This is a genomic window from Vibrio sp. 10N.222.55.C6 (assembly GCF_041473395.1).
Classification (GTDB): domain Bacteria; phylum Pseudomonadota; class Gammaproteobacteria; order Enterobacterales; family Vibrionaceae; genus Vibrio; species Vibrio crassostreae_C.
In genome coordinates, this window is record NZ_JBFRSD010000002.1 from 407,387 (window position 1) to 465,057 (window position 57,671).

Consider the following 57,671-nt stretch of genomic DNA (forward strand, 5'->3'; position numbering starts at 1 on the left):
GGCCAACTAACGCAGTCGATTGGCGAGTGTTAAGCGCGAACGAGATAGGACCAACCAGTTGAACACCTTCAGGGCTCAATACTTTCAGATCTTGAGCTTCAATATTGATGCCTTGAGCCGGGTCTAACTGAGTGTCGCCTGATTTAACTTTAGTGATGTCTGTTTCTAGGAACTCGACAATACTTTCCGCTGCGCCAACCGCTTGTTGTTTCGCATGGTAGAAAGTACCTAAATCACGCAGAGGTTGGTAAAACTCTGGCGCCAAGATAAGGATAAACAAACCTGCGAATAGCGTAATGCCAACGCCGTAGTGGCCGAAGTTAAGCTCGCCGATGTAAGTGAAACCAAAGTAAACCGCCGTCATCGCAATCGAGATAGACGTGAAGAACTCAAGTACTGCAGACGACAAGAAAGCGATCTTCAATACATCCATGGTGCGCGTTCTGAACACCTCAGATGCACCTTTCAATACTTCTGTTTCAGCGTTTGTGCGGTCAAATAGACGGATGGTTGTCATTGACTGCAAACGGTCGTAAAAGTGACCAGAAAGACGTTGCAGTGCTTTGAAGTTTTTACGGTTTGCATCGGCTGCTTTCATACCCACAAGTGCCATGAACATTGGTACCAGTGGAGCAGTAATCAAGAAGATCAGTCCTGCTGCCCAGTTTACTGGGAACACCACAACCAAAATAATGAATGGAATCATTACCGACAAAGACATCTGAGGTAAGTAACGAGAGAAGAAGTCTTGCATGTCTTCGACTTGTTCTAGCAACAGGGTTGCCCACGTACCCGCAGGTTTGCCTTTGATATAAGCAGGGCCCAACTCACGTAACTTATCAAGGATCAGTTGCCTGATGTAGACACGGATCTGTTCACCACAGCGATAACCTGCGATCTCACGTCCCCATGTACAGCCAGCACGGCCAACGACCGATAATGCCAAGCCTGCGAAATGACCAACCAGTTCAGATTTATCGACATTTTCGATGATCAGCTGGTGAAGAATAGAGGCGAGAAGAGCTGCTTGAGCAATTAAGAACACGCTTGAAAGTACGCCAAGGCTAATCGCAATCATAAGCCAGCGTTTCGCTAACTTACTCTGTTGCTTAAGCCACTTGTTCAAGCTGCGTTGTTTTTTCTTATCCATTATGAAGGCTTAATGATAATTATTATTTGTTGAGGGCGGCTAGTATACAAAAGAAAGCCCAGTGGATATACCACTGGGCTCTAGGGATTTACAACAAAATGTGATGACGCCCTGCATCTACTGAGGCGAGAGCACCGATAATCAAATCTGCAATCTCAGATTTACTTATCGTTAAGGCCATCTAGGAAGCGTTCAGCATCCAGTGCAGCCATACAACCTGTACCAGCAGAAGTGATTGCTTGGCGGTAGTTGTGGTCCATTACATCACCTGCAGCGAACACGCCTGGGATGCTAGTTTGTGTTGCGTTACCTTCAAGACCAGACTGAACGATGATGTAGTCATCTTTCATATCAACTTGGCCTTTGAAGATTTCAGTGTTTGGTTGGTGACCGATAGCAATGAATGCGCCCATTACTTCGATGTCTTCTGTCTTATCAGACTGAGTATCTTTAATTCGAACGCCAGTCACACCCATGTCGTCGCCCAGAACTTCGTCTAGCGTGCGGTCAGTGTGAAGGACAATGTTGCCGTTCTCTACTTTGTCCATTAAACGCTTCACTAGAATTTTTTCAGCGCGGAACGTGTCACGGCGGTGAACAAGGTGAACTTCAGACGCGATGTTAGACAGGTAAAGTGCTTCTTCAACAGCCGTGTTACCACCACCAACAACCGCCACTTTCTGGTTGCGGTAGAAGAAACCATCACATGTTGCACAAGCAGAAACGCCACGGCCTTTGAATGCTTCTTCAGACTCTAAACCTAGGTACTTAGCTGATGCACCCGTTGAGATGATCAATGCATCACACGTGTACTCGCCAGAATCGCCTTTAAGACGGAAAGGGCGGTTTGATAGATCGACTTCGTTAATGTGGTCGAACAGGATCTCTGTTTCAAAGCGCTCTGCGTGCTCTTTCATGCGATCCATTAGAGCTGGACCCGTTAAACCTTCAGGATCACCAGGCCAATTTTCCACTTCTGTCGTGGTTGTAAGCTGACCACCTTGCTGCATACCTGTCACAAGTACAGGGTTTAGGTTTGCACGAGCAGCGTAAACTGCAGCTGTATAGCCAGCAGGGCCAGAACCAAGAATCAATAAATTACAGTGCTTTACGTCGCTCATGAGGACTCCGAAATTGAAATTGTTTTTATTTATAATCGCTTAGGATTGTATGGAAAATATGGAGGCAATAAAAGGTTAAACAAGGGTTGAAGTGTAATTAATCGTTATACGTTAGAACATAACCGAACTAAATGATGGTCTTGTAATCCTGTGTCTTAGATCAATAGCGATAAGTCAAGGAAAGTGCTCTTGCAAACAGCTATGCATATTGCTCACTTTTAGGGCCTTCTTGATCATGGTGTTTCTATAGCAGTATTTACTTTTTTTCGTATACATTGATGAGTAGAAAAACAAGAGAACCTGAATCCTATGTTTTATTTTAAAAAGTTTGCGTTAAAAGACGCTGCAAGAATTCATCAAAATTAGCGTGCAGATAAGCGACCACAAGACGCACTTTTAGTATGAACGGCATGATTACAAACAGGTGTAATGTTGGTTAATACTTGAACTGTTGAGTGTTTCTCGGTTGTTATTTTTTTGTATGTGTTATTATTGATATTTATATATTGCGCGGAATCATTTGAACTCTATGCAGATTCTAATCCTTTTTATCAATGTGTTTATTGTGTGCCTGAATTCGGTTTTTGCTTCTCCGCTGCAGGTCAGCGGGGAACAATCTGTGTTAGCTAATGAAGCTGTAAGATGGTATGAAATGCCTTTGTTATCTGATCCAGTCGATTTTCCCATATTAAAAAAACACATTGAATCCTCTCCAAGGATTGAAACGATATTTGGTGGTGAAGGGGCGTTTGGGTTGAGAGTTGATTTGGCCAACTCCGATATCAAGTCGTCACAACAAATAGTTACACTCCGTGCAAACTATTTGGATCAAGGTTGGGGGTACTGGCAATCAACAAATGGTCAAGTAAGGCGAATACTTGATTTTGGCCAATTAAGTAACAAGAGTATCTTGCATCTGCATAGGCAAAGCTTCCCGTTAATATTGAATGCGGAGGAATCTGGAACACTTTGGCTCTACTTGGAAGCAAAGAAATTTCCAAAGGCAGTTAACTTCACTCTTCAACCTGAATATCCATTTTATATTCACGTTTTCCGCAACAATACGCTCACATTAGCTTCTATTACTGTCATGCTAACGTTGGGAGTTTTCGCTCTTTTTTGTTACTTTCAAACTAAACATCCAGTCACACTGGCTTGTGCTGGTTATGTTGGGCTACATGGCCTGGGATGGTTCGCCGCTTCAGGCGCTTGGGGGTACTTATTATCAAGCCAAAGCTGGAACCCAGTTTATTTTGGAATGGTATTGTTTCCGTTTGCGGTTGCTTTTTCTTGCTATTACACAAGATTATTGTTTGGATTTCCGCAGCATTTTATTCGTATTAATCTTACCTTTCAGGCCTTTAGTTGGCTGTGTGTCATTATCGGGTTTATTAATGTCTTTGCCCCGTTTTCGTTGACTTTTGTTATGTCCCATTTAATTGCGGCAATCTGGGTGCCGACAATGATAGTGACTGGCGTATTGATGGTTTATCAACGAAACTTTGTCGCTAAATATTATTTGATCGGTGGTCTTTGTTATGGCACGGCTTTGGTATATTACATTTTTGCGCATTTTGCACCATTGCCGACTCAGAGATCGACAGAAGTCATCGTTGTTGTTGCATTAGCAATAGATTGTACCTGCATTTTATTGTCACTGATTGAATGGTTGCGGATTCAACAACATCAACATCAGAAAACCTATATCCAGTCGAGGGTGGATAGTTTAACGGGGCTTGGAAACCGGCTGGATTTTAATGATGCGAGTAAACAATTAGTACATCATTCCTATTGTATCGTCTTCATCGATTGTGATGGCCTTAAATCGATTAATGATACTTATGGTCATGATGAAGGGGATCGCTTTTTAGAATACACCAGCCGCATGATGCGAGAAAAATTTACAGACCTTGGAATGGTTTATCGAGCTGGTGGCGACGAATTTATCTGGTTGTTGAAAGTGGATAAAGAGAAACAAGTTGAGGCTCTCTATTCTCAGATTGAGCTTAGAGTGACTCAGGTGGAAGAGCAAATTCGCAGTGCTGATTGGCCTAAGTCTGGCCTCAGTTTTGGAAGCGCATCTAGTTTTGAATGTGTCAATTTTTCTGAGTGTTTGAGCTTAGCTGACCAGCGAATGTACCAGCAGAAGCGCTCGAAGAACGGTTTTAAAAATCAGTCCAGTGAAATTGAGTGTTAGCTAAATTCCCTATTTTCTAAGTGAATCGTTTTAAGTCTAGTTAACTTATTTTCGTTTTGACTTTTGGTGTAAATGTCACCAAAGGTGGCTCTTTTAGCAACCAACCTTTCAAGCTTGCTTACCCTCTCATCTGTTTTGTGTAGAACATTCCCAATCTTTATAGTCGCCTATTTTTAACGAATTCTAAGTTAGGACATAAAGGCAGACCATCATATTCCAAATAAACGCATCATTTATAATTGTAGGTTTTATTAGAAAGCACTCTATTTGAGGGCGGTCGAGTTCCCCCCGAACTCGACCTGTTCCAGACGCGCAAGCAAAGGCGTTTGGTTTCTGGCTTAGTCATAAATTAACCAATTTCAGTTTGTTGTGTAAATAATCAATAGCTTGGCAACTGATAGGTAGGTCGTATTTTGCTGTGCAAAAGCATAGAAATGAATGATGGCGAGAGTGATGCCTGAGCTCATGCAAGGAGGCTGGCGTATTGAAGCAAAAGGGCTGACACAATATGAAACATGGTTTGCCAGTTAATAATATCGTTAAATTTAAATTTTCAGGGATTTACAACTAGCTAGTGGAGTGTGCTAGTTTTAAGAGTTGGTCATCTTTTATTCTGGTGTTATACACTGCTTTTGATTTTCAAGTTGGATTTAGTGTCTGAATTATTAAATCTGACGGGATAAATGATTGTTTAATGTTGATTTGACAAGATCTTCAAGTATCCTTTATGTAAACAAAACGTTAAATGTCGAAAGTAAATTAACAATCATTAAGGAGTCGATGATGTTACATGCTCACGAAAATACCCTACATATTACCCACCTCAGTAACCACGCGGTTGAGGAGTTGTCACCTTCATTCTCTAAGTTACCAAGCACAGAGCATGCGGATGGCCAGTTTCGATTAAGAAGATACTCGGTGGTTCAATTCAGTAATGGACAAGTCGTAGAGCTAGACAAACATAACTTTGTTCAGTCTGAAGACATTAATCACTTTCAAGGTGACGTTGTTCGCCAATTCGAACCAATTGAAGCACCAATCTTAAGCAGCGAAGGCATGCAAGAGATGTGTGAGTTGTTCATTGAAACCAATGGGCTTGAAGACGGACAAGAAATCGAAATCCACCAAATCCGTATTGCTGCCATTTTTGAAGAGACTCAGGTTGCGCCAGAAGGTGTTCACCAAGACGGCTTCGACCACATCGCTTTAATTGGTGTTAACCGCCACAACATTGTGGGCGGCGAAATCATGCTGTACCAAGATAGCCACGAAGCACCGTTCTTCAGAAAAGTGTTAGGCGATGGTGAAGTGGCAATGCTTGCCGACAGTAAGCTTTGGCACAACGCACAGCCGATTCGTACCATAGACCACGATGAGATGGGCTACATGGATGTGTTTGTTCTAACGGCTAAGGATGCGCGCAATGTCCTTCACTCTTAATGATGTGCGCCAACAGTTTAGCGCGTTAGGCCAATATCATAATGGCAAGCCGGTCACTTTCTTTGATGGGCCGGGTGGCTCTCAGGTGCCTGAAAATGTTTTGGCGTCCATGACGGAATACCTCGGGCACTTTAATTCAAACCTAGGCGGTCATTACTTTTCTAGCCAAAAGACGACAAGCTTAATGCAGCAAGCGAGAGAAGCAGCACAAGCGCTACTCAATACTGAATCTTCTGGCAACGTTGTGTTCGGTGCGAATATGACATCGCTGACCTTCCAACTTAGCCGAGCGATCAGCCGCGACTGGCAAGAGGGCGATGAAGTTATCGTCACCGCATTAGATCATTATTCGAATGTATCGAGCTGGCAGCAAGCGGCAGACGACAAAGGGGCGATTGTTCGTCAAGTTCGTGTAGACGAGTCGGATTGCAGTTTGGATATGGCACATTTTGAGTCACTGCTGAATGAGAAAACCAAACTTGTCGCGGTGACGTTTGCTTCGAACACGACGGGCTCGATTGTTGATATGGCGAAAGTTATCGAGCTTACACATCAGCATGGCGCGCAGGTTTATGTCGATGCCGTACATTACGCACCGCATCACTTGATCGATGTTCAGCAACTGAATTGTGATTTCTTAGCGTGTTCAGCTTATAAGTTCTTCGGCCCGCATGTGGGCATTGCTTATGTTGCACCTCAATGGCTACACACGTTAAAGCCTTACAAGGTAGAGCCTGCAACCAATATCGGCCCAGGCCGTTTTGAAACAGGTACGCAAAGCTTTGAAGGCCTTGCCGGTGTGATTGCAGCAGTAGATTACTTGGCGCAGTTTGGTGAGCCAACCGACTCATTGCGTTCTCGTTTAGAGCAAAGCTACGCGCTTTATAATAAGCATGAGAGCCAACTGAGTGAGTACTTCCTTAAACGCTTGTCTGATCTCGAAGGGGCAAAGCTTTACGGGAAAACAGAGTTTGACTCGAATCTAAGAACGCCAACATTTGCCATCACCTTTGATAATCACTCTCCAGAGTTTATCGCTAAGAAGCTGGGCGAGCATAATATCTGTGTGTGGAATGGACACTTCTACGCGCTAGGTTTGGTGAAGCAGCTGGGTATCGAAGAGCAGGGCGTGGTGCGTATTGGTTGTATGCATTACAACTCGATTGAAGAGATCGACTTGCTGTTCAATGTGCTTGAAGGGATCTTGCGAAGCCATTAGTAGAAGTAATTAGCAAGAAGTCACGAGCACTTAATAGCGACAGAATTAGAAAAGAGCATACTTCTCTCATGAATAGTGAGTAGGAAATATGCTCTTTTTCGTTTCAGCGCGCTTATTTAGTTATCGCCTGTGACCTAATCAATACAGCGATTCGACTAAGAAAGCTGCTCAACAATTGCTACACCCACTGCGTGTGCGCTAGTTGGGTTCTGGCCTGTAATTACTCGCTCATCAACAATCACAAGCTCTTGCCAAGGTTGAACCTTGTTGAAACGCGCTGCGCTGCGAGCAAGAGACTCTTCCAGTAGGAACGGAATGTCGTTGATGGTGCCAAAGTCGATCTCTTCTTCACGTGTAAAGCCAGTCACCGATTTAGAGCTTAGTAGCTTCTCGCCGTTGCTTAAAACAATCGGAAGCAGCGCCGCAGGGCCGTGACATACTGACGCAATCACACCACCATCTTCGTAATGCTTAGCCGCAATAGCAGCGAATTGCTCGTTGGTTGCTAGGTCTGAAAGCAAACCGAAACCACCTGGGTAGAAGATAGCATCGTAGCTTTCTGCATTAATTTGGTTTACAGGAATCGTATTGTTGATGCGGTTTTGGAAGTCATCATCAGCCAAGATCTCAGCGTTTACTGAATCCCCTTCAATATCGGTTCCGTACAATGGGCCTTTACCACCCTTGATAGAAGCGATGTCGTACTCAAAACCCGCAGCAATGATCTCTTTGAGAGCATGAGTCAGTTCAGGCGCATAAGTACCATTCGCTTGATCTGTATCGCCTAGTGTTGCGTGGTTAGTTACAGGTATTAGTATTTTTTTCATGATTCGTCCCTTTGAGCTGCTGTTTTTTTTATTTAGGTGCTGACGCTTTTCGTTAAGCACTGAAGCTTTTCGTTAGGCGCTAGGTATCGCGTTGTTACTTAGCTATCGCCGCCTTGTTGTATCTAATACTAGTTCCAAACTGATTAGGTGATAATATACGAAACAGGCAAAACATTGTTGCTATATAGCAAAGATAGAATGCGAGTAGATTAAGTATGGATAGCTTTGAAGGGATTAATGAATTTGTTGCGGTCGCCGAATGCCACGGCTTTTCAGCAGCCGCTAAACAGCTAGGTTGCAGTACCAGCCATGTGAGTCGGCAGGTTTCAAGGTTGGAAGAGAGAGTGGGAGTGGCCCTGCTTGCGCGTTCAACACGGATGGTTAGCCTGACTGAATCGGGCCACACTTATTACCAACAGTGCAAAGACTTGGTGATTGGGCTACAACAGGCCAATGAACAAGTCACGTCTCAGCAGACTCAGCTTAGCGGTACTTTGCGTGTGAGTGCGGCAGGCGCGTTTGCAGAAAATCATGTCGCAGCGGCGATGATGGAGTTTGCTAAAGATCATCCTGAGCTCACCATAGAAATGAATTTCAATACCAAGATGGTTAACTTCATCGAAGATGGCATCGATTTCGCGATTCGTTATGGTCGATTGGACGATTCAGGATTGGTGGCAAGAAAGCTCGTCGATCGCCCGATGGCGGCAGCAGCAAGCAAAGATTACATTGCTGAGTTTGGTGCTCCAGCGAATCCAGAACAACTCAAGCTGCACAGCTGTATTATCGCCAACAGTGACCAGTGGTTGTTCGAGAACGATGGAAATCCGCTAACCGCAGTCAGAGTTTATGGCCGTTGGAAAAGCAACAATTCAAGCGCTGTACTGAAAGCTTGCGAAGAGGGGCTTGGCATCGTTTATCTTCCTAAAAGCAGTTTCAATGGCAGTCTTAGCAATGGAAAACTCGTCCCTGTGTTAGAAGAGTATTGGGGAGCGGGCACAAGCAGTTGGATTGTTTATCAGAACCGTCGTTTTCTTCCACAGAGGGCACGGTTAGCTATCGACTTCTTAGTCTCATATTTCTCTGATTGGAATGAATAGTTCGTAGGTTTAAAGAATAGTGCGCAGGTTTAAAAGAATAGCGAACAGGATTTGAAGTGGTTGGGAGCGGATTCTTTCATCAGTTCAAGGCCAAAAGTAGAAAAAGATAATGGTTACATTGGTATAGGTTATCTATTTCTGTTTTTTGACGCGAATAATGGGATTGAGATGCTTGTCTACTTTTACTAACTCGTGTTAGCAATTGAGTTGTAGAGAAGTCCGCAACAGTACGATATACTAGATGGTATATTAATGTCCCTAGCGCGTGATAGATTCTGTGGAAGCGTTGGCAGGATGTGTTGTTATGCTCCAGTTTGTGGAGTATAGCGAGAGTGCGGAGTTGGCAATGTCTTCAATAAATTTCGAATCCACGTACGGTGTAATAACTATTCAAGATATGAATGTAGTTAGTGTTGACGCTAATTATGCTCGCATCTATGGATACCAATCACCCGAAGAACTACTTACTAATATAGATAGCTTCCTAGATCTAATCTCAGAAGAATACCATGTTTTAGCCTATCAAAATTACCTTGAAACGATCAGTGGTCAACGCGATCCGCAGGTCCACACCTATGTTAATGTTGATCGCAATGGTCGAGAGTTCACAGTGTTCTCTATTGACCATGTGACAGAGTGGCAAGGTCGGCCTGCACTGCAAGTCACGGTGATCGATCTTTCCCCTGCGATTCAGCTGCAAAATGCGGTACGTGAACAAGATAAGATGTATCACGATATGATCATGCAATCAGGGCAGGGCATCTTGGTTCATCGAGAGTTCAAACCGCTGATGGTCAATCAATCTTGGGTCAACATGCAAGGCGCGGCTTCCATCGAGCAAGTATTAGAGCTGGACTCTATCCTTGAACTGGTACCAAAACAGAATGCCGATGGCATCAGCAAGCACTATCACGCGATCGTATCAGGGGAGTTGTCAGGTACTAGTACCGTGGTTGAAAACATTGGCTTTGACGGCGTTCATCGGTTCTTCAATATTTACGACAATGCGATTACTTGGAAAGGTCAGCCAGCCGTTCAGGTTGTGCTCGAAGATGTGACTCAAAAGGTGATGCTGGAAAAGCAGTTGGTACACCAAGCGAACTTCGATGAAATGACCGACTTACTTAACCGCAGAGCGATTTATGAGTGGTTGAGAGAGCACATGTCCTCTAAAAACTACCTTGTTTGTATGCTGCTAGATATCGATGATTTTAAGTCGATTAATGACACTTACGGTCATATGGTCGGTGATGAGGTCATTTGTGCTTTGGCTAATATTACCAAGCGCAGTGCCGAGAAAGCCGGCGGAGTCGCAGGCCGTTGGGGGGGCGAAGAGTTCATTATATTTATCCCAAACACGTCTCTTGAAACAGCACACGAAGTGTCAGAAGAGATTCGCCAACAGTTCAATCAAGTTGAATTCAGAATCGATGAACAGTTACGATTTAATTCGAGTGTCAGTATCGGAATCAGTGATAGCCAAGCCTGTGAAGACGGTGTCACGATTGATGCACTCGTGAATTTAACCGATCAATCTCTCTATCGCGCGAAAGCCAACGGCAAGAATTGTGTAGACGGAGATGTGGTTGCGCTCTAACGCCTAAAATCGTCATCGAAAGCGAATAGGATCGACAACGAAAAATGCCCTCAAGTCATCACTTGAGGGCATTTTATTTTTTGGCTATTCACTAAGCGCTTCTAACTATAAGAAACGTTTAAGTTCTACAAGTTATGCAGACACTTCCACTTCGTAAGAGCCAAATTTACGGATGTTAATCACGCCCGTATCTAAGATTAGGTATTGGCCTTTAATACCTTGCAGCACACCAGATACTTCAGGGTTCTTGTCAAAGTTGTGCGACACAATCTTCACTGGGTGCTGTTCAACTGGGTAGCTCAATGAAGTGATGTTTTCGCTCAGAATCTCGATAGCATCATCACCAAACTTCGCTCTGATCTCTTGGATTTTATCCTCAACCAACGGCAACAGTTCTTTGGCTTTTTCTACCAATTCCATATCGTCGCCGTCGCCTTTAAGCAGCGTGCGCCAGTTGGTTTTGTCAGCAATGTGCTTTGCTAACTCAACTTCGATCAGGCCAGAAATCTGACGTGTTTTTACCTTCAAGATAGGCAAACCTTGAGTCGCGCCTTGGTCAATCCAACGGGTAGGGATTTGAGTGTGACGAGTGATACCTACTTTTAGGCTTGATGTGTTCGATAGGTAAACGAAGTGATCAACCATGCAGTTCTCTTCACCCCATTGAGGCTCGCGACACGTGCCTTCATCGTAGTGACAAGTCTCTGGCTTCATGATGCACATGTCGCAGCTTGCTAGCTTTTTCATGCACACAAAACAGTGGCCTTGAGAGTAGCTCTTCTTAGTTTTCTTACCACATGAGCAGCAAAAAATATTGCCGGTGTGAGTGAGGTTGATGGTTTTACCAATCAGAGGGTTTAGCTCTACAAACTCTTCGCCTACAGGCAAACGGTAGGTAACCGCGCCATCAAGGGAAGCACTCATCTTTTTGAGTGTTCCTTTTGCTAATAAAGACATGACATTACTCGTTGTATTTTGATTATTATTTCGTCGACTCGATTGCGCTGTGAGCAGGCAGTACGGTTAACGATGATTATGCGATGAGTATAACAAATAGAGCCTGTTTTTATACGCAATATTACTTGATTCTCGCCGTGAATAATCAATAGAAAATACATGCATTAAAATATAGTATGACATTTTGTTCGGGCGTGATATAACGTTTTTTAGTGATTTATTGGTATTAAGATCACTAATTTATCTAACTTGTTTTTTATCGTGAAATCCCAACTATAGGGATATTAAGCAGGAAGCTTAGACGTGAAGTGGATCCATAAGATTGTTATCTTTCTAGTTATCGCAACGCTTGCCATTGTGCAGTATTACCGTGTGAGCGGAAATCGTGTGATAACGGCAATTACCCCTGATAAATATGAATTTATCGCGACCAGTGATCAAGTTGATAGGGGAGTCAGTACGTCCCAGTTATCCTATGAAAATGGACAGTACACTCTCGATTGTGAACTTAAAGAATCTGAGTATCCGTGGCCTTACTGTGGGCTGTCGATTCGTATCAACCCTGACATCACCTCGGGCCTTGACCTTTCTCAGTACCACACCTTTAGAGTGAACATTGATTACCATGCGGAGGCTGACTCTAGTGGCCGTTTGAGAACCTATCTACGTAACTACAACCCTGCTTATTCAGTTCCTGATGACGAGTACACGCACAAGTACAATGGGATGGAGTTTTCTCCAGGAATCGATGGTGGTGTGATTGAAATCCCGATCAAAAATCTGCAAGTGATGACATGGTGGCTGGCTGACAACGACATTGCGTTAGAGCATTCGGCCCCTGAATTTTCGAATGTGAATATGGTTGAGTTTGCTACTGCGTCTGGAGCGAAACTCGGTCACCACAGAATCGTCATCCGCAGTATTGAGTTCGAAGGTTCGTATATCACCGCAGAAAGCTTGTTCATGATCCTACTGTTTGTGTGGGTGGGGACGGGCACCGTATTCTTGCTGTCAGAGTTAAACCGTTCAAGAAAACGCATGGTGATCGCAGAGAAAAGACATCACCACTTAAAGAACGTCAATCGCGCACTGAGAGAACAGAATTTTGAATTTTCAGAGATGGCCCATCGTGATGAGTTAACCGGAATACTAAACCGCCACGCGATTCGTGATTGGTTGAAAATGCAGTCACAACATGTGAAGCAAGGACATGGCAAGCTGGGTATGTTGTATCTCGATATCGACTACTTCAAGAGTGTAAATGACAAGTACGGACATCAAATGGGTGACCATATTTTACGCGAGTTCAGCATGGTGGTGGGCAGTTCGATCAGCGCTACCGATAAGTTGGTGAGATGGGGTGGTGAAGAGTTCATTGTTTTTTGCCCTGAGACCGAAGCCGGAGAGGCGCAGATAAAAGCTGAACGCATTCGATTATTGGTTAGCCAGCACCTTTGGGTTCATGGCGATCCGCTGACATGCAGTATCGGTGTTGCCGAGATGAAGCAAGAGCGAGTGACAGAGACCATTGCTCGCGCTGATGAAGCTTTATATCAAGCAAAGCATTCAGGTCGAAACCAGGTGATCTTGAGTCACTAATCTGAAAATTGTTTTGATGAGTTTATAAGCCACACGTGCATATGTGACGTGTGGCGTTTTTATGGTTCTTCTCCCAAAAGCCAAAACAAAAAAGGTGGCGCGGGGCCACCAAAAGGGAAAGCGTTTCTTGTTTTTATATGCCCGTTCAGTGCTTGCTTACGCTGAACGGGCATTTTTGTCTTGGTTGAACCGGGGGAAGTTCAACCAGTTTAGGGGAGCATTCCTGTAAGCATGCGCTTATAGAACGTTAGTGTTTACCAGAAGATCCAAGCGAACAGTGTTAGCACTAGGATACAAACTAGGTTCAACACCATACCGATTCGCATCATCTCTTTCTGCTTGATGTGACCCGAGCCAAACACGATTGCGTTTGGTGGTGTTGCAACAGGAAGCATGAAGGCACAAGATGCAGCGACAGCGATCAGAGCAGACAAGATAACTGGCGACATACCAAGTGCTTCAGCGATGGTTGCGAATACTGGCACCAGAAGTGCTGCACTCGCTGTGTTACTCGCAAATTCCGTTAGGAATACCACGAACGCTACCACGGCTAGAATCGTAAGCAGTACGCCAGCTGTTTCTAAAAATCCGCTTAGTGAGTGTGCTAGGAATACGCTGGTTCCTGTCGCTTTCAGAATGTTACTTAAACAGATACCGCCACCGAACAGGATAAGAACACCCCAGTCCGTTGTCTTCTCGACGTCTTTCCATTCCACCGCTCTAGAAGCGCCAAGCAGTACAATTGCGCCAATCGCTACCAAGCTATCAAATTTAGAGAATCCGCCAATCATTGCGTTGATTGGTTTACCGAATATCCAAAGCGTTACGGTTAGAAGGAAGATAGACAGTGTGATTTTCTTGCTGTTTGTCCATTCAACTGGGGCATGGTCTAGCTCGAATTTGTGGTCAAGCTTCGGCTTAGTCATCACGTAAAGAATAATCATCGCGATTGGAAGTAAGATCATTGAGATAGGTAGGCCAAGTGCCATCCACTCTGTGAAGCTTAAGCCAACTTCTGCCGCCGCAATTGCGTTTGGTGGGCTACCAACTAAGGTTGCGATACCACCGATTGAAGCACAGTAAGCAATACCCAGTAGTACGAACACGTAGGTGTTGCGGTCTTCACTTTGGTCAACCTTGTTCATGATGCCAAGAACAAGAGGAAGCATCATTGCTGTGGTGGCTGTGTTTGAGATCCACATTGATAGACCTGCACTCACACCGAACAACATGAACACAGCGACCGACATTCTGCCTTTTGCTATCAGCAGCACTTTGTCAGCTATCGCTTTATCTAGCTCTTGCTTGTTCAGTGCAGCTGCTAATGCGAAGCCACCCATGAATAAGAAGATGATCGGGTTTGAAAAGTTAGCCAGCGCTGCGGGCGTATTGAACACACCAAACAAGACAGCCAAGAGTGGAACGAGCAGAGCGGTGATGCTGACATGAATAGCTTCGGTTAACCATAGAACCGCAACGAACACGAGAATACTCAAACCAGTATTGACTTGTGATTCGAAAGGAAGGGTGTTGAGCAAGAGTGCGAATAGCGTGAAATTACCAATTAATATCATGCTGTTGCGGGTGAACAACCAGTGTTTCAGTGTAGTAACAAGTGCCGTCATAAGACGCTCCTTTTGTTATCCTCGTTTTATTGGTGCACGACTTCATTGAGTCATGCTTATTATTGTCGAGGTATATAGCTTGATGTAGGGTCAGACTTTGTTGGGAGAATGTTACTTAAGTTAATAAAGGCGTGTTGGTGTGTTTTTGTGTAACAGTGGGGAAGTGTGAGGCAACAAATTCAAAATGTGTAGTTTTCTACACATCTGTCTCTGCTGGGTCTGCAATAGGGTTTGTTGTAGGATCTACAACAGGGTTTACAGAGGGGTCAGTCATAGGGTTTGGAATCGGAAATGATTCCGGTTTTGGACTCGATTGAATGGGCTCTTTAGGTCCAAGGAACTTTGGCGTTGTCCCCATAATATACAAATCTAAGAAGGCTTTGGTACGCGCAAAAACTTCACGCAAACGGATAGAGGTGCCTGAATGATGAGTAGGGCCTGAAACCGCTAAACATTGTGCATGAATATCGTAAGAATTAGCGATAAATAGTGCTCTTTCACAGTGGAATTTCTGAGTAATGATCAGGAAGTTGTCGGTGTCGAAGATCTTTTTAGCGCGAACAATCGAGTCTAAGGTTCTAAAGCCTGCGTAATCGAGGTTAATGCGTTCATCGGGTACACCTGCTTTCAGCAAGTCGCGTTTCATCGTCCACGGCTCATTGTAAGAGCGATGAGCGTTATCACCACTTAACAGAAACTGGTCGACTTTTTCACGGTCGAACAGCTCAATCGCGGCTTCGATTCGGTGCTTATAATAGTCGTTGAGTGTTCGACCCAAATATTTGCTCGTGCCAAGCACAACGGCGACCTCAAGCTCGGGCACTTCATCTATATCGTAGATGATGCGATCTTCCGCTTGCCATGAAACCCAATAATCGATCGCAATAACCGCAGCGCTGCCTACTAAGAACACGAGGAAAGCGCCAAACAGAAAACCTTGCAGTTTTTTGTAAGCTTTTTTTATGTAGCTACGGATAATGTGAGAATCAAATTTCACTCTCGGTATGGTCCTTTCACTGAGCATTAATTTTTGAGTGCTCGATAATACCAAATAAAAATGAGAAAAATCAGTTAAAAAGACAAGACAGTTTAAAGAAAAAAGCCCCTGCAATTGCAGAGGCTCATATAAGAGTCGTTAACGCTCTTTATTCCAAGCGCAGTACGCTTTATTAGAATGCCGTGCGCTTGTAGCGACGGTAAACCGGTTGCCAGAAATGTTGGTCAATTGCTTGTTGAAGAGCTTCATCTGTGATCTCTAACGCAACACCTTGTTCAATGGCTTTCTTACCAACGGCAAGAGCAATCTTCTTAGATACGGTGTGAATCTCTTCCAATGGTGGAAGTAACGCACCTGAACCATTGATGGCAAGTGGAGAACACGTAGCAAGTGCACGGCTTGATTCCATTAGCATTTCGTCAGTGATGCGTGAAGCATTCACAGCCAATACACCAAGGCCAATACCTGGGAAGATGTAGCTGTTGTTACACTGAGCGATTGGGTAAGTTGTGCCGTTGTGAACGACTGGCTCAAATGGGCTACCTGTCGCAACAAGTGCTTGGCCATCAGTCCAACGAATAATGTCGTTTGGAGTTGCTTCAACACGGCTTGTTGGGTTCGACAGTGGGAACACGATAGGGCGTTCACTGTGTAGGTTCATCTCTTTGATGACTTCTTTGCTGAATAGACCTGGAGCACCAGACACACCAACCAATACGGTTGGTTTCGCGTGGCGAACTACGTCTAGTAGAGAGAAACCAGTGCCATCGCTTTCCCAGTCTTTGGTGTTTTCGTTGGTTTGAACCAGACGCTGTTGGAAATCAAGCAGGTTTTGCATGCCTTCTTGTAGCAGACCCCAACGGTCAACCATGTAAACTTGAGAGCGAGCTTGTGCATCGCTGATACCTTCAGACACCATTTGGGCAATGATAGCTTCAGCAATACCACAACCTGCAGAACCCGCACCTAAGAAGGTGATGCGTTGATCTGAAAGTTTGCTGTTTGCTGCTTTACATGCTGCAAGTAGAGAACCAACCGTTACGGCTGCTGTGCCTTGGATATCATCGTTGAAACAACAGATGCGATCTTTGTAGCGCTCAAGCAGTGGCATTGCGTTCTTTTGTGCGAAATCTTCGAACTGAACTAATGCATCAGGCCAACGGCGTTGAACCGCTTGGATGAACTCTTCAACGAATGCATCGTAGTCAGCACCCGTAATACGAGGATGACGCCAGCCCATGTACATTGGGTCAGCAAGACGTTGAGGGTTGTTAGTACCCACATCGAGCACGATTGGTAGCATGTAAGCTGGGCTGATACCGCCACAAGCTGTATAAAGTGCTAGCTTACCAATTGGAATACCCATACCACCGATGCCTTGGTCTCCCAAACCAAGAATACGCTCACCATCCGTAACCACGATAACTTTAACGTTGTGGTTTGTCGCATTATTCAGTAGGTCATCGATACGATCGCGGTTCGGGTATGAGATAAACAGACCACGGCCACGACGGTAAATATTTGAGAAGTTCTCACATGCTGCGCCAACTGTTGGCGTATAAATGATAGGCATCATTTCAGAGATGTGGTTTTGAACTAAACGATAAAAAAGCGTTTCATTAGTGTCTTGGATGTTACGAAGGTAGATATGCTTATCCATATCACTTTCGAAGTTACAATATTGTTTGTATGCACGTCCTACTTGCTCTTGGATTGTTTCGGTTGTTTCCGGTAACAAACCTTCAAGGTTGAAAGAACTGCGCTCTTCAGCAGAGAATGCGCTGCCTTTGTTTAGAAGAGGTGTACTTAGTAGAGCAGGACCAGCATAAGGGATATATAGAGGGCGTTTATCGTTGTTCATTGGATGCCTAATATGGGAGAAAGGGTAACTAAAAAATGATAACGGTTTAGTTATTCAATTGTAAATAGTTTCTCCGCGATCTGAGCAAACAAAATGATATTCTTACCTCTGTCCCACACTTATCGAATTTCAACACGATAATTCGTTATACTTTGCTCACACTTTTTCGCTACTCGCCATTTTATGTCATTACTTCCCATCGATGCTTATCAAAACGTATTCCACGAACAAATCGCTAATTCTCACCTTGTCGTAGAGGCGGAAACCGGATCAGGTAAATCAACGCGCCTGCCACTTTGGGCTTCTCAGCATGGACGAGTGCTGGTGGTGGAACCAAGACGTATCGCGTGTACGTCATTGGCTAAATACCTCGCACAGCAATCGGGTGAGAAGCTTGGTAGCAAGGTTGGCTATGCGATTAAGCTTGAGTCAGAGTATAACGAGCAAACTAACGTTGTTTTTGTGACGCCCGGTATCGCGCTGCGTCGGTTATCAGAAGACGGATTAGCCAGTTTTGATGTGATTGTGGTGGATGAGTTTCACGAGAGGCGCTGGGACATTGATCTGCTGGTGGCGATTCTGAAACAAAAAGAGAGCCATCGCTTGGTGATCACTTCAGCAACCATTGAAGGGGAGCGTCTTGCTGATTACTTGGATGCGAATCGAATTAGCTGCGAGGGGCGAACTTATCAAGTTGAGATTGAACACAGAGCGAATGAATCCAGAACACTGCCTGATAGTCGACATCTAGGGCAGCGCATCGTGGAAGAAGTTAATCATCAGTTGATCGCTTCTTCTGGCGATATGTTGGTTTTTCTACCGGGTAAAAAAGAGATCGTGCAATGCGAACAAGCCTTAGCGAAAAATCCAGATATCCAAGTTGTTAAATTGCATGCGTCGGTCAGTGATAAAGAGCGAGATTCAGCGTTATCGGGTCGGAATATCCATACTGAAGGTAATGGTTTGAGAAAGGTCATCCTTGCGACCAACGTTGCAGAAACCTCATTAACCATTCCTGACATTGGCGTGGTGATAGATTCAGGATTAGAGAGACGCACCGTTCAGCGTAATGGCAGAGCCACACTGATGCTTAAATCCATATCACGAGCGAGTGCCAAACAGCGAGCTGGCCGCGCGGGTAGGGTAATGGATGGCGTTTGCGTGCGTCTATATGGTGAACATGCGGCGTTAGAGTTAGTCACACCGCCTGAATTGCAGCGTGAAGAGCTGACTGAACCTATGTTGGCCGCAGCATGTTGTGGATCTCCGCTTGAGAGCTTGTCCTTCCTTGACCCTATTCCAGAGAAATCACTCAACAGTGCAACTCAAACCTTGCTGACGATGGAAGCGATTAACGCCGACCATCAAGTTACCGAGCATGGTAAAAAGCTGTATCCGTTGCCGATTGATGCTTTGTATGCCGATATCGTTACTCGAATCAAAACCAAAGCATTAAAAGAGGCGATGGTTGATCTCACTGCGGCGCTGTCCGTTCCTGCTCGCTTGTATCAGTTACCAAACAATGCAGAACATCTTGAAGCGCTCGCGCAACAAGAGAAGGAAGGGTGTGATTTAAGCCTGTTGATTCAGATTGTGCGCGGTCGAGAAGATCCGCATTTAGACATCGACCAACAGGCTCTGAATGAAGCTCAAGGATTGGCGAAGCAAATGCGGGAGGTATTTGAACTTCCTCAGCTAGAAGTCGCGTCACGTTTCCAACGCATTGAATTGCTCAAGACCATTGTGAATCTGCATCCTGAACTGGTGTTTGTGCGCCGACTGAAAAGGAAAGAAGCCTTTGCCAATGGTGTTTTAGAAGTGGTGCTCGGTCGTCAGAACCGTTTCCCTGATAATGCACAAGCGATGTTGGTGTTGGATACTCACAGCTTGCCGGGAAGAGGCGTTAAGCAAACACTGACCTTAGCGACGGTCACGACACCCATTCCTCTTGAGCTTCTCATTGATGCTGAACTAGGAGAGTGGGAGCAAGGCGAAACCGTTGTGAATGATGATGGTGTTTTTACCGAGATGGCATTGGTGTACGCAGGCCGCACGATTACAACCAAACTCGTCGCCGCTGAAGGGCAACTATCGTTAAAACCTATCGTCGACCTTGTGTTAAATGGAGAGCAGCTTCCCGGTTTTGCAAAGGCTCGCACTCAAGAAATCAAACACTGGCAGTTGTATGTGAAACTTGGTCTCGATGAACAAACTAAATACACACCAGAAATTGAGAACATTAACTTTGAGCTATGGTTTATAGAGCAGCTTGAAGTACTAGGTGTTACTGATGTCAGCGAATTGGAAATGTTCGATCATGCAGACATACCGTTCGATGGCATTCCAACTTGGCTCTACTCAGAATTTTCGGAAAAATACCCGTTTGCATTGAGCCTTGCCGACTTGCAACTCGATGTTGAATACTTGCCCGCAAGAAAGCTGATTTACGTCCATTATCAGTCGGGTAGCCGAAAGTTATCGCCAAAACGTTGGGAGCTACCGACATGGTCTGGTTGGCGTATTCAGTTCAAAAAAGCGAGTCGAATAATTGATATCAAATAGATGGATAAGTTTTATCTCTAAAATATTAATCAAATAGATGCATATATGATTTTTCAGTGCTTATTTTGTTACAAGTTTGATTTTTATATTCCTTTTTAACCAATCAAAAGGTCATAAAAGACTATTCTTCTATATCCTATTGCTATAAAGAAAGAGTTGATAGATATTGAGTATATTGTGTTGCCAAAGTGTCGGGGGACATCATGGATAAACAGGAAGAGACGCGTGTAGAGTTCGATTACACAACATTTCTTGGCGCCTCATGCAGTAAAAAATGGACTTTTCTGGAAGCACTCACCACAATTGCGCCAGTGTTCAGTACCGTCTGGCGAGATAGCATTAAAGAGTTGGGCACCCCAGAGGATCGTTTATGGCAGATGGCATTGAAATCAATGTCGACGCGTAAAAGTGATGAGTCGAACATTGTTACCTTACTCAAGCTCGCTAAGCTGGAAGGGATCAATGAGCTCAAAGTGGTGATGCCATATTCACTTGAAGAAGAGCAGATCGAGTATATTGAATCGCGCAGTCATTTAGTGATTGCGGGTAATTCTGGAGAAGAGTTCACGATTAAGCTGTAACTTCAGCTCGCCTATAATCTCTCTCGAGGAATAGTAAAAACGTACACGTAAAAAGGGCCTCAAATATTGAGGCCCTTTTAGTATCTAAAACTTGAGTCTACGAGCTTATCAGCTTTCGAGCTTTTTATTTTGAGATTAAGCGATTAAGCAATTAGCAATTAAGCGACTAGTCGATTAGACCATAGTCAGCGCGCAGTACATCGATGATCTCTTGCTTAGGATTTTCGCTCAGTACGATCTCCGCACCTGTGATTTTCGCTGCGATATCAAGGTAAGTGCGAGACAGAGACATTAGCGAATCCAGTGGAAGTTCATTGTCACGAGCCAATGCTTCACGTTCTGGCATACGCTCTTTATTCAAAAGAATATCGGCATCAGGGAAGTAGTTAAGCAAGAACTGACGGAAGCCTTCTTTTGAATTCTCAACGATGTTGCCGTTGTTATATTCCTGAGTATCCCAAATGCGAGATGAATCTGGAGTACCGACTTCGTCCATGTAGATAAGCTTTTCTTTGCCTTGAGCATCGTTGACGTAGCCAAACTCAAATTTGGTATCAACAAAGGTTTGGTCTACTTTTGCTAGCGCTTGGCTGATTACGTTGAAGCCTTCTTTAAGAAGTTTTTCGTAATGCGCGATGTCGCTTGCTTGAGTAAAGTTGAATGCTGCGAAGTTATCTTCGATGTTGTTGCGTGTGATGTTCACATCGTCAGCTTCTGGAACGCCAGGAATACCTTTCAGAATCCCTTTTGTTGAAGGCGTGATCAGTAGCTCAGGCAACTTCTTGTCTTTCTCAAGGCCTTCAGGCATCTCGATACCACAGAATTCACGTTCGCCGTTTGCGTATGCACGCCACATTGAACCAGTGATGTATTGACGACAAATCGCTTCGATCATGACTGGGCGAGCTTTTTGTACAATCCATACGAACGGGTGAGGGATATCAAGAATATGACTGTCAGCAAGTCCGTTGTCTTTAAACAATTTGAACCAGTGGTTAGAGATAGCATTCAGAGCCGCTCCCTTACCTGGAACACCTTTAAGATTCCCTTCACCACGCCAGATACAATCAAATGCAGAGATACGGTCACTGATCACCATGATTGCTAAAGGCGCATCTGGTGCTACATCGTAGCCTTTCTCTTTAATTAGTCGTTGGCTATCTTCTTCAGTTAACCAGTAGACCGAACGAACCTTGCCACTGTGGACAGGTTTATCAGTACGGATTGGTAGGTCATCATTTACGGCAAGAACTTGATCAGCAAGGCTCATTTAGACATTCCTATCTTTTATCAAACGTCATACAGAGAAGTGCGGTGTGCACATGATTAGACGGGCATTATACCCAATCTACTATTTGCTTCCAGAGAAAAAGCAAACGTTTGCTAAATCTGTTGTTTAAATAAAAACCCCCGCCTAACAATCCGCTAAAAAATGGGCGAATTGTAGGGCAGGGGAAGGCAGTATGTTTGGACTGTGTTTTGGCGAATTGTTTCTTAAGTTAAATTAAGTTTGTTAGCTAAAAGATTAAGCTATGTTTGTGGACCATGTTTTTGAGCCAAAATGTTATTAAGCCAACATGTTATTAAGCAAGGTGGCTTAGTGAATACGCTCTGAATTTGCATCCATAAAGAAGACTTCACATTGAAAGCGTAACCCTAATGTTCTTAGGTACTGTTGGCTGAACTGATCAATCGATGCACTTGCAACAATCGCGCTCGCATTCTTAGAGCGGATTGCTTTCTCGACAGTCTCTACCTCAGTCATTTGATGAGAGGCTTTCATATGAATAACGCGGTCGCAGCAAACATTATGTTGCTTGAGCTGCTTAGCCGATGGTCTTGGTGTTTGAGCCGTAAACAGTAACCACTGATGTTGATTGGACAGCAACGCCATTCTTGCAAACAACGCTTCCTCGTTTGAATTTTTGCTTTTACGAGAAACTGATGTAAATGCGCAGTGAACTAGCGGGCTAGAGTGTTGTGCTTTAACGTGTGCTTGAATCATTTTGCTGTCCTTATATACATGCTGTATGTGTATACAGTAGTTTTAGTTGCTTATAAGATCAAGCGTTTTTTGCGGGATTATTGGACGATTTCGTCTGAGGTTATGGATGGTAAATGATTAAATCATTGAAAGTATTCGATAAATTAAATTTGAATGAATCTGCTGTTTTGTATCATAAGTTGAATAAATGTGAGCTTTATACAGGTGTATACACTGGTTTTTGCAGAAAAGTACTGTATATACCTGTATAGAAGAGAGAACAAAGAAGAAAGAAGAAAGAAGAAAGAAGATCTAAAACCACAGGCACAAAAAAAGCGCCTTAGGCGCTTTCTTATATTTCACGGTGTTGCTTATCTCAATGTCGCTTGGGAGAGTTTTGCTCTCATTTCCATTTCACCAATATTGAACTGGCGAACATCAATGGTTGCAATATCATTGCACTCGTTACATGCATGATGACACTTACCATCTAGGTAGTCGTGCTTTTTAACTAGGCTTGGCTTTTTGCACCAATCACAAACGCCTTCTATTGTGAACATATTCTCTCCTCACCTGTTTAAGTCAGGTGTATTTTCGGCGCAAATTATGACACAAGTAAGACCCATTAGTTAATAGTTTGTTACCCATTTTTGAGAGGGGGATCGATTGCAACACCAATAAAATCGATATCTTTGAGATCTAGGAAAATGAATATGTGTGTTTGTTTACGGTTTTGTAACATTTTGTAAAATGGTTTTTAGCGCATTGTTCAAACGTTTCATTTCTTCGTCACATCCGTGACCATCTGGATGGTAGATCTTTGATAGCTGTTTGTATCGGATCTTGATGCTTTTCTGGTCGGGGATTGAGCTAGGTGTGTAGCCAAATAGCGCGCAGGCCACCTGCAAATTACTCAGACCTTTGCTGTTTTTCTGCTTCTTCAATTCGTGGAACATAGTGTTCAGCTGGCGTTTTTGCTGCTTAATCGTAAGGTCCTTCGAGCTAAGCTGCGCTTCAAGTGATTGTTGTTGCTGTCGCGAATCACCCGACTTTAGAGCTTGTCTTTTTCTTGAGATAACGAGCGTCGCAATAATGCTGATGATTGAAATCAACACGGCCAACGCAGCACCAATCATATAGTCAGAGCTAGTTAGGTTAGAACTGGAGAGGTTAGAGCGTGATGCTTGGTTAGATTGAACGTGCTTAGATACCCCCTGACTGGTGTCTATTTCAGAGTCGATGCTGTCATCGAGCTGTTCTATTGAAGAGATCTGTTTTGCACGTTGCTGGTTGAATTGTGCTTCCAAAATGCGGTTGTAGCCCTCTTCTGCTTGTGGATTATCTTTTAAGGCTGCTTCATACCATAGCTGCGCTTTATCTAATGGTTGAAGGAGGTCTTGTTCTAGCGAGGATTCGTAGAGTTTTGCTACCTCGATAGGTGCGCGCTGGTTACCTTGCAACGCCGCTTTAATAAACCATTCCAAAGCAAGCTTGTTACTTTGTTCAACACCTGTACCTGCCAAGTACCATTCACCCAGTCTAAATTGCGCGTTTGGGTTGCCGTTTTCTGCTGACTGCGTGTACCAATACAATGCATCACTGGTGCTAACAGGAACGTCGACACCCGATTCATAAGCTTGAGCCAATTGGTATTGAGAAACTGGATCTTGAGGTTGTGATTCTAGTGAAAATTCATCACTGCTTGCTGCGTGCACGAAATGTGTGGTGGACAGTTGAATCGTGGAAAAGATGAGGGCTAGAAATAGTGTTCTAAGAAATGATGATGACAGAATGTTGGATAGGATCAGCAAAAGATAAGTCTCGTAAAAAAGCCCAGAATCGATATGTCAGTATGAATACGCTTTATGGTCGTTGATTATTATTATCACGTTAAATGAGTAACATAACTGATAAACAACTATATAGAGGTTAATTCAATAGATAAAGATGGACTGGGCTTTAATCGTGCTACTTAAGCGGCAAGATTTGAATTTCTACGCGACGGTTACAAGCACGACCTTGAGAGGTGTTATTGTCACATAGAGGGTAGCGCTCACCGTTACCACGAGCAATAGCACGACCTGCAGCAACGTCTTGAGAGATCAAGAGTGCACGAACAGATTCAGCTCGACGCTCAGAAAGGATTTGGTTCGTCGATTCGCTGTCAGTGTGACCTTCAATCACTAGGCTAGTGTCTGGGTATTCAACTAGGATGCGAGCAACGCCGCGAAGGGTATTGTGAATGCTTGATTCCAAAGCGTAAGAGCCAGAATCAAAACCGATGCCGTTTTCTAGGCGAAGTAGAAGTTGGTTCTCACCGACACGTTCAACTTGAACGCCTGAATTCATTAGCTCTTCACGAAGGGCAGCTTCTTGTCGGTCAAAGTAGTAACCAATACCACCACCAACAGCGGCGCCACCGGCAGCACCAATAAGTGCACGTTTACCACGGTCTTTAGAGTCACCAGTTGCAGCACCAGCGAGTGCACCAATTAGAGCGCCTTGAGTTGCAGAGTTAGCCTCAGATTCGCCAGTTGTCGCGTTTTGGCGTTGAGTTGCCTGACAACCCGTTAAAGCGATAGTAAGCGCTAGGGCTAGTGTGATTTTTTTAACGTATTTCTCCATCATGTACTTCTGTCAAACGAATGAATCCGAGTGACAAACATAGTCCTGTAAATCTTATTGATGGTTTTTATCAATACGTCGAAGCAATGTAAAGTGGCTCTATGATTTAGTTATCTTTTTAGCTGCCTGGGTACCGCCAACTGGTCGATTAACAGACAATTTACGACCTTTCTTCAAACCAACTTCATAATCGGCGGTGAGGTTTTTCATCGCTTCTCTCAGTTGCTGTTTGAACGTTTCACGGTCGATATTTTTGAATTCTTTATCAATGTAATTATTGATCTTGTTGTTTGATTCGTCGTCTGGGGTAATAGTTGGTAGCTTTTCAAGCGCACCTTCAACCCAGCCTGAAACAAACGAGTTCACGCGGCGTGTCACTTCTAAGGACCCTGTGCCAGAGCCAGCAAAGCTATTTCTGAATTGGCCGGTGTGTTCATTCAGTTCACGATAAATGATATCGAAAGCGAACGCTGCGAAGATCGCGCGGTCGGCTTCACCAATGAATTCAACACGCTTGAGGCCTTTATGATTCAGCAATACGGCTTCTACGCCAAATTTGGTGTTGATACCGCGAATAACACGCAGCAGTGTAGAACTGATATTTGCAGGTAACAGGTGACTGGACTGAGTTTTCCCCATCTTGATAAATTCAATATCGTCTTTTTCGAGACCATATTTCAGCATCAAGTTATGCGCCATTTTTATCGCATTGGCAGCTTCATTGACGTTCGCAGAATTTCCAAGCTCAAGACACTTGGCAATTTTCTTTAGGGCTTTTTTCTTATCCATCGACAATTTAATCAGTACCGCAAATTTTTAAAAGTCCAACATTTTACATGTTTTCGCGGGTAACAGAAAGGCAAAACTGGTTTGATGAACAAGGAAGGCGGTGAACATTGAACTGCATGAGCCCAGTTGGCGTTAAAAACAAAAACGCCATCAAGCGTATTGATGGCGTTAGTGACACGTTTTTTCAATATGTCTAGAGCATTCGTAAACTAGATACCCAGTTCATCGAGTAGATCTGCCGCAGAATCATTGCCAGAGCTTTGAGCTGGCTTGTTCGCTTCTTGCATTTTTTTCTGAGTCGCCTCAAGAATGCTATCTGGACATTCGTCTTCTGCGATTTCAAATTCTTCTAATTGAATGAACTCAGTCTTATCCATCGCAAGCTCAAGGTAGAAGATGTTGTTATTAGCGGTAGAGAAGGTCACACGACGAGCTTGTGGACGGTCGAGATTGGTATCAACAGAAAGGTTAACTTGCTTGTTCAGAGCCAGCATTTTCGGTTGGTTTTGTGTGATGTTGGTTTGCAGCTCTTTGCGGATTTTATTGGTGAAATCGCCAACTAATTGGTTCATCAACTCACCCAATACATCACCCACTTCGTCTGAAGTATGAAGCACAGCAAGCTCGTTTTCAGGCATGCCCATATTGCGCATGTAATTGGTGTAGATCTCTAGCGCTGCTTTGGACGTAAAATTAATAACAACGAGACCAGAAAAGCCGCCGTCAAACAGAACGAAGCAACCAAAATCTGGCTTTAGGCTTGTCTTGTTGATCTTTTGAACCATGGCTGAATAGGACACCTGAGAAGCCGTCGCTGAAGTCAGTACGCTTGAGACTGATTGGCATAGTTTAAGAAGGATATCTTCAGTTGTGACTGTTTTGTTTTTTTTCATTGTGATGTGCTCGTGGAGATGTCTTAAACAAAATGTTATTCAGTATATTGTTACTGAATTAAGACGAAAGTGACTATTTCTCCATTCTTGCACTGAGATTCTGATTTGATCACCTTTTTATATGATCTTAATAGTAGTAAAGTGACGAAATTCAAAGAAAATTATTATAAATCTCAGATAACCCAATGCTGATAGGATCAGCGAAGTAGGGGCAGGAAGCAAATGTTACCAAGACTTCAACTCAATGCTGATGTCGATCCAGTTGTCGTACGCTTTTTAGATGAACTAAAAACAGCGGGCTTTACTGGCGACATTGAATCTCAATATTCTAGCCGTTTGGCTGTGGCGACTGATAATAGTGTCTATCAGCAATTGCCGCAGGCGGTCATCCTTCCTAAAACAACGCAAGACGTTGTGCTTATCGGTAAAGTGGTTTCTAAATCCGCTTACGAACGCGTGACTTTTTCCCCTCGTGGCGGCGGTACCGGAACCAACGGACAATCTTTAACAAAAGGTGTCGTGGTTGACCTGTCGCGATACATGAATAAGGTTCTTGAGATTAACGAGAAAGAGGCCTGGGTAAGAGTTCAGTCTGGTGTCGTTAAAGATCAATTGAACGACGCTGTTCGCCCTTATGGTTACTTTTTCTCTCCAGACCTTTCTACCAGTAACCGAGCAACCTTGGGTGGCATGATCAATACCGATGCTTCGGGCCAAGGGTCATTGAAGTACGGCAAAACGTCTGACCATGTATTGTCGCTGCAAGCGGTGTTCGCAGATGGTTCATGTCTAGAATCTGATTTATCACACGGCTTACCTGTAGAGGGTGAATTCGCTCACCATGCACTTACGGTGACAGAGGCGGTTTGTCGAGACAAACGCGCTCAAATCTTAGATAAATTCCCTCCGCTGAATCGCTTCTTAACAGGCTATGACCTAAAGAATGCAATCAACGAACAAGATGACAGCTTTGACCTAACTCGCGTTCTATGTGGCGCTGAAGGTTCTTTAGCATTCATCACGGAAGCAAAGTTAAACCTAACCAAGATTCCAAAAGCGCGCACACTGGTTAACGTGAAATACAACACGTTTGATTCTGCGCTGCGTAATGCGCCGTTCATGGTGGAAGCGAAAGCACTGTCTGTTGAAACGGTAGATTCAAGAGTATTGAACCTAGCGAAGCAAGACATCGTTTGGCACACCGTGAGCGATTTGCTGACTGATGTTCCGAACAAAGAGATGCTTGGCATCAACATGGTTGAGTTTGCAGGCCAAGATGAAGCGGAAGTTGAACAGCAAGTTCAAGCGCTGACTGCACGCCTTGAAACCATGGTTGAAAGCGAAGAAGCCGGCGTGATTGGTTTTCAAGTTTGTAGCGATTTGGCGAGCATTGGCCGAATCTACAACATGCGTAAGAAAGCAGTGGGTCTGTTAGGTGCGGCGAAAGGCCGAGCTAAGCCAGTCGCTTTTGCTGAAGATACTTGTGTACCACCAGAAAACCTCGCGGATTTCATCTCTGAATTTAGAGTGTTACTCGATTCAAAAGAGTTGAATTACGGCATGTTTGGTCACGTTGACGCGGGCGTATTACACGTTCGTCCAGCATTGGATCTGTGTGACCCGATGCAAGAAGCATTGATGCATGAAGTCTCTGATGAAGTGGTTAAGCTGGTGGCGAAATACGGCGGTTTAATGTGGGGCGAGCACGGTAAAGGTTTCCGTTCTGAGTATGGCCCAGACTTCTTTGGTGAAGAGCTGTTTACCGAATTAAGACGTATTAAAGCAGCATTCGACCCGCACAACAAGATGAACCCAGGCAAGATCTGTACGCCTTTAGAAAGTGACGCTGAATTGGTGAAAGTCACCGATACCAAGCGTGGTTTCTACGACCGTCAGATCGACGTACAAGTTCGTGACAGCTTCAAGCAAGCAATGGAATGTAACGGTAACGGCTTGTGTTTCAACTACGATACTAGCTCGCCAATGTGTCCTTCAATGAAAGTTACGGCTGACCGACGTCACTCACCCAAAGGCCGCGCAGGCTTGGTAAGAGAGTGGTTGCGTCAACTGACTGAACAAGGCGTTGATATTCTCGACCTTGAGCAAGAAGCGTTGAAAGACAACACACCCGTTAAGACTATGATTGAGCGTGTTCGCAATACGATGAACAAACGCCATGAGTACGATTTCTCGCATGAAGTTCATGAGGCGATGAACGGTTGTTTGGCGTGTAAAGCGTGTGCGAGTCAATGTCCGATCAAAGTCGATGTACCAAGTTTCCGTTCTCGATTCTTGAACATCTACTACTCGCGTTACCAGCGCCCTGCAAAAGATTATCTAGTTGCCAACATTGAAACCATGCTGCCGCTGATGGCGAAAGCGCCAAAAGTAGTCAACGCTGCATTGGGTCAAAAGTGGATCCAAACGGCAACAGCTAAAACGGTCGGTTATGTTGATGCACCATTGATGTCGGTGCCTACGCTCAAAAATCGTCTAGCGAGTAAAGAGCTGCAACTCTTCGATTTACAGTATTTAGAAGGCTTGTCTTCTGAACAGAAGAAACAGCATGTGCTGATCGTTCAAGACCCGTTTACCAGCTTCTATGATGCCGAGGTGATTGAAGACTTTGTCACTCTGGCTCAAAAACTTGGCAAAACTCCGGTACTGCTGCCGTTCAAACCGAATGGTAAAGCGTTGCACATCAAGGGCTTCTTAAATCGTTTTGCACGTGAGGCGAAATCGACTTCGGATTTCTTGTCGATGGTGGCGGATATCGGAATTCCTTTGGTCGGTGTTGATCCTGCTCTTGTGCTTTGTTACCGCGATGAATACGTCGAGATCTTAGGTGACAAGCGCGGCGACTTTGATGTACTTACTGTGCATGAATGGTTAATGCCATCGCTAGGTGAGTTCGAAGCACGCTCAGCAAGTGAAGATATGTGGTACTTGTTTGCTCACTGTACTGAGAAAACCAAAATGCCGAACGCTGAAAAAGAGTGGGGTACTATCTTCAAACACTTTGGGGCGGCGTTAACCAGCGTTCCTGTCGGCTGTTGTGGTATGGCGGGAACTTTCGGCCACGAAGTCGATAAGCTACAAATGTCGAAAGACATATATGGTTTAAGCTGGAAGCCTCAAATGCAGGACTTACCAAAAGATCGTTGCTTGGTGACGGGCTATTCTTGCCGCAGCCAAGTGAAGCGTTTTGAAGGTGAGAAGCTTGCTCACCCATTACAGGCGCTAGCAAAAATTCTCTAATACATTTAGCCCAGCAATTGCTGGGCTTTTTTCTAAACTAACAAAGGAATGTTAATAAGGAAAAGTATGAAATTTCTAGAATTAAAAGTACCACCAGTTGCACTGTTCATTATTGTATTCGTAGCATCATACTTCTGCGCTCAACAGTTGAGCCAAGGGACACTGGCATTGCCTTATGGAATGATTGTGTTAGGAATCGGAGTCACATTGAGTGGTGTGATCGGAATATCCGGTATATTGGAATTTCGAAAACAGAAAACCACCGTTAACCCGATCAAAGTAGAAACCGCTTCAGCCGTCGTGGACAGTGGAATTTTTGGCTACACGCGAAACCCAATGTACTTAGGGTTGTTCATCCTGCTATTTTGCTTTGGCTACTTCTTCCAGAATATCTTCAGTGTACTACTTAGCTTTGGCTTCGTAATCTACATGAATTACTTCCAAATCAAACCCGAAGAGCGAGCACTAGAACAATTATTCGGCGCAGAATATGTTGATTACAAACAAAAGGTTAGACGCTGGATTTAGTGATGATTTGAGTGCTGGCTTAGTAATCGAAATAAAAAAGCCCAGCTTGAGATTATCAAGCTGGGCTTTATTGATCTTGTTCTAGAGCTGATTAAGCAGCGGCTGTGAACTGAGCTAGAAACATCTCTTTGCGCTCGTTGAAGCGGTTTACTAGGTCGTCTACAGAAGCTTGGTCGTATGGCTTAAGGCCACTTGCTACCATACGCTTCACGCCTTTACCTACTACTTCGCCGTCTTCTTTGAAATCGAAGTTCAGGGTCACGATGCCACGTTTGCCTTCAACATCAAAAGTCGCGCCAGAGAATTCAACTTCTGGGTGAGACAGGTCTAGGCGAGTAAATTCAACTTCCATGCTCTCGTAAATCACTAGAGGACGTTGGCAGTTGATCATCATTTGTTGTTCTTCCATAAGAGGAACCATGATGTGTGGGAAGTTCATGCCAGAGAACTTAACGTAGTTTGTTACCACGTGCTCGATGAATGCTTGGTCGTGGCTCTTTTCACCTTCACAAGACATGTGTAGGTACTCTTTGCCTTTCTCGTCAACCAGTGAGCTTTCTTTCTCACATTTGTTGTCAACGCTAAGCGCAATACCGTTACCCACCATACCTGAAAAATCAAAACGCATTTTTTGGCTGATGCCTTCTTTCTGCAGAAGAACTGCAAACAAAAGATCGCCAGGCACGCAGAAGCGCTTGTTGTCTTCATCGTGAATTGGGTTGAAGTCAGCAGCTACTTTTTTAGCAAAGTGGCTAGCTTGTTCACGAGTGAATTGAAATTGATTGTCTTCAGTAGAAAAGTAAGGTGTCAGAAACATAGTATCGCTATTAGTCATCAAATCTGGGGTGGATTATAGCTAACTAACTTCGATCTAATGGTCTATCCAGTTAACTTTGCTTATATATCAGTCAATTAGATAAATACGTTGGATGGTATGTGGCAGTTTTACAGGGGATATGGTGACTGGCTCAATGCAACAAGGGCTAATCGATAGCCCTTGTTTATATGACGTGTTATTTCACGACTCAGAAGCTACACAAAATACCTTCAGGCATTAAGTGGTTGTGTACAGACAATTTGAGCAATAAGTTAGCTTGCTCGATATCTGGTGAGAAGTAGCGATCTTTGTCGTAGAAGCTGACTTTCTCGCGCAGTATCTGTTTTGCTTCTTCTACTCGAGGAGAAGAGAGATTTGGTGCTCTAAAATCCAAGCCTTGTGCTGCTGCTAAGTATTCAACAGCCAAGATGCCACGGGTGTTTTCTGCCATGTCACGCAGTCGACGCCCCGCAAAGGTTGCCATAGATACATGATCTTCTTGGTTTGCCGATGTTGGAAGGCTGTCTACTGAAGCTGGGTGTGCCAGTGTTTTATTCTCGCTTGCCAGAGCAGCAGACGTTACTTGAGCAATCATAAAGCCTGAGTTAACGCCGCCGTTATCGACTAAGAAAGGTGGAAGTTTGCTTAGTGCGCTATCAATCAGCAGTGCCATTCTTCGTTCAGAAAGGCTACCAATTTCTGCAATCGCAAGTGCTAGGTTATCCGCTGCCATTGCCACAGGTTCTGCGTGGAAGTTACCACCTGAAATAATGTCGCCGTCTTCAGCAAATACCAGTGGGTTATCCGATACCGAGTTCGCTTCAACGTTTAACGTTTCTGCTGAATTACGAATTTGCTGTAAACAGGCACCCATCACTTGAGGCTGACAGCGCAACGAGTAAGGGTCTTGAACCTTTTCACAGCAAGTGTGTGATTCACCAATCTCACTCTTTTGATCAAGCATATGGCGATAAGCAAGCGCGGCATCCATTTGACCACGATGACCACGAACGCGATGAATTCGAGGGTCAAACGGACGACGACTACCCAGTGCAGCTTCAACAGACATTGCACCACATACGGTTGCAGACGCAAACAAGTCTTCCGCTGCGAACAGACCTTCTAATGCAAAGGCAGTCGATGCTTGTGTGCCGTTTAACAGCGCTAAGCCTTCTTTCGGCGCAAGTGTGATTGGTTCAAGACCTGCGATCTGCATTGCTTCTAAGCCAGTGATGATCTTGCCGTTGTGGCGTGCTTGGCCTTCACCTAGCAGAACGGTACTCATGTGGGCGAGGGGAGCAAGATCTCCAGATGCGCCTACTGATCCTTTTTGTGGAACACACGGGTAAACCTGCGCGTTCACAAGATCGATAAGAGCGTTAATCACTTTGAGGCGGATACCAGAGTAACCGCGAGACAAGCTGTTAATCTTCAATACCATCATCAAGCGTACGGTTTCATCAGACATGAACTTGCCAATGCCCGCAGCGTGAGAAAGTACGATACTTTTCTGTAGAACTTCGAGATCTTCAGGCGCAATCTTGGTGTTTGCTAATAAGCCAAAACCCGTGTTGATGCCATACACAGTGCGGTCTTCAGCAATCACTTGTTCGACAACTTGCATGCTCGCTTCGATATCCGGGATTGCTGCAGGATCGAGTGATAAGTTCACAGGGCTACGGCTGATTTTTCGAAGTTCAGATAGGCCAAGAAGTCCTGGCTTAAGTAATAAGTTCAACATGTTCTCTCCAGACATTAAAGGCGACGAAGTTCTTCGTTTAGCATAGGTAAATCAAGCTTCTGCTCTTTGGCACATTGCTTGGCAATATCGTAACCTGCATCAGCATGACGCATAACGCCGGTTGCTGGGTCATTGTGAAGTACGCGAGCAATACGCTGTGATGCATCTTCACTGCCGTCACAACAAATCACCATGCCTGAGTGTTGCGAGAAGCCCATACCAACGCCACCACCGTGGTGCAAAGAAACCCAAGTTGCGCCGCCCGCTGTGTTCAGAAGGGCATTCAATAGAGGCCAATCTGATACGGCATCTGATCCATCCATCATGCCTTCTGTTTCGCGGTTCGGGCTTGCTACTGAACCTGAATCTAGGTGGTCACGACCGATAACAACTGGTGCTTTCAGTTCGCCATTTTTCACCATTTCATTGAATGCTTGGCCTAAGCGTTCACGATCTTTCAAGCCAACCCAACAAATACGCGCTGGCAGGCCTTGGAACTGAATGCGTTCACGCGCCATATCTAGCCAGTTATGTAGATGTGGGTTGTCTGGAATCAGTTCTTTTACTTTTTGGTCTGTTTTGTAGATGTCTTCTGGGTCACCAGATAGTGCCGCCCAACGGAAAGGACCAATACCTTCGCAGAATAAAGGTCGAATATAAGCCGGAACGAAACCTGGGAAATCAAACGCGTTTTCTACGCCTTCTTCCAGTGCCATTTGGCGAATGTTATTACCGTAATCCACGGTCGCTGCGCCGCGGTATTGCAGGTCTAACATCGCTTGTACTTGAATCGCCATAGATTGCTTAGCGGCTTTCACCACTTTTGCTTCATCAATGGAGCGCTCTTGTGCGGCTTTCTCCATCGTCCAACCTTGCGGCAAGTAGCCGTTAAGAGGATCGTGGGCAGATGTTTGGTCAGTCACCACATCAGGTGTGATATTGCGTTCAACTAACTCTGGGAAGACGTCTGCGGCGTTACCTAATAAGCCAACAGATATTGGCGTGTCTGACTCTTTAATCATTGCCATCGCTTCATCTAAGCTGGTGGCTTTTTTGTCTACATAGCCAGTACGTAAACGATAGTCGATTCGTGATTCATCACACTCCACGGCGATCATTGAGAAGCCAGCCATCGTGGCAGCAAGAGGTTGAGCGCCGCCCATGCCACCAAGACCACCCGTTAGAACCCATTTGCCCTTCGCTTCACCTTGGAAGTGCTTCCTGGCAATCGCGACAAAGGTTTCGTAAGTACCTTGAACGATGCCTTGTGAACCAATGTAAATCCAGCTGCCTGCTGTCATTTGGCCGTACATCATCAAGCCTTCTTTATCGAGCTCGTTGAAGTGTTCCCAGTTCGCCCAGTGTGGAACAAGGTTCGAGTTAGCGATCAGTACGCGAGGTGCGTTTTTATGAGTCGGGAACACGCCCACAGGTTTACCTGATTGAACAAGTAAGGTTTGGTCGTCCTCTAAACGCTCCAATACTTCCACTATCTTGTCATAACATTTCCAATCACGCGCAGCGCGACCAATACCGCCATAAACAACCAGTGCATGTGGGTGTTCTGCCACATCAGGGTCTAGGTTGTTCATCAGCATACGCAGTGGTGCTTCTGTTAACCAAGATTTAGCGCGCAAAGTGGTGCCATGAGGTGCGCGAATTTCGCGAGTCGTGTCGAGACGAGGGTCACTGTTGTGGTGTTCCGTCATTTTGGAATTCCTTCTGTTTCACGTTATATCGTTGTAGTTGTAGTTGTAGTTGTAGTTGTAGTTATCGGTATAGCTGGATTAGTCGCTGGCCATTGCACTGGCAATATCCCAACACAAACGAGCTGCCAATCGAGCCGTTTGGCCATCGACGTCGTAGTCCGGGTTATATTCTGCAATGTCCGCGATAATGAGTTTTTTACTGTGTTGGAAAATCTGTTCTAGAAAAGGAGCGAGTGCTTCATAGCTCACGCCTCTTGCCGCTGGTGCACTTACGCCCGGCGCAGTAGCTGCGGGGAAAACATCGAGATCAATGGTGAGATAGAGATAATCACACTCAGCGATGAATTTTTGTAACTTGATCAGTTGAGCGACTTGATTCACTTGGGTCATGTTGCGGTCGTGTTCATACCACACGCCCAGTTGGTCAGCTTTGTTAAACAGCGCTTTGGTATTGCTGGCGGCACTCACACCAAGACAAGCGTAATGAAACGGCCACTGATGTGCGTGGCAGTAATCACTGATCTGGTTAAAAGGCGTGCCGGAGCTCGGTTTAACATCGGTGATGTCGCTTTCAAATTCACGAAGATCAAAGTGAGCATCAAAATTAACGATGCCGATCTTAGGATTGTGTTCTGATTGAATTTTATTTAGGTGCTCAGCGAGACCTTGGAACGTTGCCCAAGCCACCTCGTGACCACCGCCAAGGGTAATCACTTTGTTGGTTGCTAAGGCATTGGCAATCACAGAAGCACACTGTTTTTGGCTGACTTCTAATTGACCATCATTGCACTCGATATCACCAAGATCGGCGATGTGTGCGTCACTGTGCCAAGCCATATTCGCCAACGCTTGGCGTATCAAGTTAGGTGCTTGTTTCGCGCCCACGCGTCCTTTATTTCTTGCAACACCGGCATCGCTGGCAAAGCCTACCAAGGCGATATCACCGTCAGTCAGCTTGTCACTTAACTCACTACTTTGCACTTGCTTGGTAATGTGATGAACGCGAGTACCGAGTGCGCCATCTTCAAGATCATTACGTCCGGTCCACACAAAGTTATGCACGGTTGTTGCGTTCTCTTGGATACCGTTGGATTTAGATTGAGTCATGACACACCTCGCCATTAACAATGCGTTTATGCAGGTGAGGAACACCGACTTGATAGCTTAGATCTGCAGGGTGGTCGATGTTCCAGATAGCCAAATCTGCGGCATAACCGATTTCGACTTTGCCTTTGGTTTGTGACTTACCAATGGCAGCCGCCGCGTTACAAGTTACACCGCGTAGCGCTTCTTCAGGCGTCGTACCAAACAGGGTGCAGCTCATGTTCATCATCAGCGTTAAGTCTGCAAAGGGAGATGTGCCGGGGTTTAGGTCGGTCGCGATCGCCATTGGGATTTTGTGTTCACGAAGTAAAGCAATAGGTGGCTGTTGAGTCTCTTTCAGGAAGTAGAAAGCACCGGGTAGCAAGGTGGCAACTGTGCCTGATTCTGCCAGTGCTTTTACTCCGGTTTCATCAAGGTATTCAACATGGTCAACAGAGAGTGCGCCGTATTTAGCTGCAAGCGCGCTGCCACCCATATTCGAAAGTTGTTCAGTGTGGCCTTTAATCGCGAGGCCATGTGCTTTGGCTGCTGCAAATACACGTTCGGTTTGTTCTAGGTTGAAGCCGATAGATTCGCAAAACACGTCAACTGCATCGGCGAGCCCTTGCTCTGCAGCTTTAGGAATGATCTCTTGGCAAACCAGATCGATATAGCTGTCCGGTTGCTCTTTGTATTCGGGTGGCACAGCATGCGCTGCAAGGAGAGTAGTGGTGATCTTAATTCGGCGATGATTCTCTAAAGCTTTGGCTGCGCGTAACATTTTGAGTTCATCATCAAGTGTTAAACCATAGCCAGATTTTACTTCGATGCTGGTTACGCCACTTCTTAGTAGGCCATCAAGTCTCGGTAATGCCATTTCAACCAGCTCAGACTCTTGCGCTGCGCGTGTTGCAGTGACTGTCGCTAGAATGCCGCCGCCTTGCTTGGCGATGTCGGTGTAAGACACACCATTCAAACGCTGCTCAAATTCATTGGCACGATTACCCGCAAATACGAGGTGAGTGTGGCAATCAATTAATCCGGGTGTCACTAGCTTGTTCTTGCAGTCATAGGTGACGTAATCCAAAGAACCATCAACACGTACTTGTTCTAACTCAGAAGCAAGTGCGCCTTGGTTTGAACAAGAGATGGACACGATTTTACCGCTTTCGATAACGATATCTTGAGGGGAAGAGGGCTGATAACCGTCGACTCCCGAGCTCATGGAGACCACTCGTGCATTTTTGAGGATCAAATTCATAATCACCTAGATCTTTGCTAAACATTAAATGTATATACAAATAAATAGGCTAAACGCTGACCCGAATCAAGTCGATGTTGCAAAAATGTGATCGGCGATCAGGATGATGTTCTTTAATTTAGAAGTATCTTGGAGCTTAATTTGTACTTAGAACCAGGATGGTAGAGCAATGCAAAGCTGATGAGGCGCTCTTTACTCCATGTTCTTCTATTCAAAAGTAGGCAAGGTTCTGATTCAGATAGCTTTAGTGACGTTCTGATTTGAGAGTCAGGAATAATGGCTTCAACCGTGTGCTCGATTGCACTCAACGGGCAGCTTTTTGAAAGGTATTCATTGGGTGTAGAGGTTGAAAAGTCTTGCTCTAGGTATTTTGGTGCGGCTTGCGAGTTCACCCAGCGCGCTTCCAATTGAATCGGTGTGTTGTCAGCAAAGTGGATGATTTCACTATAGAATACTTCGGCATTGATCATCACACCTAACCGTGTCGCGGTGCTTTCATCTGCCTTGATGCTCTTGTGCTTGATAACCTGGCTAGCATACGTTTGACCTCGGTCTTTGATCTCTTGTGCGATGTTGTTGATATCAAGCAGCGGAGATTGCGCTTTTTCGTCTGGTTCACAAACAAAAGTACCTAGCCTTGGCTTCCTGATGAGTTTGCCTTCAGACACAAGATCTCGAATGGCTTTATTGACCGTCATTCGACTCACATTGAACTGCTCTGTGAGTTCGAGTTCTGTGGTTATCTGGTAACCCACTGGCCAGTGACCACTGTTGATATTATCGTCTATGAACTGTTTTATCTGAAGGTAGAGCGGCGCTTTCGACATAATGAAACCTTATTTGACTATACAAATAGAGTAACGGAATTTTTCACGATTTCAACATTTCCTCGGGCAATGTGACCTTATTCAACATAGATGGGGCAAATTGCTTGATTCTGTGAGGCAAGTGTCGCAAATTGTCACGCAATAACTATTCGTAAATCAGATAATTAGAAAGGGAAATAATATGTTTAAGAAATTAAAGGCCTCGTTGGGCATCGGTGCAGCAAAGGTTGATACTGTCTTAGATAATATTGAAGTTTTCCAAGGTGGAGAGTTGTCTGGCAATGTTCACATTGTTGGTGGTGACGTTGAGCAACAAATCGACCTGATCAACTTGGTTCTCAACACAGAAGTAAAAGTAGAAACGGAAGATAGCACCAGCTACGAAACCTTTTCGTTGGGTCGTATTCAAGCGGTAGAACCATTTGTGATCCAACCGGGTGAAACCAAATTGGTGCCGTTCCGTCTTAAGTTAAATGATGAAACACCAGTCACCGCGTTGAACGCACAAATGAACCAATGCCATGTGTGGGTTGAAACCAACCTAGATATCGGCTTTGCGATTGATCCTAAAGACCGTGACTTTATCTCCGTTCATCCACTGCCAACAGTCGCTAAAATTATCCAAGGTGTGGAAGCATCGGGCATGGCAATGGTGAAAGCAGACGTAGAGAAGGGCTTCTTAAAAGGCAACAGCTTTGCTTCTCGTTCGGGCTGTTACCAAGAGATTGAATTTCGCAGTGGTGGCTTTATGAATAATAAAGAAATCGAGCTGTCATTCATCGTTGAAGGTTCAATGGTTCACTGCCTAGCAGAAATCGATCGCTCAATGAGCTTCCGTGGCGATCAATACATCTCATTCAGCTTGCCTGCGAACGCTGCCGATTCAGACATTCGCAACGCTGTATCAAGAATCATGAGTGCGTAGTTCCCTTTCTGTTAGTAGTCGCTTTTTCTATTAATAGAGACAAGACAGTACGATTTCTAAAGCCGAACTTATCCGTTCGGCTTTTTTGTTTGTAAATAGAGACAAAGAACCAATCATTGAACGTTAGCTTAGGGTGTTAAAAGGTCCTATATAGAAGAGACATTTAAGTTACGTAGTTTTTGTGGCGCTGTGGGACTAACATTGTCATTTCATATAATTTCGTTACAATGTTCGGCTACTCACAGATGTGGCATCTGTATTTGCTTCTATGTGGGTATATTTATTATGCATATATCCCCAATCAGCGTACTCGTTGATTGAAAGACATATATTAAACATTTTCATGTGTTGCTTGGTGTGCAACACCACTGTAAAGGACAAATAATGCCAATTATTACTCTTCCTGACGGTAGTCAGCGTCAATTTGACAACCCTGTATCAACTCTAGATGTTGCCCTATCAATCGGTCCTGGTCTTGCGAAAGCTACCATTGCTGGTCGTGTAGACGGCGAGCGTGTTGATGCTTGTGATCTTATCGAAAACGATGCAAGCCTAGAAATCATCACAGCTAAAGATGAAGTTGATGGCCTTGAAATCGTTCGTCACTCTTGTGCTCACCTTTTAGGCCACGCGGTTAAGCAGCTTTTTCCAGAAGCGAAAATGGCGATCGGTCCTACTATCGATAACGGTTTCTACTACGATATCGATCTTGAGCACTCTCTAACGCAAGACGATCTAGAAAAGATCGAAAAGCGCATGAAAGAGCTAGCGAAGACCAAATACCAGGTTGTTAAGAAGAAAGTTAGCTGGCAGGAAGCGCGCGACGCATTCGAAGCTCGCGGCGAGACTTACAAGATTGAAATCTTGGACGAGAACGTTTCTAAAGACGATCGTCCAGGCCTGTACCATCACGAAGAATACATCGATATGTGTCGTGGTCCACACGTGCCTAACATGAGCTTCTGCCAGCACTTCACTCTACTTAACGTAGCGGGTGCATACTGGCGTGGTAACAGTGACAACAAGATGCTTCAACGTATCTACGGCACTGCATTCCACGACAAGAAGGCACTTAAAGCTCACCTTGTGCGCCTAGAAGAAGCGGCTAAACGTGACCACCGTAAAATCGGTAAAGCGCTTGACCTATTCCACATGCAGCAAGAAGCACCAGGCATGGTGTTCTGGCACCACAACGGTTGGACTATCTTCCGTGAGCTAGAAGTATTTATTCGTCAAAAACTGACTGAGTACGATTACCAAGAAGTTAAAGGCCCATTAATGATGGACCGTGTTCTTTGGGAACGCTCTGGTCACTGGGATAAGTACGCTGAAGCGATGTTCACTACTTCTTCAGAGAACCGTGAATACGCTATCAAGCCAATGAACTGTCCTGGTCACGTTCAAATCTTCAACCAAGGTTTGAAATCTTACCGTGATCTACCGCTACGTATGGCTGAGTTCGGCTCATGTCACCGTAACGAGCCGTCTGGCGCACTTCACGGCATTATGCGTGTTCGTGGCTTCACTCAAGATGATGCTCACGTATTCTGTACTGAAGACCAAGTTCAACAAGAAGTTAAAGCTTGTATTGAAATGGTTTACGATACTTACACAACTTTCGGCTTCGAAAGCATCGTTGTTAAGCTATCTACTCGTCCAGAACAGCGTGTAGGTTCAGACGAAATGTGGGACCGTGCAGAGGCTGACCTTAAGCAAGCGCTAGAGGCAATGGACATTGCATACGAGATTCAAGAAGGCGAGGGTGCGTTCTACGGACCTAAGATTGAATTTACTTTGCATGATTGTTTGGACCGCGCTTGGCAATGTGGTACAGTGCAGCTCGATTTTGCATTACCAGAACGTTTAGGTGCTACTTACGTAGGTGAAGATAACGAGCGTCACACGCCAGTTATGATCCACCGCGCGATTTTAGGTTCACTAGAACGCTTCATTGGTATTCTTATTGAAGAATACGCTGGCTTCTTCCCAACGTGGTTGGCGCCAGAACAAGCAGTTGTAATGGGCATTACAGACAAACAGTCTGAATATGTACAAGAAATTACGAAAAAACTGCAAAAAAGTGGATTTAGAGTCAAAGCAGACTTGAGAAATGAGAAGATTGGCTTTAAAATCCGCGAACATACTTTGAAACGTGTACCGTTCATGCTTGTGTGTGGTGACCAAGAAATGGAAGCCGGCGAAATTGCAGTACGTACACGTAAAGGTAAGGACCTTGGCAAATTTAAAGTGGATGACTTTATTTCATACATCCAAGCCGAGGTTTCAAGCCGTAAGCTCAATCTGGAGGAATAGCTATTAAAGGCGGAAGACGTGGCCAACAACCGGCCAAACAAAACCAGCACCGTTTAAACGGTGACATTCGTGGCGTTCGTGAAGTGCGTCTAACTGGCGCAGACGGCGAAGCTGTTGGTGTAGTATCAATCGCTGAAGCGATGGAAGCTGCAAATGAAGCTGGTATGGATCTTGTAGAGATCAGCCCTAACGCCGAGCCGCCAGTTTGTCGTGTGATGGACTACGGTAAGTTCCTCTTCGAGAAGAGCAAAGCTGCGAAAGAGCAGAAGAAGAAGCAAAAGCAGGTTCAGATCAAGGAAATTAAATTCCGACCTGGAACTGATATTGGAGACTATCAGGTAAAACTACGCAACCTGACTGGTTTCCTAGAAGACGGCAACAAAGTGAAGGTAACAATTCGCTTCCGTGGCCGCGAAATGGCTCACCAAGAAATCGGTGTTGACGTTCTTAATCGTTTGAAAGCGGATACTGAAGAATTTGCAGTAGTCGAATCTTTCCCAACGAGAATTGAAGGTCGCCAGATGATCATGGTGTTGGCCCCTAAAAAGAAGTAATTAACGGCTTTGCAAGTAATTGAACCCTGCAGCCTCAGGTTGCGGGGTTTTATTCGCCCTAATTACTATGTTATTAACAACTCAACAATGCGGAGTTATTCATCATGCCTAAGATGAAAACCAACAAAGGTGCTGCTAAGCGTTTCCAGAAAACTGCTGGTGGTATTAAGTTTAAGCACGCTGGTAAACGTCACATCCTGACTAAGCGTACTACTAAGAACAAGCGTCAGCTACGTCCGAACTCGATCCTTCCTAAATGTGAAGTTGCTCAAGTTCTACGTATGATGCCATACGCTTAATTCTTTTTAGTTTATAAATTCGTTTAGTTTAGGAGAAGCATAATGCCTCGCGTAAAACGTGGTGTACAAGCTCGTGCACGTCATAAGAAAGTTCTAAAACAAGCTAAAGGTTACTACGGAGCACGTTCACGTGTTTACCGCGTAGCTTTCCAAGCAGTTACCAAAGCTGGTCAATACGCTTACCGTGACCGTCGCAACAAGAAACGTCAATTCCGTCAACTTTGGATTGCACGTATCAACGCGGCATCTCGTCAAAATGGTCTATCTTACAGCCGTTTCATCAATGGCCTAAAGAAAGCATCTATCGAGATCGACCGTAAGATTCTTGCTGACATCGCAGTATTCGACAAAGCAGCATTTGCTGTTCTAGTTGAAAAAGCGAAAGCATCTCTATAATTTAGAGTTAGCTTAAAGGTTTAAGAAAAGGAGAACTTCGGTTCTCCTTTTTTATTGCCTGTAATTTGGCTTTGCCATACTCTCTCGCATCTCGCATCTCGCATCTCGCATCTCGCATCTCGCATCTCGCATCCCGCATCCCGCACCTAATTTTTATTCGCTTGAACACGCATTCTGGTATATAAACATTTACCTAACCTTTAAATGTTAAGCGACCGAAATAAATGACCGCACCGACTACTATGACGTTCTTCGAACGTTTTGAAACTGACATCCTATCTGGCAAGAAGACGATTACTATTCGCGATGAATCTGAGCGCGACTACCAGCCAGGTAGTGTTGTGGAGGTATCGACGCTAGAGCAAGACCGTGTGTTCTGTAATCTTAAGATCATCAGCGTTGAACCAATCCTATTTGATGACTTAGGTGAGTTCCATGCTCAGCAAGAGAACATGACGCTGCAAGTACTGAAAGACGTGATTCAAGATATCTATCCAGGTATCTCTCAGCTGTATGTGGTTTCTTACGAGCTTGTGTAGCCCGCTTTAAATAGAATTGGTTGATCAATACCGCGTCTAACGCAGAGCAATGAGAAAGAGAAGTCACAATGAATGAATTACAGAATGAAACAGTTCAGAAAATTTTGCTCCAACTTTATTGTCGTGAGCAAACTGAGCAGCCGTTAATTTCTAGAACTGATCTCAACATTGCTCTTTATGATAGCGAAGGCTTTCTAGCGTGGCGTGATACCAAGCGTGACTTCATTGTCAGTGATATCGAGAATCGAGTTTGGGTGAAGAGCTGTCCCGGCGGTTACATCACTGAAGTGCACTTCAATGCTGACGGTTCTTTGATTGAATATCGTTTGTTCGACCGATTTGAAACAACAGGGCAGTGGCAACTAAAAGATGGTTTGTTACACGTCGAGATTCTGAAGGGTGAGAACCGCTACCAGTTTGCTGTTGTGGCTCGTGCTGATCTTAATATTCACTCTGCAGTGGAATATAAAAATGGTGAGCTGCACTCGTATCTGAAATTGGTGCAGGCTGAGCGTTAATCCCTTTTAGCCAACCTTGCTTGTCCATTAAAATTAGTGATATTCCAAGAACAACAAAGCCAACAGTGATGTTGGCTTTGTTGTTTTCAATTCGACCGAGTACTTCTAATCAACGCGCTATTAAGCCATTAAGCCATTAAGCTTTGAAGTTCGCTAGTTGACTATAAAGCTCGCTGTCTTGATCTTGCTTTGCACAAATCGTCAGTAGGTCTTCAATAAAGTACTTCAATGCACGTGCTTCAATTCGGCGAATACCTTGTTGCTGTTCTTCAGTTAGGTAGCCGTAGATAGTCGCAGCGCCAAAGTCACCAAAGATCATCTGACCTTGTTCGTTCACTAAAGTGTTGTGAGCGTATAGATCACCATGAGAGACTTTATTGGCATGAAGGTGTTCAAACACATCAATCATCTGCTCTGTAATGCTATTGATTTGAGCAATTGAAAGTTCGAAACCTTCTGGGAAAGTATCACGCGTGCAAGTCTCGAGTGTTGGTGGTAGCCCTAGGTTGTAGTAGCTGTTTGGAATGAGTTCCATCACCAAAGCTAGGTAATCTTGTTCCTCTACTTGGGCGATAGATTTTACCAAGTTGTTATGGTGTCCAGCCTGCAAGCACGCTTCCAGTTCATCATGTGGGTAGCCGTCACTGGTGACTTCGCCTTTAAACACTTTAACCGCCACTTCCTGTGGAAAATCGAAGTCGCTGTTTAGCCAGCTTGCATGCGAGATCACGCCAGATGCGCCTTGGCCAAGTACTTGATTCAGTGAATAGCTTTGAGAGCTAACCGCAGGCACGCTATCTAAGCTGCTAGGGTGTTTGCAAAACGGGTTACCCGCAAACGCTAACCAAGCCAGTTTTGGTAGCTTGATAAGGAACTCTGGGAATTCAGTCAACTGGTTTGCAGACAGGCGAACTAGCTCAAGGTTGGATAGGTTTTCCATGCTTTCTGGTAACACGCGAATCTTGTTACCCGCCAATGCCAGTTTCTGTAGTCGCGGTCTTTCACCTAGTGAGCTAGGCAGGGCCTCAATCTCATTGTCGGTCAGGATTAACCAACGTAGTTGAGTCGGCAGAGATTGTTCGCTAACGGTTTTGATTTGGTTGGTTTTGAAGCCAACCATTTCGAGCTTAGGAAGTGACCCTAGAACATCAGGCAGGTGCGTAAACAGGTTATTCGACGCGAAGATAATACGCAGGTTAGTTAGCTTTGATAACTCGGCTGGTAGGTCTGACAGCTGATTACCTGAAAGGTCTAGGATCTCAAGAGAATCTGCAAGCTCTATGATTTCTAGAGGGAACTCTGTGAGACCTTCTGATAGTTTTAGACGCTTAATACCTTTAAGTTGCCCTGATTTTAATTGTTCTAGAGTATGCAAACCTTAGCCTTATGAATAGATGTTCGAGGCGAGTAGTTTACTTGTCTCAACCGAGAAAGGCGAGTATCCGGAAGAATACTCGCCTAACTAAGCTCAGTGAACGAATTTACGAAGGTTAAAGCTGTATATGGTTTTGGCTAACACCGACCTCCTCAACAAAATCGCTATCATGACTGACCAAGATGAATGCGCCTTGGTATTCACGCAGAGCCGAAGCCAATATTTGCTTCGAGTCTATGTCCAAGTGATTGTCTGGTTCATCAAGCAAAAGAAGTGGGGCATCCTGTTTATGGCTGACGATCAACATCGCCAGCTTCATTTTCTCGCCACCACTGAGGTGATCGACTTTTCGATATACCGAGTCACGCCTGAATCCAATTCCCGCTAGCAGTGTTCGCGCGTCGCTCTCTGTTAATACAAAGCTATGCGTTATTAAACTATCGAACATCGTATCGTTGGTGTCTAACAGGCCAAAGTGTTGATCCAAATAGACGGTCGCCCCTAAGCGCTTAATCGAGCCTTTATAATTGGCGTGTTGACCGTGAATCGCTTTTAACAGTGTCGACTTTCCACACCCGTTAGCACCGGTTAGATAACACCGTTCCCCTTGTGATAAAGAGAAACTGATTGGCGCACCAGAGCCGTAAATAAGGCGGCAGTTTTCAACGGTTAACAAAGAGCTCTTTTTACTGTTATTACTCTGTTGTAGATACAAGGCCTGTGGTTTTAGTTGTTCCTTTTGTTCTTTAAGAGATTGAAGCTTATGTTGGTTTTGGTCCTTTAAGTTCTTTTGACTAGTGGCTGATGCTCCTTGCGTTCGTCCTGCTTTATCTTTCATCGCATCCAATAATATCTTGGGTTGGCTACCGGACTTTCTAAGTCGATTACCTTGAGACTCACGTTGCTGTGCTTTTTCCTTATTAGCTTGAGCTTGGCGCTCCAGTCGTTTCTTTTCGGATTGGTGATGTGCAATCTGTTTATCTAGTGCATCGGCCTGATTCGACATTTGTTTGAAGTAGTCATCGTAGTTTCCTTTATAGAAACGTAACCCCAAACTGTTGAGATGGTAGATACCTTCCATTTGTATCAATAAGCTTCGATCATGGCTGACGACAAGTACCTTACCTTCAAACAACTGGCATTGTTCTAGTAGCCAATTGCGTCCGTCGTTATCCAAATGGTTCGAAGGCTCATCGAGGATCAGTATGTCGTTATTTGATACGAATAGCTGATGAAGCTGTAACAGGGCGAGTTGTCCACCACTCAAAGAGCAACAAAGTGTGTTCAAATCACGAGTGATCTTTAATGTACCTAGCAACTGCTGGGTACGCGCCTCTAAATCCCAATCATCGCCAACGATATTGAAGTGCTGCAGTTCACAGCTACCTTGTTCTATGGCGCTTAACGCTTCTAACTTTTCGGTGAGTCCTAAGAAGTCAGCGATGGTGATGTTGGTATCCAGTAGCGTTGATGGTAACTGAGAGTAAAAGCCGATTGAACCTTGGCGCGAAACACTGCCCGTTGTGGGCTGTTTTTGTCCAACGAGCAACGAAAGTAACAATGACTTTCCAGCCCCATTTCTTCCGACTAGGCCTGTGAGGCGAGTGCTCAAATTAAAGGTGATGTTTTTGAATAACCACTCACCAGTATCGAGTTGGAATGAGAGATTATTGGCTAATATAGTCGGCATAGAAATACCTCCCTTTACGTGTAAACGAGTAAAAGGGGTGAGGCGCTTTTCTGTGCAAGCTCCTGCTGGATGCTAACAACAGATCGCCAAAGGCGTTACTTAGATAGATTACCAATGAAAGAGAGAAAGCGGTATTGAGATGGTTCCTGTCTTTGAGGTACTGATCTTAAAGATGTTTGTTTGTCAAAAAACGGATCTTTAAGAGCTTGATTTGTCGCGAAAATAGATGATGAAGTAACGCCCACTAACCCCGAGTGTCCAAATGATTTTTATAAAAATAAATCGGATGTCAGGATGTTAGTACTTCATTATGGCGTTATTCTCTTTTGAAATGATGGTGGGATGGTACTGAAAGAAAGTACTCTGAGTCAATATGTTGAGGTGATTAAATTGTGTTCAAATAATTAAAGCGCCTTTGTGGCGCTTTAGTGATCATTATTGGAAATAAGTTGAGTCTAGAACTTATATTTTGGAGCTTAGAGCTTAGAGCTAAAGCTACTTGGTTTGTCCACCAACGGCTCGCCAACACATATCAAAGCTATCATTGATGTACTTCGATGTTTGCTCTGGTGGAGATTCGTTTTGCTCAATAAGCCAGTTTGCACAAATCAGAAAGTGGCTATGAATGAAGTGTCTAACAAGGTTAATGTCCAACACCATCAATTCACCATCTTGTTGCCCTTTCAAAATGATCTCGTCTAGCGATGCGAACATCTGTGAAACAATCACTTCTCGAGTTTGAGTCGTTGGGTCGAAATGAACATTGGTGAAGAACTTCATCGCAACCGGATTCTCTAATGCCCACTCAATTCCTGTGATCCACATGAACTTAAAGGTTTGGTAGCGATCTTCTACAGCCACATCAGTGTGCGGTTGAAGGGTCGAGAATAGCTCTAGCTTCAGCTCGCGAAACAGTTCATCAATCAATAGAGATTTATTCTCGAAGTGGTGGAACAACGTCGCTTTTGCCACGCCGGCTGTTTTCGCTATTTGTCCGGTAGATGTGCCCTCTAGCCCTTGTTGAGAGAAGAGCAGGAGTGCAGCATCTAGGATTTTTTGTCTTTTGGTGATCATCTATTGAGTACTTTGAACATCAGTTTCTTGATTGGGTTGTTGTAAGGAGGATGCATTAACTTGGTGAAGTTGATTTTTCCTCTACTTAGAACGGTTTTGGCATGGCTAAGGGTCTTGAAGCCCTCAATGCCGTGATAGTGTCCCATGCCTGAAGGGCCGATGCCACCGAATGGTGCGTCTTCTGCAGCCACATGCACCAAAGAATCATTAATACACACGCCGCCAGAGTGCGTGTCTGATAAAAGCTTGTCTTGGGTTTCTTTATTATGGCTCATTAGGTACAGAGCCAGTGGGCGTTCTCTCTCTGTGATGTAATTGATTGCTTCTTCGATGGAATCATAAGGCACGATAGGCAAAACAGGACCAAACAGCTCTTCTTGCATCGCGAGCATCTCATCGTTCACTTCGGTGAGAAGGTGCGGCGTCATTCTGTGGTTTACATCGTCTTGTGCTTGTTCGGTTACCGTGTGAATAACCGCGCCTTTGGCTTGTGCGTCTTCAATGACACCTTTCAAGCGATTGTATTGGCGCATGTTGATCACTGAGGTTAAGTCTTTGCTCTCAATACCGGCTTTATAAAGCTTCTTGAAATAACGCTTATAGGCTGTGATGAACTCGTCTGATTTTTCTCGCGGCAATAAGATGTAATCAGGCGCTACACATATCTGGCCAGCGTTTAGACTCTTGGCAAACAAGATACGTTCAACAGCGTCAGCCACATCAAAGTCAGGGGCAATGATGGTTGGAGATTTGCCGCCTAATTCCAAGGTAACTGGTGTTAAGTTGTTAGCCGCTGCTCTCATAACGTGTTTACCCACAGCGGTTGAGCCTGTGAAAAGGATATGGTCAAACGGCAGTTGGCTAAATTTAGCGGAAACGTCAGCTTCGCCTTCGATAATCGCAACCTGATCTTCACTAAAGCCTTCGGCCAACATCGCTTTTAAAACTCGGTTGGTCGCTGGAGTAAACTCCGACATCTTGAGCATCGCCGTGTTGCCCGCTGCTAACGCTGTGATCAGAGGGCCTAAAGAGAGCATGACTGGGAAGTTCCAAGGCACGATGATACCAACCACACCTACTGGCTGATAATGCACAGTAATCTTCGCTGGTGTTAGCATCAAGCCTGCTTTTCTACGAGATGGCTTCAACCATTTCTTAAGGTTCTTATCACTGTAATTAATTTGGTGAAGAGAAGGGGTGATATCAGCAATCAAGCTGTCGTGCTTTGCTCGATGGCCATAATCTTCAGATACTGCCTCAATCAATTGCTCTTGATAGCGCATTAACAACGCTTTTAATACTGAGAGGTTTTCTCTTCTCTGCTCAAGCGTAGGATTAACGTTATTGCGGTAGTGATCTTTTTGTCGGTTGAACATTTGATCCATGTCGTTGGTGCTCGACGTGTTTGGTTCAAGGTCTAGATTATGGCTCATAGTATCCCCTAAATTCGAAGGCTGACCGATTGGTTGGTCAGTTAAAATTACAAGAAGATTGAACCGAATACAAGATATGCGCGAGAAAAGTTCAAAAATTGAGCGGTTACAACATTGAAGTGAGCGAGTTCTAGTAGGAAGAATGAAGTGTTTATCGGCATCGAATCGCGGGACACAAGCTGTGTTGGTGATAGCGAGAGTTCAGATTGTGAAGTGCTTATATTTGTCACAACTCTGACTTAACCTCACTCAATTTACTAAAAATCTTTTGGTTTCTGCACATTTTTTCTCCCTAATTTAATGTGAGAAATTGCTTTATATTTAATGCGCTTCAGCCTGTTTTTTACCCTAAAACCTTGTAATTCCTTACCTGTCACTTTAAGTCGATCTGTCGATAAAAAAACGTAATCGTAACCACAAATATCAATGGTTGGACTCGCTCTTAATAATATCGGTTAATGCAGCCAACAAATCGTTTTTGAACGCTTTTTGTTGGGTTATACCTCGCTATTCCAAAGAGGTATCTTCTGTCGATGGCCCTATAGTGTGAGGTCTCTAGAATTGGAAAATTCGGTTAATTTGGAACGCATCCGTGCTGAGTATAATGTAAAGCACTGGAGCCAAGGTTTTTATGGAATTGATGATAACGGTGAGGTGTATGTTTCACCGAGCGAAACCGATCATCAAGTTCCGCTAAGTCAGATCGTAAAACAGTTAGAGCAGCGAAATATTGGTTTGCCTGCTCTTGTGCGTTTTCCTCAAATAGTGCATCAACGTGTGCACAATATCTGTAACGCATTTAACCAAGCGATCGACGAATATCAGTACGACAATCGTTACCTACTTGTTTATCCGATTAAAGTTAACCAACAAAAAGAAGTGGTTGATGAGATCTTAGCGAGCCAAGCTCAATTAGAGCAGAAGCAGCTTGGTTTAGAGGCGGGCAGCAAGCCTGAACTATTAGCGGTATTGGCACTGGCTCAAAAAGCGAGCTCTGTGATCGTGTGTAACGGTTACAAAGACAGAGAATACATCCGCCTTGCACTGATTGGCGAGAAGCTAGGGCACAAGGTTTTTATCGTTCTAGAGAAGCTGTCAGAGCTTGATCTTGTTCTTTCTGAAGCGAAAGCTCTGGGTGTGAAACCTCGTTTGGGTTTACGTATCCGTCTTGCTTCTCAAGGCGCAGGTAAATGGCAAGCAAGTGGTGGTGAGAAGTCGAAGTTTGGCCTGTCTGCATCACAAGTGCTTACTGTTATCGAACGCTTGAAAGCCGAAGACCAGCTGGATGTACTTGAACTTGTGCACTTCCACCTAGGTTCGCAAATGGCGAACATTCGTGATGTGCGAAATGGTGTGAGTGAAGCGGCTCGTTTCTACTGTGAACTGCGTGATATTGGCGCTCAACTGAAGTTCTTGGATGTTGGTGGCGGTTTGGCGGTCGATTACGACGGCACACGCAGTCAATCTTCAAACTCAATGAACTACGGCTTGCTTGAGTACGCTCGTAACATCGTGATGACAGTAGGGGACATTTGTAAGCTCTACAATCAGCCACAACCTGTGATCATTTCAGAATCTGGTCGCTCACTGACAGCGCACCATGCTGTGTTGATCACCAACGTAATTGGTACTGAAAGCTATTCTCCGGAAGACATGGCTGCGCCTGAAGCTGACGCTCCAATGTTGCTAAACAACATGTGGAAGAACTTCTTAGAGCTCGATGCTGGTAATGATGACCGTGCGTTGATTGAGATCTATAACGACACTCAGAGCGATATTGCAGAAGCGCACAACCAATTTGCGACCGGTATGCTGAATCTTCAGCATCGTGCTTGGGCAGAGCAAATGTCTTTGCGTATTAACTACGAGCTTAGCACTCGCATGAGCACAAAGAACCGTTACCACCGTCCTATTTTGGATGAGTTGAGTGAACGTTTGGCCGATAAGTTCTTCGTGAACTTCTCACTATTCCAGTCATTGCCAGACGCTTGGGGTATTGATCAGGTGTTCCCTGTATTACCTCTAAGTGGTTTGGATAATGCGGACGAGCGACGCGCTGTTGTATTGGACATCACATGTGACTCTGACGGTACGATTGACCAGTATGTTGATGGCCAAGGTATTGAAACGACTCTGCCAGTTCCTGCATGGAACCCAGATGAACCATACCTGATGGGCTTTTTCTTAGTAGGCGCATACCAAGAGATCTTGGGTGATATGCATAACCTATTTGGTGATACTCACAGCGTAGTGGTCAACGTTGACGAAAGCGGTGAAGCGAATATCGACTACATCAACGAAGGCGACACGGTTGAAGACATGATGCGTTATGTTCATATCGATATGGATCTAATTCGTCAGAACTACAAAGAATTAGTAACGGCGAAAGTACCAGCGCAAGAGCAGCAAAGCGTACTTGAAGAGTTAGAGCAAGGCTTGATGGGTTACACCTATCTTGAGGATTTTTAATGAACGATCTATTTACCAAACCAGATTACTCGCTGTATTCCAATGCGATGACGTTTATGCGTCGTCCATTGGTACAGAACCCAATTGATAACGATGCTGATGTGGTTGTGTTGGGCGTGCCGTTAGATATGGCGACGTCTGGTCGACCGGGTGCTCGTATGGGCCCTGATGCGATTCGTCGTGCGTCTGTAAACTTGGCGTGGGAAGGCAAAAAATTTCCTTGGGACTTCAATGTATTTGAACATACCTCGGTGATTGATGCTGGCGATCTTGTGTTTGATTGCGGTGATGCTGAAGATTTAACTCAGCGTTTAGAAGCGGCTGCTGATGCGATTCTAAACAGTGGTAAAACTTTGTTAGGTTTAGGTGGCGATCACTTCATTACACTGCCTTTGTTAAGAGCATACGGCAAGAAGTTCGGTGAGATGGCTCTGATTCACTTCGACGCGCACACTGACACTTACAGTCAGGGCAGTCGTTACGATCACGGTACTATGTTCTATCATGCGCCAAATGAAGGTTTAATTTCGCCTGAACATTCAGTGCAAATTGGTATTCGTACAGAGTACAAGCAGGAAGGACACGGCTTTAACGTTATTAACGCGATGCAAGCGAACGACATGAGCGTGGATGAGATCATTGCTCAAGTGAAAGGCATTGTTGGTGATAAGCCAGTTTACCTAACGTTTGATATCGATTGTCTGGATCCTGCTTTTGCGCCGGGTACTGGGACGCCTGTGTGTGGTGGTTTGAACTCAGATAAAGTACTCAAAATCATCCGTGGCTTACAGGGTATCAACATGGTTGGTATGGACGTTGTAGAAGTGTCTCCTGCCTATGACCAAAGCGAAATTACGGCATTGGCTGGTGCGACGATTGCTCTCGAGCTGCTTTACGTCTGGACTGCAAATCGCCTTGCTAAATAGTTGTGTGTCATTGCTAACAGCATAACGCTATATACTGATTTTAAAGCCCACTAAGGTTCAACTTAGTGGGCTTTTTTTGGATACCTCGAAATATCCATTTGCAACTTCTACTCATTGTCCCTGTATACCCATTCAATACTCTAACTGTTGTATATGTAATTGACGCCATATACGGTGTTTGAACAGTTTCTCATCAGCTTTATGCTGCACCTTGTCTCAAATATGGGATTTAGTTCTTCTTTGGGGTTTAGGTATATATCGACCCTATCAATCGCCCATAAATCCTAATGATTTATCAACTTTATTACTGTATATATTTATAAAAATTTGAGGTGTAATTAAGGTGTGCGTTTTATTGCATATTAATCAACACCCTATAAACTTTTGCTTAGTCCATGAACAAACTAAAGTGAATGCCTAGATTTGTGAAAAGAAGTCACTTCGCACAGACATGACATTTCGGATAAGGAAGACTAGGCTTAAAGTTTAGTAAACTATAAAAAAAACAGGCGAAACGGAACTGACTCATCACATACATCAGTCTACGTAATTGATTGTTAATGCAGAGAATAAGTTCTGAATATAATTTAAGCCTGAAACCGTTATTACTATCATTTTCACGATGTTGGGCAATACAGCATTTTGTGACCTCGGGGGATATATGGGTATTGAAGTTTCGCGCCAAGCTGCAGTTGTAGAGGCAGTGAGTGGAGAAGTCATTGCGGTTAAGTCTGATGGAAGCGCACGAAAAATTTCAGTTGGCGATATTATTCGTGAAAACGAGATTGTTATCACTGCAAACCAAGCAGAGCTGTTATTAGGTAACCCAAACGGTGTCACTGAGGTGGCAAGTAATTGTGTTGGCTGTGTTGATCAAGACATAGTGTGGGCTGATGCTCCTATCGCTGGAGAAGTTAATTTTGACTTACAGCAAGCCGATGCAGGAGATTTTGATGATGATGAATTTGCTGCTATCCAAGAAGCCATTTTAGGTGGTGCCGATCCGACCCAAATCTTAGAAGCAACGGCTGCGGGGGGCGGATTAGGTTCTGCAAACGCTGGCTTTGTGACGATTGACTACAACTACACCGAAACTCATCCGTCGACATTTTTTGAGACCGCAGGTCTAGCAGAACAAACGGTTGATGAAGACCGAGAAGAGTTCAGAACAATAACCCGTTCATTGGGAGGTCAATCAATCAGTGAAGTGCTCACCGAAGGCTCCATTTCTGGCAATACCTACCCCCAATCTATTACAACTACCGAAACGATTATTGCTGGTAGTTTAGCGCTCTCCCCTGATTCTTTTGTTCCAGAAGCACTGTCTCTCGCTTCGCTACTCACAGAGCTAAACAGTGATATTACTTCAAGTGGTCAACCCGTTACGTTTACTTATGATGCGGCGACGAACTCTATCATTGGTGTTCAAGGCACCGATGAAGTATTACGCATCGACATCGATGTTGTTAGTGTTGGAAATAACGCTGAGCTTTCATTGACCACAACGATTTCTCAACCAATTGATCACGTAACGTCTGTTGGTGGCGGTCAGGTTTCCTATACAGGCGATCAAATTAACATCACTTTTGATATTCAAGGTGAAGACACCGCCGGAAACCCATTAGCAACACCAATTAATGCGCAAGTTGCCGTGGTTGATGGGGGCGATCCGTCTGCTGAAAGTGTGAATATCAGTAACGTAGAAACTAGCAGTGCAGCAATTGAAGGAACGTTCTCCAATATTGGTAGTGATAATCTTCAATCAGCTGTATTTGATGCTGGTGCACTGGACCAGTTTGATGGGTTGCTCAGTGATAATCAAAATACGCTTGCCAGACTTTCTGATGATGGAACAACGATTACTCTGTCCATCCAAGGTCGAGGTGAGGTTGTTCTCACTATCTCACTAGATACCGATGGTACTTATAAATTCGAGCAGTTTAATCCAATAGAACAAGTGGGCACCGATTCACTGACGTTCGATTTACCGATCACGATTACCGATTTCGACCAAGATGTTGTAACCAATAACATCAACATTGTTATCACTGATGGCGATAGCCCAGTCATTACTAATGTCGACAGTATTAGTGTCGATGAAGCAGACATCATTGGTGGCTCACAAGAGGGAACCGCGCCTGTAGCGGGGAGCGGAAGTATCACTGCCGATATTTTCGAAAGCGACATCATCGACCATTATGAACTGGAGCCGACGGAATTTAATACGGGTGGCAGCTTGGTTTCAAATGGTGAGGCTGTGCTACTTGAGCTGATTGGTGAGATCGGTGGTGTAAGAACTTATGAAGGTTACGTTGAGGTCAATGGAACGAGAATTACGGTCTTTGATGTTAAAATTGATAGCCCTTCATTGGGCAACTATGAGTTTAATCTTTATGAAGAACTTTCTCATCAAGGCGCTGAAGATGCGCTGCTAACTTTTGCATTGCCAATTTATGCTGTTGATGCAGATGGCGACCGTTCTGCACTATCTGGCGGTTCGAGTACACCAGAAGCCGCAGAGATTCTCGTTAATGTCACAGATGATGTTGTTGAGCTAGTTGATAAAGTTGAGTCAGTCACGGAACCAACTTTAGCCGGCGATACCGTTGTTTCGTATAACCTATTCAACTTCGAAGGCGCTGATGGCTCGACAATTCAATCTTTTAACTATGATGGTGTTGATTACTCACTAGATCAGAGCTTGCTGCCAGATGCTGTTCAAACATTCAGTTTTACTGAGGGTGTTGTAACCATCTCACTAAATGGCGATTTTAGTTTTGAAGTTGCGCGCGATATCAACCACTCAAGCAGCGAAACCATAGTAAAACAATTCGCCTTTTTAGCTGAAGATGCTGATGGCGACGAGAGCTTTTCAACGCTTGATCTTAGTATTACTGATGGCCAAGATCCGGTAATTAACCTAGTTCCACCAGTGACATTATCTGAAACGAATCTTGGTGACGGATCTTCGCCAAGCGGAAATGCGGTTAGCGCCACTGAAACGATTACGTTTACAGCCGGTAGTGATGATGTCGCGAGTTTTCGGATTGATCCAAACTTATTCAATACCAATGATACGCTCAAATCGAATGGGCTTGTCGTTGAACTCAAGGAAGACCCCCAGAACTCAGGTACTTACATAGGTTTTGTTAACGATGGGGTAAACCCTGATGTCCCAGTGTTCACGATTAGCTTTTCTACAAGTACATTAGGGGAATACACCTTCACGCTGCTTGAAGCGTTAGATCATGAAGATGGCCTTGCAAATAACGACCTGAGCTTTGAACTGCCTGTTTATGCCGTGGACACTGATGGCGATAACTCGCAAATTTCCCCGCTTACAATGACCATCGGTGATGATGTGCAAATCATGAAAGATGGTGTGCTCAATATTGTTGAACCGACGGTTGCGGATTTGGCTGCTGGTAAGGTGACGACTGCCACCATTGATGTGATGCCTGATCAGAGTGCTGATGGCGCGACCATTACCCAGATCACGTATGATAATACCGTTTACACCTTGAATCAGGGCTTAACGGGAGAGCAGCTTATCACTGTGCCTGAGGGAAAACTGTTTGTTACCCTTGAAGGTGAAATACGCTTTGAACCCAATCGCGATTTAAACCACACAAGCAGCGAAGATATCGTTAAGACGATCGTGGTGACGTCAAGTGACTTTGATAAAGATCCGGTGACATCTACTGTGAAGTTGACCATCACCGATGGTGATATTCCAACGATTAATACCATTCCAAGCGTCACTTTATCAGAATCTAACCTTACAGATGGCTCGGCAGCAAGCAATACTCCGGTGAGCCAAACTGAGATTATTCAGTTCACCAATCAAAGCGATAATGTCACCAGCTTCCGCATTGATCCAAGCTTATTTAATACCAACGACACACTTAAATCTAATGGGTTGGTCGTTGAGCTTAAAGCCGATCCAAACACGACTGGGGGATACATCGGCTTTGTGAAAGATGGAGCCAACCCAGAGGTTCCTGTCTTTACGATTAGTTTCTCTACTAGCACTGTGGGTGAGTACACCTTTACTCTGCTTGAAGCATTAGATCATGCTGATGGCCAAGCGAAGAATGACCTGAGCTTTGAACTACCTGTATTTGCGGTCGACCGTGATGGTGACGACTCATTGATGTCGCCATTGAAAGTGACGGTCAGCGATGATGTTCAAGGCATGCAAAATCAAACGCTGAGCATTACAGAGCCAACGGTGGCTGATTTGGCTGCTGGTGTTGTCACGACAGGCACGGTTGATGTGATGCCAGTGCAAAGTGCAGATGGGGCAACGATTACCCAGTTCGTTTATGACGGACAACTTAGAACATTGGTTCAAACAGATACTGGTGAGCAGCGGTTTGGTTTCACTGAAGGGACGTTAGTCATCACCCTGCAAGGTGAAGTGCGTTTTGAACCCAATCGCGATTTAGTTCATACAAACAACGAAGACATCGTTAAAACAATCGTAGTGACGTCGAGCGACTTTGATAAAGATCCGGTGACATCCACCGTGACTTTGACCATCACCGATGGTGATATTCCAATCATCAATACTATTCCAACCGTTACGCTATCAGAATCCAATCTAGCCGATGGCTCGGCAGCAAGCACCGTGCCTGTGAGTCAAACCGAGACTATTCAGTTTACTAATCAAAGCGACAATGTGACCAGTTTCCGCATTGAGCCAAGCTTATTTAATCCCAACGACACACTTAAATCGAATGGGTTGGTCGTTGAGCTTAAAGCCGATCCAAACACGACTGGGGCGTATATCGGCTTTGTGAAAGATGGAGC

43 protein-coding genes and 2 pseudogenes (2 of these 45 running past the window's edge) are annotated in these 57,671 nt (G+C 44.6%); 20 read left to right on the plus strand and 25 right to left on the minus strand.

The window, feature by feature from the left end; all coding sequences use genetic code 11:
- Nucleotides 1-1,150, minus strand: partial view of a heme ABC transporter permease/ATP-binding protein CydD gene (gene cydD / locus AB4486_RS03495; protein ID WP_017059751.1) — the 5' portion only. Its footprint begins 635 nt before the window's first position; only the first 1,150 of its 1,785 coding nucleotides appear in the window; the start codon lies at nt 1,148-1,150; its stop codon lies off the left edge, out of view.
- 161 nt (nt 1,151-1,311) lie between these two features.
- Entirely contained in the window at nt 1,312-2,271 is a 960-nt protein-coding gene (trxB, locus tag AB4486_RS03500) for a thioredoxin-disulfide reductase (protein WP_061021606.1), read from the minus strand.
- Nucleotides 2,272-2,800: 529 nt separating this feature from the next.
- Between trxB and AB4486_RS03505 the strand changes: the two genes are divergently transcribed.
- The 3 genes from AB4486_RS03505 (at nt 2,801) to AB4486_RS03515 (ending at nt 7,127) form a co-directional block, all read left to right on the plus strand.
- Nucleotides 2,801-4,468 carry a GGDEF domain-containing protein gene (locus AB4486_RS03505; RefSeq protein ID WP_372116490.1) on the plus strand — a complete coding sequence of 556 codons (1,668 nt, stop codon included), beginning with the start codon at nt 2,801-2,803 and terminating at the stop codon, nt 4,466-4,468.
- Between the two features lie 783 nt (nt 4,469-5,251).
- Nucleotides 5,252-5,908 carry a 2OG-Fe dioxygenase family protein gene (locus AB4486_RS03510; RefSeq protein WP_123283367.1) on the plus strand — a complete coding sequence of 219 codons (657 nt, stop codon included), beginning with the start codon at nt 5,252-5,254 and terminating at the stop codon, nt 5,906-5,908.
- Nucleotides 5,892-7,127: a cysteine desulfurase-like protein gene (locus tag AB4486_RS03515; RefSeq protein WP_372116491.1), complete on the plus strand. Its 1,236-nt coding sequence runs from the start codon at nt 5,892-5,894 to the stop codon at nt 7,125-7,127. The genes AB4486_RS03510 and AB4486_RS03515 overlap by 17 nt, the downstream gene beginning before the upstream one ends.
- 155 nt (nt 7,128-7,282) lie before the next feature.
- On the opposite strand, the gene AB4486_RS03520 is transcribed toward AB4486_RS03515, so the two are convergent.
- Entirely contained in the window at nt 7,283-7,954 is a 672-nt protein-coding gene (locus AB4486_RS03520) for a type 1 glutamine amidotransferase domain-containing protein (RefSeq protein ID WP_102398220.1), read from the minus strand.
- Between the two features lie 215 nt (nt 7,955-8,169).
- On the opposite strand from AB4486_RS03520, the gene AB4486_RS03525 reads away from it, so the two are divergent.
- Both AB4486_RS03525 and AB4486_RS03530 read left to right on the plus strand, forming a co-directional pair.
- On the plus strand, nt 8,170-9,054 hold the full coding sequence (locus tag AB4486_RS03525) for a LysR family transcriptional regulator (RefSeq protein ID WP_372116492.1): 885 nt from the start codon (nt 8,170-8,172) through the stop codon (nt 9,052-9,054).
- A 304-nt stretch (nt 9,055-9,358) separates the two neighbouring features.
- Complete coding sequence (locus AB4486_RS03530; protein ID WP_372058021.1) at nt 9,359-10,651, plus strand: diguanylate cyclase; 1,293 nt, start codon at nt 9,359-9,361, stop codon at nt 10,649-10,651.
- 132 nt (nt 10,652-10,783) lie between these two features.
- Here AB4486_RS03530 and AB4486_RS03535 read toward each other — a convergent pair whose 3' ends face one another.
- Entirely contained in the window at nt 10,784-11,608 is an 825-nt protein-coding gene (locus tag AB4486_RS03535) for a DUF2797 domain-containing protein (RefSeq protein ID WP_029235797.1), read from the minus strand.
- Nucleotides 11,609-11,911: 303 nt separating this feature from the next.
- Here AB4486_RS03535 and AB4486_RS03540 point away from each other — a divergent pair, with 303 nt between their 5' ends.
- Nucleotides 11,912-13,207, plus strand: a complete 1,296-nt coding sequence (locus AB4486_RS03540; protein ID WP_065585186.1) for a GGDEF domain-containing protein — start codon at nt 11,912-11,914, stop codon at nt 13,205-13,207.
- Nucleotides 13,208-13,461: 254 nt separating this feature from the next.
- On the opposite strand, the gene AB4486_RS03545 is transcribed toward AB4486_RS03540, so the two are convergent.
- From AB4486_RS03545 to AB4486_RS03555, 3 genes are all read right to left on the minus strand, one after another.
- Nucleotides 13,462-14,832, minus strand: a complete 1,371-nt coding sequence (locus tag AB4486_RS03545; protein ID WP_017059762.1) for a DASS family sodium-coupled anion symporter — start codon at nt 14,830-14,832, stop codon at nt 13,462-13,464.
- A 196-nt stretch (nt 14,833-15,028) separates the two neighbouring features.
- The gene (locus tag AB4486_RS03550) at nt 15,029-15,829 is read right to left on the minus strand and encodes a vancomycin high temperature exclusion protein (RefSeq protein ID WP_017063589.1); all 801 of its coding nucleotides are present in this window, start codon (nt 15,827-15,829) and stop codon (nt 15,029-15,031) included.
- Between the two features lie 172 nt (nt 15,830-16,001).
- Nucleotides 16,002-17,690: an NAD-dependent malic enzyme gene (locus tag AB4486_RS03555; RefSeq protein ID WP_372058024.1), complete on the minus strand. Its 1,689-nt coding sequence runs from the start codon at nt 17,688-17,690 to the stop codon at nt 16,002-16,004.
- Nucleotides 17,691-17,873: 183 nt separating this feature from the next.
- On the opposite strand from AB4486_RS03555, the gene AB4486_RS03560 reads away from it, so the two are divergent.
- Entirely contained in the window at nt 17,874-20,252 is a 2,379-nt protein-coding gene (locus AB4486_RS03560) for a helicase-related protein (protein ID WP_372116495.1), read from the plus strand.
- 203 nt (nt 20,253-20,455) lie between these two features.
- Complete coding sequence (locus AB4486_RS03565) at nt 20,456-20,833, plus strand: hypothetical protein (protein ID WP_017059766.1); 378 nt, start codon at nt 20,456-20,458, stop codon at nt 20,831-20,833.
- A 166-nt stretch (nt 20,834-20,999) separates the two neighbouring features.
- On the opposite strand, the gene AB4486_RS03570 is transcribed toward AB4486_RS03565, so the two are convergent.
- The 8 genes and pseudogenes from AB4486_RS03570 to AB4486_RS03605 form a co-directional block, all read right to left on the minus strand.
- Nucleotides 21,000-22,103: a phosphoribosylaminoimidazolesuccinocarboxamide synthase gene (locus AB4486_RS03570; protein WP_017055177.1), complete on the minus strand. Its 1,104-nt coding sequence runs from the start codon at nt 22,101-22,103 to the stop codon at nt 21,000-21,002.
- Nucleotides 22,104-22,430: 327 nt separating this feature from the next.
- Nucleotides 22,431-22,838, minus strand: a complete 408-nt coding sequence (locus AB4486_RS03575; protein ID WP_017055178.1) for a SulA-like leucine-rich domain-containing protein — start codon at nt 22,836-22,838, stop codon at nt 22,431-22,433.
- 350 nt (nt 22,839-23,188) lie between these two features.
- A complete protein-coding gene (locus tag AB4486_RS03580; protein WP_017059767.1) occupies nt 23,189-23,377 on the minus strand; it encodes a hypothetical protein in 189 nt (62 codons plus the stop codon).
- Nucleotides 23,378-23,542: 165 nt separating this feature from the next.
- Nucleotides 23,543-23,980: pseudogene (locus AB4486_RS03585) on the minus strand (hypothetical protein); the annotation flags it as partial.
- 80 nt (nt 23,981-24,060) lie between these two features.
- Nucleotides 24,061-24,628: pseudogene (locus AB4486_RS03590) on the minus strand (tetratricopeptide repeat protein); the annotation flags it as partial.
- Nucleotides 24,629-24,785: 157 nt separating this feature from the next.
- Entirely contained in the window at nt 24,786-25,442 is a 657-nt protein-coding gene (locus AB4486_RS03595) for an OmpA family protein (protein ID WP_372116521.1), read from the minus strand.
- A gap of 99 nt (nt 25,443-25,541) precedes the next feature.
- Nucleotides 25,542-26,231 carry a DUF2786 domain-containing protein gene (locus tag AB4486_RS03600; protein WP_017059769.1) on the minus strand — a complete coding sequence of 230 codons (690 nt, stop codon included), beginning with the start codon at nt 26,229-26,231 and terminating at the stop codon, nt 25,542-25,544.
- A gap of 209 nt (nt 26,232-26,440) precedes the next feature.
- The gene (locus AB4486_RS03605; RefSeq protein ID WP_017059770.1) at nt 26,441-27,124 is read right to left on the minus strand and encodes a DUF3334 family protein; all 684 of its coding nucleotides are present in this window, start codon (nt 27,122-27,124) and stop codon (nt 26,441-26,443) included.
- A gap of 222 nt (nt 27,125-27,346) precedes the next feature.
- Between AB4486_RS03605 and AB4486_RS03610 the strand changes: the two genes are divergently transcribed.
- Together AB4486_RS03610 and AB4486_RS03615 are read left to right on the plus strand one after the other, a co-directional pair.
- Nucleotides 27,347-30,382, plus strand: coding sequence for an FAD-binding and (Fe-S)-binding domain-containing protein (locus AB4486_RS03610; protein WP_372116497.1), 3,036 nt, complete (start codon nt 27,347-27,349; stop codon nt 30,380-30,382).
- Between the two features lie 66 nt (nt 30,383-30,448).
- The gene (locus AB4486_RS03615; RefSeq protein WP_017066183.1) at nt 30,449-30,910 is read left to right on the plus strand and encodes an isoprenylcysteine carboxylmethyltransferase family protein; all 462 of its coding nucleotides are present in this window, start codon (nt 30,449-30,451) and stop codon (nt 30,908-30,910) included.
- A gap of 91 nt (nt 30,911-31,001) precedes the next feature.
- On the opposite strand, the gene AB4486_RS03620 is transcribed toward AB4486_RS03615, so the two are convergent.
- From AB4486_RS03620 to hutC, 6 genes are all read right to left on the minus strand, one after another.
- The gene (locus tag AB4486_RS03620; RefSeq protein ID WP_016792117.1) at nt 31,002-31,727 is read right to left on the minus strand and encodes a DUF3581 domain-containing protein; all 726 of its coding nucleotides are present in this window, start codon (nt 31,725-31,727) and stop codon (nt 31,002-31,004) included.
- A 208-nt stretch (nt 31,728-31,935) separates the two neighbouring features.
- A complete protein-coding gene (gene hutH, locus AB4486_RS03625) occupies nt 31,936-33,468 on the minus strand; it encodes a histidine ammonia-lyase (protein ID WP_048607477.1) in 1,533 nt (510 codons plus the stop codon).
- 14 nt (nt 33,469-33,482) lie between these two features.
- Nucleotides 33,483-35,177 (minus strand): urocanate hydratase, encoded by a 1,695-nt coding sequence (hutU, locus tag AB4486_RS03630; RefSeq protein WP_372116499.1) that lies wholly within the window; start codon nt 35,175-35,177, stop codon nt 33,483-33,485.
- Between the two features lie 78 nt (nt 35,178-35,255).
- Nucleotides 35,256-36,284, minus strand: a complete 1,029-nt coding sequence (hutG, locus tag AB4486_RS03635; RefSeq protein WP_372116501.1) for a formimidoylglutamase — start codon at nt 36,282-36,284, stop codon at nt 35,256-35,258.
- Entirely contained in the window at nt 36,271-37,521 is a 1,251-nt protein-coding gene (gene hutI / locus AB4486_RS03640; protein WP_229647056.1) for an imidazolonepropionase, read from the minus strand. Before hutI ends, hutG begins: the two co-directional genes overlap by 14 nt.
- A 113-nt stretch (nt 37,522-37,634) precedes the next feature.
- Nucleotides 37,635-38,348: a histidine utilization repressor gene (hutC, locus tag AB4486_RS03645; protein ID WP_017072048.1), complete on the minus strand. Its 714-nt coding sequence runs from the start codon at nt 38,346-38,348 to the stop codon at nt 37,635-37,637.
- A gap of 181 nt (nt 38,349-38,529) precedes the next feature.
- Between hutC and AB4486_RS03650 the strand changes: the two genes are divergently transcribed.
- From AB4486_RS03650 to AB4486_RS03680, 7 genes are all read left to right on the plus strand, one after another.
- The gene (locus AB4486_RS03650) at nt 38,530-39,273 is read left to right on the plus strand and encodes a sporulation protein (protein WP_016789246.1); all 744 of its coding nucleotides are present in this window, start codon (nt 38,530-38,532) and stop codon (nt 39,271-39,273) included.
- Between the two features lie 384 nt (nt 39,274-39,657).
- A complete protein-coding gene (gene thrS / locus AB4486_RS03655) occupies nt 39,658-41,586 on the plus strand; it encodes a threonine--tRNA ligase (protein WP_017059786.1) in 1,929 nt (642 codons plus the stop codon).
- A gap of 2 nt (nt 41,587-41,588) precedes the next feature.
- A complete protein-coding gene (gene infC / locus AB4486_RS03660) occupies nt 41,589-42,140 on the plus strand; it encodes a translation initiation factor IF-3 (RefSeq protein WP_076654893.1) in 552 nt (183 codons plus the stop codon).
- 104 nt (nt 42,141-42,244) lie between these two features.
- Nucleotides 42,245-42,439, plus strand: a complete 195-nt coding sequence (gene rpmI / locus AB4486_RS03665; RefSeq protein WP_004738430.1) for a 50S ribosomal protein L35 — start codon at nt 42,245-42,247, stop codon at nt 42,437-42,439.
- Between the two features lie 42 nt (nt 42,440-42,481).
- Complete coding sequence (rplT, locus tag AB4486_RS03670; protein WP_004733517.1) at nt 42,482-42,835, plus strand: 50S ribosomal protein L20; 354 nt, start codon at nt 42,482-42,484, stop codon at nt 42,833-42,835.
- A 224-nt stretch (nt 42,836-43,059) separates the two neighbouring features.
- Complete coding sequence (gene yqfB / locus AB4486_RS03675; protein ID WP_017063603.1) at nt 43,060-43,374, plus strand: N(4)-acetylcytidine aminohydrolase; 315 nt, start codon at nt 43,060-43,062, stop codon at nt 43,372-43,374.
- 68 nt (nt 43,375-43,442) lie between these two features.
- The gene (locus tag AB4486_RS03680; RefSeq protein WP_102320512.1) at nt 43,443-43,892 is read left to right on the plus strand and encodes a hypothetical protein; all 450 of its coding nucleotides are present in this window, start codon (nt 43,443-43,445) and stop codon (nt 43,890-43,892) included.
- Nucleotides 43,893-44,028: 136 nt separating this feature from the next.
- Here the strand turns inward: AB4486_RS03680 and AB4486_RS03685 are convergent, their stop codons facing one another.
- The 4 genes from AB4486_RS03685 to AB4486_RS03700 form a co-directional block, all read right to left on the minus strand.
- Complete coding sequence (locus tag AB4486_RS03685; RefSeq protein ID WP_372116503.1) at nt 44,029-45,267, minus strand: leucine-rich repeat-containing protein kinase family protein; 1,239 nt, start codon at nt 45,265-45,267, stop codon at nt 44,029-44,031.
- Between the two features lie 115 nt (nt 45,268-45,382).
- Nucleotides 45,383-46,957 (minus strand): ATP-binding cassette domain-containing protein, encoded by a 1,575-nt coding sequence (locus tag AB4486_RS03690; protein WP_372116505.1) that lies wholly within the window; start codon nt 46,955-46,957, stop codon nt 45,383-45,385.
- 495 nt (nt 46,958-47,452) lie between these two features.
- Entirely contained in the window at nt 47,453-48,031 is a 579-nt protein-coding gene (locus AB4486_RS03695) for a TetR/AcrR family transcriptional regulator (protein WP_372116507.1), read from the minus strand.
- The gene (locus AB4486_RS03700; protein ID WP_372116509.1) at nt 48,028-49,464 is read right to left on the minus strand and encodes a coniferyl aldehyde dehydrogenase; all 1,437 of its coding nucleotides are present in this window, start codon (nt 49,462-49,464) and stop codon (nt 48,028-48,030) included. Before AB4486_RS03700 ends, AB4486_RS03695 begins: the two co-directional genes overlap by 4 nt.
- Before the next feature lie 561 nt (nt 49,465-50,025).
- Here AB4486_RS03700 and speA point away from each other — a divergent pair.
- From speA to AB4486_RS03715, 3 genes are all read left to right on the plus strand, one after another.
- A complete protein-coding gene (gene speA / locus AB4486_RS03705) occupies nt 50,026-51,933 on the plus strand; it encodes an arginine decarboxylase (RefSeq protein WP_372116511.1) in 1,908 nt (635 codons plus the stop codon).
- Nucleotides 51,933-52,859: an agmatinase gene (gene speB, locus AB4486_RS03710; RefSeq protein WP_372116513.1), complete on the plus strand. Its 927-nt coding sequence runs from the start codon at nt 51,933-51,935 to the stop codon at nt 52,857-52,859. Before speA ends, speB begins: the two co-directional genes overlap by 1 nt.
- A 661-nt stretch (nt 52,860-53,520) precedes the next feature.
- Nucleotides 53,521-57,671 carry part of the coding region annotated (locus AB4486_RS03715) for a retention module-containing protein (protein WP_372116515.1) on the plus strand (this coding region is incomplete at its 3' end). 18 nt of the annotated region lie beyond the right edge of the window, so 4,151 of the 4,169 annotated nt are shown.

Coding starts and splice junctions, on each gene's coding strand:
- AB4486_RS03525 (WP_372116492.1), top strand. CDS start 8,170: ATGGATAGCTTTGAAGGGATTAATGAATTTGTTGCGGTCGCCGAATGC.
- trxB (WP_061021606.1), bottom strand. CDS start 2,271: ATGAGCGACGTAAAGCACTGTAATTTATTGATTCTTGGTTCTGGCCCT.
- AB4486_RS03580 (WP_017059767.1), bottom strand. CDS start 23,377: ATGTTCACAATAGAAGGCGTTTGTGATTGGTGCAAAAAGCCAAGCCTA.
- hutH (WP_048607477.1), bottom strand. CDS start 33,468: ATGTTGAACTTATTACTTAAGCCAGGACTTCTTGGCCTATCTGAACTT.
- AB4486_RS03700 (WP_372116509.1), bottom strand. CDS start 49,464: ATGAGCCATAATCTAGACCTTGAACCAAACACGTCGAGCACCAACGAC.
- AB4486_RS03650 (WP_016789246.1), top strand. CDS start 38,530: ATGTTTAAGAAATTAAAGGCCTCGTTGGGCATCGGTGCAGCAAAGGTT.
- rplT (WP_004733517.1), top strand. CDS start 42,482: ATGCCTCGCGTAAAACGTGGTGTACAAGCTCGTGCACGTCATAAGAAA.
- AB4486_RS03605 (WP_017059770.1), bottom strand. CDS start 27,124: ATGAAAAAAAACAAAACAGTCACAACTGAAGATATCCTTCTTAAACTA.
- AB4486_RS03520 (WP_102398220.1), bottom strand. CDS start 7,954: ATGAAAAAAATACTAATACCTGTAACTAACCACGCAACACTAGGCGAT.
- rpmI (WP_004738430.1), top strand. CDS start 42,245: ATGCCTAAGATGAAAACCAACAAAGGTGCTGCTAAGCGTTTCCAGAAA.
- yqfB (WP_017063603.1), top strand. CDS start 43,060: ATGACCGCACCGACTACTATGACGTTCTTCGAACGTTTTGAAACTGAC.
- AB4486_RS03570 (WP_017055177.1), bottom strand. CDS start 22,103: ATGAGCCTTGCTGATCAAGTTCTTGCCGTAAATGATGACCTACCAATC.
- hutC (WP_017072048.1), bottom strand. CDS start 38,348: ATGTCGAAAGCGCCGCTCTACCTTCAGATAAAACAGTTCATAGACGAT.
- AB4486_RS03545 (WP_017059762.1), bottom strand. CDS start 14,832: ATGACGGCACTTGTTACTACACTGAAACACTGGTTGTTCACCCGCAAC.
- AB4486_RS03555 (WP_372058024.1), bottom strand. CDS start 17,690: ATGAACAACGATAAACGCCCTCTATATATCCCTTATGCTGGTCCTGCT.
- AB4486_RS03510 (WP_123283367.1), top strand. CDS start 5,252: ATGTTACATGCTCACGAAAATACCCTACATATTACCCACCTCAGTAAC.
- AB4486_RS03680 (WP_102320512.1), top strand. CDS start 43,443: ATGAATGAATTACAGAATGAAACAGTTCAGAAAATTTTGCTCCAACTT.
- AB4486_RS03600 (WP_017059769.1), bottom strand. CDS start 26,231: ATGGATAAGAAAAAAGCCCTAAAGAAAATTGCCAAGTGTCTTGAGCTT.
- thrS (WP_017059786.1), top strand. CDS start 39,658: ATGCCAATTATTACTCTTCCTGACGGTAGTCAGCGTCAATTTGACAAC.
- AB4486_RS03615 (WP_017066183.1), top strand. CDS start 30,449: ATGAAATTTCTAGAATTAAAAGTACCACCAGTTGCACTGTTCATTATT.
- AB4486_RS03560 (WP_372116495.1), top strand. CDS start 17,874: ATGTCATTACTTCCCATCGATGCTTATCAAAACGTATTCCACGAACAA.
- hutU (WP_372116499.1), bottom strand. CDS start 35,177: ATGACGGAACACCACAACAGTGACCCTCGTCTCGACACGACTCGCGAA.
- AB4486_RS03690 (WP_372116505.1), bottom strand. CDS start 46,957: ATGCCGACTATATTAGCCAATAATCTCTCATTCCAACTCGATACTGGT.
- AB4486_RS03530 (WP_372058021.1), top strand. CDS start 9,359: ATGCTCCAGTTTGTGGAGTATAGCGAGAGTGCGGAGTTGGCAATGTCT.
- AB4486_RS03565 (WP_017059766.1), top strand. CDS start 20,456: ATGGATAAACAGGAAGAGACGCGTGTAGAGTTCGATTACACAACATTT.
- hutI (WP_229647056.1), bottom strand. CDS start 37,521: ATGAATTTGATCCTCAAAAATGCACGAGTGGTCTCCATGAGCTCGGGA.
- AB4486_RS03620 (WP_016792117.1), bottom strand. CDS start 31,727: ATGTTTCTGACACCTTACTTTTCTACTGAAGACAATCAATTTCAATTC.
- AB4486_RS03535 (WP_029235797.1), bottom strand. CDS start 11,608: ATGTCTTTATTAGCAAAAGGAACACTCAAAAAGATGAGTGCTTCCCTT.
- AB4486_RS03610 (WP_372116497.1), top strand. CDS start 27,347: ATGTTACCAAGACTTCAACTCAATGCTGATGTCGATCCAGTTGTCGTA.
- AB4486_RS03595 (WP_372116521.1), bottom strand. CDS start 25,442: ATGGAGAAATACGTTAAAAAAATCACACTAGCCCTAGCGCTTACTATC.
- AB4486_RS03695 (WP_372116507.1), bottom strand. CDS start 48,031: ATGATCACCAAAAGACAAAAAATCCTAGATGCTGCACTCCTGCTCTTC.
- AB4486_RS03515 (WP_372116491.1), top strand. CDS start 5,892: ATGTCCTTCACTCTTAATGATGTGCGCCAACAGTTTAGCGCGTTAGGC.
- AB4486_RS03505 (WP_372116490.1), top strand. CDS start 2,801: ATGCAGATTCTAATCCTTTTTATCAATGTGTTTATTGTGTGCCTGAAT.
- hutG (WP_372116501.1), bottom strand. CDS start 36,284: ATGACTCAATCTAAATCCAACGGTATCCAAGAGAACGCAACAACCGTG.
- AB4486_RS03575 (WP_017055178.1), bottom strand. CDS start 22,838: ATGATTCAAGCACACGTTAAAGCACAACACTCTAGCCCGCTAGTTCAC.
- speB (WP_372116513.1), top strand. CDS start 51,933: ATGAACGATCTATTTACCAAACCAGATTACTCGCTGTATTCCAATGCG.